Source organism: Desulfolutivibrio sp. (genome assembly GCF_036584575.1).
Lineage (GTDB): Bacteria > Desulfobacterota > Desulfovibrionia > Desulfovibrionales > Desulfovibrionaceae > Desulfolutivibrio.
Genome location: NZ_JAZHDB010000209.1, coordinates 1 through 43,645, shown reverse-complemented (window position 1 = coordinate 43,645; position 43,645 = coordinate 1). Strand labels below are relative to the sequence as shown.

The following is a 43,645-nucleotide window of genomic DNA, read 5'->3' as shown; positions in this document are numbered from 1 at the left end:
CGTGCGGCAAGGTCCGGTCTGCGTCAGAAAAGGGAAAGGTATGCCTTGCCCGACAGGTTCCACAGCATGGCCGCCACGGTCCCCACGGCGATGGCCGCGCCGTAGCGCACCCGGAAGGCGCGGAGTTTGGCGGGTTTTTTTGCATCGTTCGGGCCGCAGGCCGGATCGGACGGGGCGGGCGACAGCCACAGATGCAGCATGATGTGCGCGCCCCCGGCGATGCTGGTGAACAAAAAGACCGTCAGCAGGGCGTGCAGGCCGAGCGCGGCGCCCACCACGGCCATGAGCTTGACGTCGCCCGCGCCCAGATAGCCGAACAGGTGCGGCACGAGCAGGAAGGTCAGGCCCGCGCCGCACCCGGCCAGGGAGAAGAGCAGCCCGGGCAGGCCGGAAAGGACGGCGTGGGCGGCCGCAAAGGCCAGTACGGCCGGAAAGGTCACGGCGTTGGGGATTTTCCCCGTGCGCATGTCGAACGCGGCGGCGAAAATGACGACGGCGGCCAGGGACGCCTGCAGGACATAGGTGGCGAAGGGGGCGGAAAAGGGCATGTCGCGTTTCCCGTGGGGCTGGGAACCGGCGGGGCTATTTGCGCCGCAGGCGTGCGCCGATGACCGCGCCCACCACCAGGGCCAGGATGACCACCACGAGGACGATAAGCGAATTCGGGTCCATGTTGTTTCGGTCCTTGGTTTTGTGTCCGTTTTCCAAAAGAAATAGCCTTTCCTGGCGGGCATGGCAAATCCGCAGCCCTGCGGCCATGCCGACGCCTCGGAGCGATCCTTGCGCCGGGTCTTTCCATTGTCGCGGAAAAAGGCGAAATTCACCGCGTCCGTAGCTGTCCCCGGACAGGGCCGCAGGGTGTGGCGCATGGAGCGCGAGCTGCAAAACGTGCATTGGAAAAAGGCGGACACAGGCATGAGCAGCGGCATTGTGGAAAGGCTGAAGCGGTTTTTCGCCACCCAGTACGGCATTGGACGACAAGCGGCCCAAGAGGACGCCGGTCGGGCATTCCGGGTCAAGTACAATTGTTTCCAGGAGCTTCTGGAGTCCAACTCCGAGCTTTTGAAAATCATCGCGGACATGGAGACCAAGCAGGATGGCCGGGAGCTGTTCGGCATGGCCTATCTGCGCTCCCAAACCAGCCGGGCCGTGTTCCACGCCATGCGCATGATCCGGGCCTTCGAGGGCCTGTCCGGGCGAAAATGCCCGGCGCTGGGCGCCCTGGTGGAGCGCATCCGGGAGGACATCAAGCTGGCCATGGGGGTGCGCCAGGATGCGGCGGACGCCGCGTTCGTCCTGCCCCTGACCCGGGTGACGGCGACCATGGTGGACGAGGTGGGCGGCAAGTGCGCCAACCTGGGCGAGGTGGGAAATCGCGTGGGGTTGCCCGTGCCCCGGGGATTCGCCGTGACCACGGCCGCCTTTCGGGCCTTTTTCGCGGCTTCGGGGCTTGGCGAGGAGATCGCCCGCATCAAGCTCACCCTGTCCCTCGACGATCCGGCCTCCCTGGCCGCCGTCAGCGAGGAGATTCAGCATCTCATTCTTCGCGCCGAACTGCCCTCGGCCGTGTCTGCCGCCATTGAGGAGGCCCACCGGGACATGGCCGCCGACATCGGTGCGTCTCCCGCCGACCTCATGGTGGCCATGCGCTCCAGCGCCATCGGCGAGGACGGGGAACTGTCCTTTGCCGGGCAGTATCTTTCCATCCTCAACGTCCCGGCTACGAGGCTGCTCGTCTCCTACAAATATGTGGCCGCGAGCCTGTTCACCCCCCGGGCCATCTCCTACCGGGTGCTCAAGGGCATCGCCGACGACGATGTGGCCATGAGCGTGGCCTGCCTGGAGATGGTGGAATCCCGGGCCGCCGGGGTCATGTACACCCGCCATCCCCTGCATCCGGACGAGGACCGGGTGATCATCAACGCCGTGTGGGGCCTTGGGCCCTATGCCGTGGACGGGGTGGTGAACCCGGATACCTACGAGGCGGCCCGGGACGGTTCGGGGGTGGCGGCCAAGCGGGTGACGGACAAGCCGGTCATGCTGGTGAGCGTCCCTGGCGGAACCTTGGCGGAAAAACCCGTGCCGCAGGAGCTGCGGACCATGCCTTGCCTTGACGACGCGCGCATCCGTGAGCTGGCCGGTTACGGGTTGTCGCTTGAACGGCATTACGGCTGCCCCCAGGACGTGGAATGGGCCCTTGATCCCAAGGGACGGCTGGTGATCCTGCAATCGCGGCCCCTGGCCATGGCCTCCGGCTCGGACGGCGGGGAGAGCGCCGGGCATTGCGCCCGGCCGGACATCCCGGAGGTCACGGGGCATGAGGTGCTGGCCGCAGGCGGCGAGACGGCCTATCCCGGGGTGGGGGTGGGGCCGGTGGTCCATGTCCGGCGCGACGAGGATCTGGAGGCCTTCCCCCAGGGCGGGGTGTTGGTGGCCGGGCATTCGTCGCCCAAATACATGGTGGTCATGCCCCGGTGCGCGGCCATCGTCACCGAGCACGGCAGCGTCACCGGGCACATGGCGTCGCTTTGCCGGGAGTTCGGGGCGCCCACGCTTTTGGGCGTGCCGGATGCGCTGGCGGCCCTGCCCCCGGGCGAGGTCGTGACCGTGGACGCCTGGACGAGACGCATCTATCGGGGGCGGGTGGAGGCCCTGGCGGGGCTGGATGTTCCCCGGGAGATCGCCATGCGGGACACCCCGGTGCATGGGGTGCTCATGCGGGTGCTTGCGCATGTGGCCCCGCTGCATCTGCTTGACCCCAAGTCGCCGCAGTTCAATGAAAAGTCCTGTTCGACCATCCACGACATCATGCGTCTTTTGCACGAATGGTCCTATGCCGAGATGTTTCGCATCAGCGACATGGCCTCGGGACAGTCGGGCATGGCCATGCGGCTGGATGCGGCCACCGGGCTCGACCTGTACGTCATCGACCTGGGGGGCGGCGTGGCGGATGGGGGCGGCGCCCGGGGCCGGGTGACCCCGCAGGAGATCGTGTCGCGGCCGTTTCTGGCCCTTTTGGACGGACTGGTGCTTGGCGAGGAGCAGTTGCGCACGCCGCGTCCGGTGCATCTCAAGGGGTTCATGTCGGTCCTGGGGGAGCAGATGATGTCCCAGCCCAGGGCAGACGGGCAGCGGTTCGGGGAGAAAAGCTACGCCATCATCTCGGACAAGTACCTCAATTTCAGCTCCCGGGTGGGCTACCATTACGGGGTGCTGGACTGCTACTGCGGCAAGACCGTGAACAAGAACTACATCACGTTCTCGTTCAAGGGCGGCGCGGCCGACGACGTGAAGCGGGCCCGGCGCGCCCGGGGCATCGCGCTGATCCTGGAGCGGCTGGGATTTACGGTGGAGGTGACCGGTGACCGGGTGGCGGGGCGGTTCCAGAAGTTCGGGGCGGAACTGATCGAGGACCGGCTGAGGTCCATGGGGCGGCTTTTGCAGTTCACGCGCCAGACGGACATGCTGATGGTCGGCGAGGACAGCGTGACGGCCATGGCCGAGTGCTTTTTCACCGGGGCCTGCCAGTTCACGGCCGAGGGCATGGGGAAGTAACGGGGAAATACCGGCCACAGCCCTCTCGAAGTCGTCTTTTTATCATTTTGTTTGGTAAAATATGTAAAGAGGGTTTATCCTGCTCGGGAAGGCAGTTAATACAATCCGGGAGCGGGGAGCAGTTCGTCATCTGCGGGAGGAAGTCGTTGCGGCGGTCCAGGCGGGAAACATCTTCCCCTCGTGGCGAGGAGAGCCCTGATGCGCGGCTGGAAAAACGTCAAAATCTCATTTTCATCCCTCATCCTCATGAGCATTGTCTCCACAGCAACGCTGCTGACCGGAGCGATACTTTTTGGCGTCATCCATGAGAGCAATTCAGCGTCGTTGAAATCCGCAGAGACGCTTTTTCGGGAAATTTCCGGAAAAACGATCTCGGAAATAAACGTCATCGTCGAATCGATCTCCTCCATCACCGACGTGGCGTCATTGGCGTTTTCGGGGAATCCTGCCCTCCTGTCGGAGGAATATGGCCTGAGCGCCCTGCGGAAGATGAAATTCATTTTGGACGAGAACCCCACGTTGATGTCTTCCTATGTCGGATATGCAGATGGTCAATTCCATCAGGTCATCGCCTGCCGGGACAACCGCCATGTTTTAAAGACTTATGATGCTCCGGAGGGCGCCGCATATATTGAGAGAATCATCGCCCCTGGTGAAGACGGCGTCCGCCGTCAGACATGGCGCTTTCTCTCCGCCGAGCTTCGCGCCCTTTCCTCCAGGACGGAGGCCGACGTCGCCTATGATCCCAGACAAAGGCCGTGGTATCTGGATGCGGGAAAAAGCAGGCGCAGCGTGTACACCGCGCCCTATGTCTTCAGCAGCTCCAGGTTGCCCGGGATAACCTGCGCCCGTGTCCTTGAGGACGGAGGCGGCGTTTTCGGCGTGGACGTTTCTCTGTCCCAACTGGGCGCGATGCTTGCCCGGCAGCGCGTCACGCCGCACGGGACGCTGTGGATAGTGGACGCGGCCAGCCGTCTGGTGGCCGTCCCCGGCCAGGCCTGGGAGGGGCTGATTGATGACCGCCTGCAACTCCCCCTGGCCAGCGACGTCACGGACCCCGTGGTGCGCACGGCGACCCTGGCGGCCGTCTCCGCCGGGGAGGGCTCCCGCGCCCCCCGGGTGGCGGACATCGACGGCACGCCCTATCTCGCCACCCTGACGCCCATGGCGGATGAGCATGGGTTGCATTTTCGGGTCATCGTGGCCGCTCCCCTGGAGGATGTCACGGGCCATATCACGGACATGGCCCTGCGCATCGTCCTGCTTGCGGCCGTCATCCTCGGTCTGGCCGTCCCCCTGGCCATGCATCTGGCCCGCCGGGTCGCGCGCCCCGTCCGCCTGCTGTGCGAGGAGGCCGGGAAAATCCAGCGGTTTGACTTTTCCGCTTCGCCCGCAATCCGGTCCCATGTCTCCGAGATGCAGGCCCTGGCCACGGCCTGTGAGGTCATGAAATCCACGATCCGGGCCAGGACCGAGAGCCTGCTCGACACCCAGGCCACCCTTGAAAAGCTTGTGGCGGGCGGCATGGCCCTTTCTGCGGAAAAGGACATGGCCCGCCTTGTGACGCTCATTTTCCAGACGGCCAAGGAGCTTGCCGGGGCTGACGGCGGCGTGTTGTATCTCATGGAAGGGGAGGAGCTTGAAGTGGAGTTGGTGTCGCTTCATGCCGAGAGCCTGGTTTTGGGCGGGCTGTCCGAAAACCCGGCCCCCCGGGTGAAGGTGCGCCCCGAGATCATGCCTTTTCTGCAGTCCCACAGCGTCCTGCGCCATGCCTGTGAGGCCTTGCGCACCCGGAAAGCCGCCACCGCCCGGGACGAGGGCCTGTCCCTTTTCCCGACGGGCCTGCCCGAGGAGCCCAAGGACTATCGCATCGCATCCCTGATCACCGTCCCGCTTGCGACCCGCCGGGAAGAGGTTATCGGCGTCATCCAGCTTTTCAACCCGCAGATTCTCCCCTCCGACGAAGCTGGCGACGGCATTTCCGGGCAGGGCATGGGCTTTATCGGCTCCCTGGCGGCTCAGGCGGCTGTGGCCCTGGACAACCACCATCTGGTTCTTTCCCTGCGTGACCTCTTCGACGCCCTGATTCAGGTCATCGCCTCCTCCATTGACGCCAAATCCCCATATACGGCGGGACACTGCACCCGGGTGCCGATTCTGACCGAAATGCTGGCCCAGGCCGTCCATGAAGCCACGGACGGTCCCCTGGCGGGCTTCCGCATCGAGACCGACGATGAATGGCGTCAGTTGTGGATCGCCGCCTGGCTGCACGACTGCGGCAAGGTGACGACCCCGGAATACGTGGTGGACAAGGCCACAAAGCTGGAAACGATATACAACAGAATCCATGAGATTCGGATGCGGTTCGAGGTGCTTCGCAGGGATGTCGAGATTTCGCATCTTCGGAAGTGCGGCCTTGGCCAGGCGGCGCCGCAGGGACTTGGGCAGGAGTTTGAGGAAGAGATACGCAGGCTGCATGCGGATTTTGAGTTTGTAGCCGCCTGCAATGTCGGAGGAGAGTTTCTCTCCGATGAGGACAGAAAGCGTCTGGAGCACATCGCCAGCCGCCAATGGCTGCGATATTACAATGACCGGATAGGCCTTTCCGAGGAGGAACTGGGACGCAAGGCCCACGAGGCGGAACCCGAATTGCCGACGCCGGAACCGCTTTTGACCGACAAACCGGAGCATGTCATTCCCCGGAGGCGGGCCTACCCCGACCTTGTGGACGCCCAGGGGAATCCCCTGCTGTTTCCTGAAAACGAATACAATCGGGGCGAACTCTACAACCTGTGCATCTCGCGCGGCACGCTCACCCCGGAAGAGCGTTTCAAAATCAACGAGCATATGCTCAGCGGCCTGGAGATGCTGAAAAAAATTCCCTTCCCGGAACAGCTTGGCCGCGTGACCGAGATCGCCACGGGGCATCATGAGACGCTCATCGGCACGGGCTATCCCCTGAAAAAGACCAAGGACCAGCTTCCGGTGGAGGCCCGCATCTTGGCCATTGCGGACATCTTCGAGGCGCTGACGGCGGCGGATCGTCCCTACAAAAAGGCCAAGACCCTGTCCGAGGCCCTGGGCATCATGGCGAGGATGCGTAACGGCAGGCATATCGACCCGGATATCTTCGACATTTTCCTGGCCAGCGGCGTCTTCTCGGCCTATGCCGAAACGCATCTGGCCGCGTTTCAACGCGACGTGACGGACGTCAGCCCGTACGTCTCGCAGTCAGATGCCAGGAATACATCTTGAAAGGAGCCCGTTATGCCGCTTCTGGAATGGAACGACGACCTGAGCACCCAAGTTCATGACATCGACGCCCAGCATCGGCGGCTGGTGGACATGACCAACAGGCTTCATGACGGCATGTTGCGCCAGGAGTCGACAGTCTTTTTGCAGGGCATTCTGGGTGAGATGGGGGACTATGCCGTGGAGCACTTCGGCACGGAAGAACGCTACATGGACGCTTACGGCTATCCGGACAGCGCCGCGCACAAGGGCGAGCACCATGAGTTCGTCGTCAAAGTCCAGGCCATTGCTGCGGATTGCTCCAGCGGCAGATGCGCCATCTCCATGGATATTCTCAATTTTCTCTGCGGCTGGCTGGTCACGCACATAAGCGGCGCCGATAAAAAGCTTGGGGCCTTTCTCCTTGCCCATGGGGTGGATGCGGTGGAGGCGGCGGGCGCCTGATCGGCGGGCGCCGGGCGGGCGGCCTGGGAATCCGGCGCATCAGGCCTCCGATGGCTCGGTGAACCGCCGCACCACCATGTCCTGCGCCTTGATCCGGGCCTTGGCCAGGTCGTAGTGCAATTGCAGGGTCAGCCATGTCTCGGGCGTGCCGCCGAAGGCCTTGGCCAGGCGAAGGGCCATCTCCGGCGACACCCCGGAGCGCCCGTTCACCAACTCCGAAAAGGTCTTGCGGGTAACGCCCAGGCCCCGGGCCGCCTCCGACACCGTGAGGCGCAAGGGCTCAAGGCATTGATCCCTCACCAGCCACGATTCAATCCTCCTCTTTCCGGACAAACTGCCTCTCCAACACTTCAAGCGCCTGGATATCCGTTTTATCCGCATCAAGAGCCTCTTGCCCTTTCCGCTTGTGGTCGAAATCGGCATATCGCGCATGAACGATCCGGGCCATTTGTTCATGGCTCATCCGGCCTGGTCCTTGGAGCAAGGGACGCTCATTGAACACGATGAAATTATTCATGTATTGTCGCCAATCGTTCAAGGTGAGCTGCTGTCGTCTGGAAACCCGATCTTCCGCATAGTCCAGATACATGGAGACGATGCGGTTCAATTCGATGATCTCTGCTTCAGAAAGGTAATTTTTGGCTACGACAACATCCGCCTTGCGCACTTTCTGCCCAGTCCAACTTTTCAGATTCATGTTCGGCTGCTCGGGATCAGCCCGTTTTATCACCAATTCGGCGGCAGTATGCCCTGTCACGGCATACAGCATCTTGTTTTGCACTTCGGCAAAAAACGACTGGGACACCTGCGGGTCGTCCCTGTAGTCCTGCGAGAGGGCGAAAAGGTCTCGGATTTTCTGGTAAAATCGCTTCTCCGAGGCCCGGATGTCACGGATGCGTTCAAGAAGTTCATCGAAATAGTCCCACTCTGGGTTCTTGAGCTTCGCGTCATTCATGACGAAGCCCTTGACCAGATACTCCCGCAGGGTGGAGGTGGCCCATTGGCGGAATTGGGTGGCGCGGGGAGAGGTGACCCGATAGCCCACGGCGATGACGGCATCGAGCCCGTAATGTCGAATCGAACGATTTATTGAACGATTTCCCTCGGTTCGAACTTGTAAGAAATCCTTACAAGTTGCCTCCTCAGTCAGCTCCCCTTCCTGAAAGATGGCCTTCAGGTGCATGGAAATGTTTTGCGGACTGGTCTGGTACAGGTCGGCCATCTGGGCCTGCGACAACCAGGCCATGTGATCCTTCAGACGGACGTCCACCTGGGTTTTGCCGTCTGCGGTTTCGAAGAGAATGATTTCGTTTGGTGGCGCAAGGTGCGTGGGGCTCACGGCCTTCCTCCCGCATGTATCCGGGTGGTTCGTGCAAAACTATCAGGTACGGTGAAAAGTTGGAGTCCTGAAAAGGACATAAAGGGAAACATATATGAGTTTGCCACGACAGGCCAGAGAGGGAAATCCACGTGATCCCTCCGACCCCGGCGGGGCGGACGTCCTGCCGCGCCGCCGCTCTAGGGCCGACGGGTCAGGCCTTCATCGGGAGTCCGCCATGTCCAAGTCCGTAACCCCTTCGTGTTGCGAAGCGCGAGGCATCGCTACGGGAAGCCTCACCAGCCTTCGGGCGGCTTGCGGCTGGTGTGGAAGACGCGCAGGATCTCCACGGCGTCCCCGCGCACGCGATAGGGCACGATATATGGATAGCGCTCGATGACCAGTTCCCGGGTTCCGAACACCCGGCCGGGCCGTCCCGCTTGGGGATGTTTTTCCAGGTGCGCGACGCGGTCCATGATGTGGGCATACACCTTTTCCGCCGCATCCTGGTCTTCCCGGGCGAGGTAGTCCAGTTCCGCCTCGAGATTTCCCCGCGCGGCCCGCAGCCACCTAACGCGCACCGGGCCCCCACTTCGCGTCCAAGGCCCGCATGTCCTCATCCGTGGCGAAATCTCCGGCATCGGCCTCGCGCAGGCCCTGCTGGATTTCCGCCACCTGCCACGCCTCCCGGGCGACAAAATCCTCAAGCGCCCGCACGGCCACAAAACTCTTGGTTCTTCCCATCGCCTGGGCAAGCTCACCGAGCTTGGCGGCCAGCTCCTGGGGCAATCGCAGGGACATGGATGTTTGCATGGCATCTCCTTACACTGTATTACAGCATACTACGCCGTATTCAAATAAATACAAGTTCCTGCTCGCGCTTCTCCCCATGGCGTGCGGCCAGGGGCCGCCATCGGCGCGGCCAGAAAATACCCGGGCCAGGCGTGGCGCTGAGGAGGTGCTGCTTGACGTCCGAAAGTTTAGCAGCTAAACAGACTCCATGCGCGACTTCGACGACGTGATGCCCATTTTCATGACCCTTGGCGCGGTGCTGACCGGCTTCGCCCGCATCGAGCGCAGGCCCGTGGACTTCGGCCTGGGCGTGACCCTGTATCCCGCCGAGGTGCACATGCTCTCTGCCCTGGACCTCTCGGACGGGGCGGGCGTGACCGAGCTTGCGGCCTCCTGCGGGGTCACCAAGGGGGCAGTGTCCCAGATGGTCAAGCGCCTGGCCGCCAAGGGCCTGGTCGCCCGGGAGGCGGACGAAGCCCGGGGCCGGGTGGTCCTGACCCCTTTGGGCGCCGCGGTCAGCCAGGCCCATTTCGAATTTCACAAGGCCCACGACAAGGAATTCCTCGACTATCTGCGTGGCCTTTCGGATCGCGATTTCGCCGTGTGCCGGGAGATGTGTCGCCGCATGAAGGCCTGGATGGAGGCCTATCCCGAATAGCCCCTTTTTTGTCCAAAGGGTTTAGCGGCTAAACACTGTGACCCAACAGGAGACACCCATGGCGCTTGTTACTCCCACCACCTCGTTTGAACCCATCGAATCGATATTGTACGCCTCCACCCTCGCCAAGGGGCTCATGGCCGCCCTGGACCTCGATATCTTCGGCCAGTTGGCCCAGGGCGACAAATCCGCCGGGGAGCTGGCGGCGGCCACCGGCACGCAGCCGGATCGCCTGGAGGCCCTGCTCGACCTGCTCACCGCCCGGGGCGTTTTGGTAAAGGCAGCAGCAGGCTACGCCAATTCGCCTGCGGCGGCGGAATACCTCACGCCGGACAGGCCGCTTTACCAGGGCCGGGCCATGGCCTTGAACATGCAGTTCTTCGCTCCCCTGGAAGCGGACCTGACGACGGCCCTGCGCCGAAAGGAAAGGGAGCGGCACGAGGTCGACGCCGCCTGGGCCATGGAGGAGGTCATGGAGGGCACGGCGGGCCATGCCAAAAGCGGGGCGCTCGTGCGGGTGACCCGCCTGGCCTCGGCCTTGCCGGGCTTTGCGGCCATGCGGACCATGGCCGACGTGGGCGGCAACCACGGCGAATTCACCATGGCCCTTTTGGACGAAAACCCGAAGCTGGTCGGGACGATTTTCGATCTGCCCCATGTGGCCCCGTTGTCCGAGGCCCGTTGCCGAGCGCGCGGCTACGGAGATCGGGTGACGGCCGTCTCCTTCGACCTGCGCACGGACGCCATCGGCAAAGACGCCTTCGATCTGGCCCTGGCCTCGCACGTCCTCTACGGGGTGGCCGAGGATTTGGAGCGCAGCGTGGGCACGGTGGCGACGGCGCTTCGGCCCGGAGGCTGGATGGTGTCGCACCATTTTGCGCCCGGGGGCCGTGATGCGGTGAGCGAGGCCGGGCAGGAGCTTTTGACGCGGCTGGCCGGATATCCCACGCATTTTTTGCCCCTGGAGACGATAAAGGGGGCCATGGCCCGGCAGGGCCTGGGGGACTTCGTGGTCGAGGCGGCGGCCCCGCCCCTGGGCGGCGGCCTCATCGTGGCCGGACGCAAGGGGTAGGCTGGCGGCCGCGAGGGGAACGGGCACAAGGCTGGAAAAGAGAGCCGCGATGTCGTATGGCATGCAAAACAGGCGGAAAGGCGACCTGCGCCGCAGTCGTGCCATGCGGCGGCGGGACGTTTCCCAGGAGGATTCGGAATGAAGCCCTGGAAGCGCATCGTGGCGTTGAGTCTGGCGGTGGTCTTTGTGGCGGGAATGCTCGGATGCGCCGGGGCCAGTTCCCCGGGCTCCAAGCAGGCCGAAATCTTCAAGCGGATGCAGACCTCGCATCGAAACAATTAAAAAAACGTCGAAAGACCGCTCCCTGGCGGTCTTTCGACGTGATATTCTGCGCGGAGGGTTTGCTGCGCCCGGACGATCCTCCCACCCGGTTTCCCGGGCCTCCCCGGTCGGGTCGTCCGAGCCGCTATCGTCTTAGCCGCCGATGCCGGTGTTGATTTCCTCGAAGGTGCTGCGAAGCGTGGTGCCCAGGGTGGTCACGGCGAGCACGATGACGGCGGCGATCAGCGAAGCCAGAAGTCCGTATTCCACTGCCGAAGCCCCTTCCTCATCACGCACGAAGTTCATGATCTTGTTCAACATGGCCGTTCTCCTTTTATCGAATTTGAAATTTTTCCCTTGTGGATGACTCTCTTAAAGCAACCGCCGTGCCGGGCGGCGTCAATGGGAGAAAAAAGATGGGTCGCCGTATGGGCGTCCTGGATAACGACATGAAAAACAGCGTGTTGGAGAATACCTTCCCTGGCCGGGCCGCCGACCGGGGGCAGGAATCCGAGCTGAACGTTCCACGGATCATGGAACAGCAAAACGGCGGGAGTCCGGAAAGGGGCCAGGGCCAAGGCTTTTGCCGCAAGTGCCGGGATGACGGCGGGAGGGCGAAATATTCCACGAATCGTGGACTGTGCGATTTTTGCGGGAGCAGTGCCGGAAGATTCTTTTTTGTCTGGGATCACAGCCTGTTAGGTGGCCGGAGAAATCCTTCCGGCCTTTCCTGAACCAAACGCGCGCCTGTGCGTGCCGCACCTGGCGGGCCTTTTGCCGATGTGAGCGGGGCGGCTGCTCCACGGATCGTTGAAAAGGGGATGGGGCCGACCGCCATGGGCCAGCCCCAGGCTGAATCAGCGTAGCGGGGTGAAGCGTTCGGGACGTCCCAGCAGGGGTTTTCCGGCGGCATGGGCCAACCCCGAAAGCATCCCCGAGAAGACGAGTTGGTGCAGGGGATAGGTGGCGTACCAGTAGAGGAGCCCGCCCAGGCCCCGGGGCAGGAACCGGGAATGGGCGGTGAGTTCGGTCTGGTTGTCGCCCACGCGCAGCAGTTGAAATTCCAGCAGGGCCTCGCCGGGAAGTTTCATTTCGGCCAGAAGGACCAGTCGGCGGTTTTTCTCCACGGTCAGGATGCGCCAGAAGTCCAAGGGGTCGCCCACGCGCAGGTTGTCCGGGAAAATGCGCATCCGGCGCAGGCCCACCCCGCCGAAAAGCTTGTCCAGAAATCCCCGCAGCCGCCACAGCATGTCGCCGTAATACCAGCCGGTTTCCCCGCCGATTTTGGCCAGGGCGCGCCATAGGTCTTCCGGTTCCGAGGCGATGCGCACCCGGTAGCCGCATTGCAGCACCGTGCCCCCGGCATAGGGCGCGTCGCCCACGGTCAGCCATTCGGGCGGCGCCACGCACCCGGCGTCGGTGCAGCAAGTCTCCACCGTGTTCTGGCGGATTTTCTCCAACGCCCGGGCGATGGTCTCCCGGCAGGTGCGCAGATTCTGGGGGATGATGTCCCGGATGGCGTGATCCTGGCAGACGACCTCATTGCGTAGGCCCTCCACCAGGGGGATGACCAGGGAGGCCGGGATGGGGGTGACCAGTTGCGCCCAGTAGCCCGAAAGTCGGGGGGTCATGACCGGCACGGGGATGATCAGGCGGCGCGGCAGCCCGGCCTCCTCGGCGTAGATGCGGAAGAGATCCTGGTAGGAGAGCACGTCAGGGCCGCCGATGTCGAAGGTGCGGCCCAAGGTGCGGGGTTCGTCCAGGCAGCCCGTGAGGTAGCCCAGGACGTTGGTGACGGCGATGGGCTGGCAGCGGGTGCGCACCCAGGCCGGGGTGAGCATGACCGGCAGGCGGTCGCCCAGGTAGCGCAAAAGTTCGAAGGAGGCGCTGCCCGAGCCCAGGATCATGGCCGCACGCAGATGGGTCAGGGGGACGCCGCCGTGGGACAGAATCAGCGCCACCTCGTGGCGGGACTTGAGGTGGTGGCTTAAATCCTCCCGCTCTTCGCCCAGTCCCCCCAGGTAGATGATGCGCGTGAGTCCCCCTTCCCGGGCGGCCCGGGCCATGATCAGGGCGGCATGGCGGTCGTCGGCGGCGAAGTCGTGCTTGCCGGGACGCATGGAGTGCACCAGATAGTAGGCGGTGTCGCAGCCGCGAAGCGCCGCCCGGGTGGACTCCAGGTCAAAGAGATCGGCGGCGGCCAATTCCACGCCTGGATGGGCGGCCCACGGCCTGGCCCCCAGCTTGTCCAGGGAGCGGCCCACGGCCCGCACCCGGCGTCCGGCGTCCAGGAGCTTGGGAACCAGGCGTCCGCCCACATAGCCGGTGGCGCCTGTCACCAGGATGGGTTTGTCGGTCATTTGGGGGCCTCCGGGAAAGGGTGAGAGAAACCACGGTATCAATCCGGAGGGGGCGTGGCAACGTGAACGGCGAAAGAGACTGCGCCGCAGGGATTTCGTCAGGAGGGCGTGTCGGGCGGCCGACACAGGGCCGCCACCATGCGGCGGATGGTGTCGGTGCTGGCGGGCTTGACCATGTAGCCGTCAAACCCGGTCTGACGGCAGATTTCCCGATGTGCGGGATCGTCATGGGCGGTCAGGGCGATGATCGGGGTCGGCGGCAGACGGCGTTCGCGTTCCATGGCCCGGATGCAGGCCGTGACCTCATGGCCGTCCATGTCCGGCATTTCCAGATCCATGAGCACCATGTCGAACGGGTTTGAAACAAAGAATTCCAGGGCCTGGCGACCGTTGCGCGCCCCTTGGGGTTCGCATCCGGCATGACGCAGGCACATTTCCATGGCCAGCCGGGAGCTTTCACAGTCCTCGGCCAGAAGCACCCGGTAGCGGCCAGTCGCCGCATCGCATGTGTCCGCCCTGTCCCTGTCGTCGTCCATTTTTCGGGCATCCTTGGGTGTCGGTCTCGTTCATCATCAGGTCGCCTGGCGTCGCATCCGGCCGGGCCGGGTACAGAAAATGCGACATAGCGTCAATGCGACGTCATTTCAGCACCCCGTGGGCCATGTTCGTTCCCCGAGAACGGGTCACAACATGTTGTCCCTGGCCGGATATGGCTGCATCGGGCCGGAGGCGTCGCGTCGGTACGGATGAATTAAGCAAGAATCGATCCGAAGAAAAAGGCCGCCCCGGGAGGCGTGGGGCGGCCTTTGATGCAAAGATGCGGAAACAGGCGACGGAAGGCTATTCCCCCAGCATGGACCCGACGACACCCAGCGTCAGGGCCGCCAGGATGCACAGGACGGAAACCAGGATGCCCACCCAGATGACGAAGCGGTGCACGCCGCCAAGTTCGGCGCAACGCATGGCGACGTCCATCCCGGGAAAGGCCTGCTTAAGCCGGACGATATCCGTGCGGGCCTTGCGGTAGCACAGGAAATATCCGACCGCGCCCGAGGCGATCATGACGGCGAAGTTGAGGTATGGGACGAACGACAGCACAAAGACCAGGGCGGCATAGGCATACAGCTTGCGGTACAAGAGCCACCAGAAGGTGAAAAAAAACGCGGACCAGTTCCAGGTGGCCTTGAAGTTGCCAGCCAGATCGTCGAACATTCTGAACCTGGGGAGATATTTGTGTGCCTCCGGGCCGATAAAGGCCACATATTCGTTGTCCGTGACGATGTCCATGGCATGCCTTCCTTTGAGCTTTTTGTTGCTCTCTGTCATAAAACAGGCCACCAGACAACCGGGGACGGACGGAACGGTCATGCCCTGCCCGTTGCTGCCCGCCACGTCCCCACGTACCGAACATTGATGAAAAAGAGGGGAAATCGCATGTATGAGGTCAAGATTGTCGGCGACGCGAGCGTGGAAGGCCCGGATCTGGCGGACCTCGACGTCAATCTCCTGGAGCGCAGCCTGCGCCAGGACATGATCAACCGCCTGGAAGAAGTGGGGCTGATCATCGAGGGCCTTGAGATCAACGTGAAGTTTTTGCCCTAGGTAGGGCCCCGGACGGGCTGGCGTTGCGGTTGAAATGCGTCCGTGTTTTGCGAAAGGCGGAAGTCTTTGAGGGGATGACTTTCGAAATCCGCATGCCCGGATGTCGCGATGCTCAATATGGGGCCGACCGGGCCCGGAGCGCCCGCCAGCCCACGGCCATAAGCCAGGTGGCGGCGGCCACGATCCAGACCGCAAAAAGCCAGCCCCGGGTCATGTCTTCACCCCGGAACAGGGCGTGGACAAAGGCCGCAGGCGCGGCCAGGTACGCCGCCAGATGCACGGGCCGCCAGATGCGGCGGGGCAGGCGTCCCGAGGTTCCAAGCCACGCCGCGCCCCAGGCCGCAAAAAAAAGCGCCAGGGCCGCCTTGCCCAAAACCATTTCCCAGGTGTTGGGGACGTCCAGGGCGGCCTGGGGAAACGAAAGCCCCATGGCTCTGGCGAAGCGGAAGACGTGGAGTCCGGCGTGGACCGCCAGCAGGGCCGGAAAGGCCAGCCCAAGGGCCTTGTGGACCCGAAAGGTCCGGGGAAGGCCCAGGGCCTGGACCGCCAGCGGGCTTCGCGCGCCCAGAAGAAACAGCAGCGGGATGCACGTCAGGGCCGTAAGCGCCGCCAGGTTGGCCACGGCGCGAAGCCGGTCTTCTCCGGCGAAGACCTGGGGCAGGGCCAGGGCCAGGGCCAGGGCCGCACAGGCCAGACCCATGGGCGCCAGAAAAAAGATCGTCGCGCGCAGGCGCGTCACAGGGCGTCGCCAGAGGCCAGTGTGGAGAGAAAGGCGGCCATGGCCGCCTTTTGTGCGTCATCCACCCGGGCGCCGCGCTTTTGCATGCGCCCGATGTAATCGGCCCAGTCTTTCTCGCTGTTTTTGCCGAGTCTCTCCCGCACCCGGCTCAGACTGTGGCAGGCTGTGCAGCGTTCCCGGACCAGGGCCGGGGCCTCCGGCTGGGCCTGGACCCGGGAGGCGTGGAGGGGAGACAAGATTGTGGCGGCCAGGGTCATACAGGCAGCGGCAAGCGCCATGCGCATGGGGATGATCCTCCGTGTGCGTAAAGGTTCGCGCCTCCTGTCCCGGATCGGTCACGGCACCGGATGGACGCGGGCAAATTCCAGGAGATCCTCGTAGACCCGTTGCACCTCGGCCACGGGCAATTCGCCCGCCACCATGAGCATGGGCGTTTCCTTGTGGAATCGGGCCGCCCAGGGCATTTTGGACAATTGCTCCCACACCCCCCATTTGCCGTAGGAAATGACGCCATGCACGGTCTGCAGGGAGACCTCGAAGGCCTCGTAGTCCATGGGGCCGACCGTGGTCCGGGGGATGCTTTCCTGGTCCGGCCCGGCCTGGATGGACATATAAAACCAGTCCCCGATGCGGATATCCCCGAACCAGCGCTCGTCGTCGCCTTTCGGGCGTTCGAGTTCCGTGAGAAGGGTGCGAAAATCCTGTGCCATGCCATGCTCCTTTCGTGGGGTGTCCGCCCCGGGTTGCAGATCGGGAGCGGCAAAGAAGCAGTGTAGGGCCATTGCGCCGAGGCGGTCAACCCGGGAAGAGTTTTGTGCGGTCGGGCTCAGACGGCGATAATTTTTTCAAGAGCCGGTGGAAGAAGGTCTGCACGTAGCGACCTGAAACCACGTCAGGCAGCCCGAAGCGCGGCGGTTCCTCGTCCAGCTCCGAGGTAAAGGCGAAATAGGCCTGCCGGGAGAGGGTCTCCACGGCCGGTCCCAGGGTTTCCCACAAGGTGGCCTTGGCCTCGGCGGCGATCTCGAAGGTGCGGCATTGCAAGGGACGGTATTCGAAAAGCAGGCATTTTCCGTCCTCGACCAGGGGACACTCGGCCCCGACATCGGACAGGCAGAACCCCCCCGCCGCTGCATGGGGGGTTTCGCTGGCGGTCGCCTCGCGTTCCCGCCTGGCCGCCTCCACGGCCCGGTCGATGACGTCCAGCCGCATCTGGCTGGACATGGTCACGTTTCGGGCGTGGCTGATGTAGACGGCCTCGATGAACGTCAGGTTCACCGGGGTGGCGCAACACCGGACATGCTCCCGGCCGCAGCGGCCCCCCTCCGGGGCGTATTCCTCGGCCAGGGCGCACAGGCCCTCATAGTCGTAGAAAAACGGCCCCAGATCCACCAGGTGTTTGGATTCCAGGGTGGGTTCGCGGATGGTCAGCCGCCCGCTGGCCCGGCCGTATTTTCGGATGGTCCACCACTGATCGAAATTGGTGGGTTTGGAACGCAAGGGTTTCAGGATGCGGGCGGACAGGCTGTGGCCCATGCCCCGGCGCAGCAGGTAGGCGTTTAAGACCGTCCCCGTGCGGCCGATGCCGTGCCGACAGTGGATGAGCACCTTGCGTCCCAGATAGACAGCCTCGTCGATCCAGGCCAGGGCCTTCTCCAACTCCGCCAGGGGAGGGGCCTGTTCGTCGGGGATGGGCAGATAATAGACCTCGAACCCGGCCTGGGATTCGAGTTCGTGCAGATCGCAGAACTCGGCGCACAGGTTGAGGATGGCGCCGATGCCCTGCGCCTTGAGGGAATCCAACTGCTCCCTGGTCATGGGCGCATGCCCCACTGCCAGATGCGGCGTGACGAAGGTCAGTTCGTAGGCATGGCGGGGGCGCGTCATGGGGCGTTACCGGTCGGTCTTGTCCAGGAAATCGCCCACCAGGGCTCGCATGTCCGTGTCCGCAGACAGGGTGATGTCCATAAGTTTGGTTCGGGCCAGGAGGTAGCCGAGCATGGCCAGCCGTTTCTGGATGATGACCTCGTTTTCCCGGGCCATGCGGGCATCGAGCATGTCGCCCTTGATGGTCACCGTGAAGCTGAAATGGGTGAGCACCCGGGAGATGAACTCGATGCGCGACAGGCGTTGATCCAGGGCGCCGCCGCCGCCTTTGAACCGGAAGTTGATGTAGTTGTTTTTGTCTTCGGGTCCGCACACGGTGTCCAGCACCGAAAAGTGGTAGCCGAAACGGATCATGAGGTGGGCGTAGTTGGCGGAAATGACCGCATAACTGGCCAGAAGCCGGGATTTGCCACTGAAGATGCCGCCGCTTATGCGGTCGAGCTCCTCCCAGTCCACGAACTGGGCATCGTCGTCCCAGGAGGCCTGGGGCGAGGTCAATCCGGACCACACGGCCCACATGGGCGCGCTCTTGATTTCCCCCGGGGTGACGGTGGGGGAACCCGCCATGCCTTCGAAAAGGCCGCCGCCCAGATCCAGGATGTACATGGTGAAAGGCAGCGGGGTTTTCAGGCGTTTGGCCGAGGCCAGCCCGCGTCCGCCGCGGCCCACCAGGGAAAACATCTCAGCTACGCTTTTTTCATGCGCGAACCGCACGACATCATGGATCGAGCGCATGTTCGCCGGGGCGAAATCCGGGGATTCCGGGTCGGTCAGCGTCAGTCTGGCCACCAGGGGGATGATTTTTTCCAGGCGGGTTCCCAGGGGGGTGATCTTTTTGGGGCCGGTGTCGGCCGCCGCCCCGATCAGGCTTTCCACCCGGCCGGGGAACACCTTCCCGGCGTCGGCGTCCAGGGTGATCTCCTGGCCGTCAGGGATGTGCGTGAAGATTTCCGGGCCAAAGACCGCCACGGGCAGTCCGAACTCCCTGGCCACCGAGGCGAAATGCCCCGCCCGACTGCCTGCCGCCGCGACCACCCCGGCCACCCTCCCGGCCAGCCTGGCCAGCGCCGGTGAAAGCGTGGGGGTCAGAAGAATCGCCCCGGCCGGAATCGCCGAGACCTCGATGACCGTCTGGGCATGCACGGCCCGTCCCGCGACCACGCCGTTTGACACCCTCCCTCCGCCGGTCAGAAGGGGCGTGGGGAGATCGCCGGAGACGTCTTTGCCCGGCTGGCCATCGTCCACATAGGCCCCGAAGCCATCCTCGGCGTCGGCGGCCTCCGGATCGGCGTGCTGCGGATCGGCGTTTACGTCCCGGCTTTGCAGGATGAAGAGGTCGGCGGCCTTGTCCATGGCCCATTCCACATCCTGGGGGCGGCCGAAGAGCGATTCCAGGCGCAGCCCGATTTCCGCCAGCCGTTCGGCGGCCTCGTCAGGCAGGGCCGTTTCCGGGGCGTCCATGGCCTCGGGGTCCGGATCGCGGACCAGGACGCGGGGGTGTTTTCCCCTGGTCAGGACCACGGATTCGGGGATGATGCATCCGTCCACCACGGCCGTGCCCAGGCCCTTGGCGGCATAGACCCCCATGACCTCGCGTCCCTGCATCGGTCCGCCCGGGTCCAGGGTGTACAGCACGCCGGCGGACTTGGCCTCGATCATGGGCATGATCAAAACGGCCATGGACGTTTCCTCGTCGGACAGGCCGCTTAAGACCCGGTAGGTCAGGGCCCGGGGACCGTATTTGGAGGCCAGCACCGCCTTGTAGGCCGGAATCACCTCCTCGGGTTTCACGGACAGCACGCTTTCGTATTGTCCGGCGAAGGAGGCCTGTCCGTCCTCGGCCAGGGCCGAACTGCGCACGGCCAAAAGCCCGTTTCCGACCCGGGCCATGTCCTCGGCGGCCTGGCGCAGGGGTCCGGCAATGTCCTCGGGGATATGGATGGACAGGACCATCTGGCGCAACTCGGCGGCCAGCCCGGCCATCTCGTCGGGCTTGGAGAGGATCACCTTGCGCAGCTTGGCGTCGAGCTTGGGCCGAAGTTCCGAGGCCTCCAGGATGTACCGGAAGGCCCCGGCCGTGACCACGACCCCCGGCGGACACGGGATGCCGCCGTTGGCGTGGAGCCGTCCCAGGGCGGCGGCCTTGCCGCCCACCAGTTCGGGATGTGCGGCGGCCTCGTCCAGGGTCAGGAGATAGGGGGGGGACATGTCGGGTACGGGTACGTCCAGGGCCATGCGCACGTAGAAATCGATCTTGCGGGCGTATTCGGGCAGGTCTACGTATTTGGCCGGTGACAAAAGCGTCAACTGGGCCGTGAGATGCTCCACGGCGGAGCTTAACCGCTTGCAGAGCCAGACGATGCGCGCCCAGTCGGCGTGCTCGTTGCCGTAGTGGATATCCTCGATCTCGGCGATGATGTCCAGGCACAGGTCGTCGTAGCGCAACAGTTCCTTGAAGGCGTTGTATTTCTCACGCAAAAGGATGCCCGGGGCAAAGATCTGGTAGGACCAGTGACGGAAAAGCTGGGTAAGGGACATGTCGCGTCTTCCCGGTTGCCGGTTCAAGCGTTTTCCAAGGCCTCGGCCACTTTGCGCTCCAGTTCGTCCTTGTCGATGGGCTTGACGCAGTATTCGCAGGCCCCCAGGCGTACCGATTCCCGGGCCGTCTCCAAGGTGGGATAGCCCGTGAGCATGATGACCCGGGTGGCGGGCGACCGTTTTTTTATTTCCTCCAGAACCTCCACGCCGGTCATCTTCTTGAGCTTGATGTCCAGGATGGCCATGTCCGGCTTGGCCTTGCCGATGTGCGTCAAGGCCTCTTCCTCTTCGGTGAAGACCGTGACGCCGTGCCCTTTTCGTTCCAGGATGCGCTTGATGAGCACTCCGGCATCGATGACGTCGTCTAAAACAATGATGTCGGCCATTTATTTCCTTCCTTTGTCAAGAACGTGATCCGATTCCAGGGTTTCCGCATGGTCCAGGGGAAGATCCACGACAAAGACCGTGCCCGGGCCGCGTCCCGGGGCCTCCACCGCATCCTGGTTGAAAAATCCCTTGGGCACGGGGCTCTGGGCGGTGATGGAGCCGTCGTGATCCTCAATGATGCCAAAGGACACGGACAAACCGAGGCCCGTCCCCTGCCCCACGGGTTTGGTGGTGAAAAACGGGTCGAAAATCTTTTGCAGGTTGTCGGAATCGATGCCCGAACCCGTGTCCGCGAACCAGGCCGTCACCTTCTGGGCCGGAGAATCCAGGCGGGAGCGCACCAACAGCAGTCCGCCGCTGTCGCTCATGGCGTCGCGGGCGTTGGTCAGGAGGTTGATCCACACCTGCTTGAGCTTTTCCGGGTCGCCGTAGATGATGGGCATGCGTTCATCGAGATCGGTCATGATGTAGACCTTGTCCAAGCCGAAGGTGTGCCGCACCAGGCTTATGGCCTCCATAAGCGAGTTGTTGAAACACATCTCCAGCTTTGCGCTGTCCGTCTGCCGGGAAAAACCCAGGAGATCGGCCACGATTTTCCGGCAGACCTTGGCCTGCTTTTCCATGATTTTTAAATCTTCATATATCTGGCTGTCTTTGTCCACTTCCTCCTGAAGGAGTTGGGCATATCCCAAAATCACGCCCAGGGGGGTGTTGATCTCATGGGCCACGCCCCCGGCCAGCTTGCCCACGGATTCCATCTTCTGGGACTGGATGAGCTGTTCCTGGAAGAGCTTGAGCTGGGTCACGTCCCGGGCCGTGCGTAAAAGGCCCATGACCCGCCCGTCCTTGTCGAAGACCGGGGCCCGCACGACATGCAGCCACATGTCCCGCTGTCCGAGCCGGGCGCGTTTTTCACGGTCAAAGGGCAGGCCCGTGCGCACCACGCGCAGATCCTCCTCACGCGTGATCTTGGCCTCGGCCTCGGGGAACAGGTCGAATTCGGAAAGTCCCTCGATGTCATGGGCCGTGCGGCCCACATAGTCGGCAAAGGCCTTGTTCACGGACAGGTATTTCAGGTTGTCACCGATCAGGCACACGTAGTCGGGGGTGGCGTCCAAGATGGTGCGCAACAGCTGTTCCTGCCGGGTGAGCACGCCCTCGGCCTGCTTGAGCTCCTCCAGGTGGGTCTTGAGGCTCAAGGCCATGACGTCGAAGGTCTCGGCCAGATCCTGGATCTCGTCGCCCTTGTTGCGGTTGTAGACCGGGCAGTCCTTGCACGACTCCTCCTTGTCCCCGTCCTCGGCATCGGAGCAATCGGGGCACAGCGTCCCGGCCAGGTACCAGCACCGCCTGCGGGTGTCGCCGTAAGCAGGACAGTGGGTCAGATCGCAGTTCATGATTTCCCAGCAGTTTGCGGCCACGACGGGGCCGGTGCGCATGTCCAGGTTACCCTTGACCACCTCTTCGGCATGTTCCCGCAAAAGACCGATGCGCCGGGTGACCTGTCTGGCGAACAGGGAGCTGAACAGGATGGCCGGGACCAGGGCCGCGCCCGAGAGGGTGAAGATGAAAAAGACCAGACGATTGACGGAGTTCTGGGTCTGGGCGCGCGAAAGACCCACCCGGGCGGTGCCGAAGCGGGCCCCCACGATCATGATGGGGGCGGCGAAGTCGTAGATGTAGTCGCGGCCGGTAAAAAGCAGGCGGACGTTGGCCGGGATGCCGTCCGCAGCCTCGTTGGCGGCCAAAAGCTCCACGGGAAAGCCCTGCACGAAGGTGTGAACCATGACGTTGCCGTCGCGGTCGGTGATGAAGGCGTAGACGATGTCCTGCACGCCTTTGTATTCGTCCACCATGTTTTTCAGGCGCAGAAGGTCCATGGCCAGCATGGAGTCAGCGGCCCGGGAGGCCAGGTTCTCGGAGATGACCATGCCGCGTTTCTTGGTCTCGTCGATCAGTGCTTCAGCGGCCATGCGGCTGACCACGAAGGCCAGAGGCAGGGCGATCAGGGTCACGATCAAAAGTGAGCCCAGGTTGATCTTGGTGCTGAATTTGAGCTTGTCCAGGACGCGCACTACCGGATGGCCTCCAGGGTTTCCAGCCCGAGTTTCCCGGCCAGCTCGCGCACCGGGGCATAATCCGCGTCCACGGCCGGTATGATGCCGCGCATGCCCGCCGTGCGCAGGATGATCGCATCGTCGGGGCGTTCCATGGACAGGGCGAACATGGCCCGGGAGATCTTGTTCACCACCTCCGGATCAAGTCCCGGGCGGTGGGCGTAGACCCAACCCGGGTACCTTTTGGACTCGCCCAGGATGCGGATCTGGGACAGGTCGATTTTGTCCTTGAGCAGGGGAAGCGCCCCGTCTCGGACGGACCCGATGTCGTAGGCCCCGGCGTAGACGGCCATGACCACCTTCTCCTGCTTCCCCCCGGGGCCGGGTGCGAAGGCGATTTCGCCGAAATCCTCACGACGGATGCCGTTGTCGAGAAATTCCCCCAAGGCGTAGAGATAGCCTCCCGCCGACGACGGGTCCACGGCCAGCCAGCGTTTGCCGCGGCAGTCCGTGATTTTCTCGATGTATCGGTTGTCCTTGCGCACGATGATCTGGCTGTAAAATTCGGGCGTGCCCGTGGGCTCGATGATCCGGGCAAAGGCCCTGGCCCCGGCGGCGGCCATGCGGATGTACACGAAAGGATTGGAAAAGGAGATGTCTATTTCGCCGCGTTCCACCATTTTAATGTGTTCGTCGAAGGTATCCGGAAAGATCTGGCGGATGGGCAGGCCCGTGGCCTTTTGCAGATATTCCACCAGCAGGCGATGGCGTTCGTAGGAGACGGTGTGGGCGTATTGGGGCAGGTAGGCGTAGGTCACGGCCCGCTTGGGCACGGACACGGAGGTTTCCACACGCCGGGACAGATTCACCGTGAAGGCGGGTTCTTCCTCGCTGCACCCAAAGCCCGCAAGGGCCAGGATCACGACCAAATAGAGACACAGGCGGCGCATGGGCGCTCCAGCGGCATATGGCCGGGGTCATGGGTCAGGCGGAATGCCCGACAGTCCGGCAGGGAGGCCGTCCCCCGTAAATCCCGCGACTTGTCCAGGTTTGAACACTGCGGGCGGCGCTACGCCACGTTTTCATTCCAGGGCCGCCTCAAGTGTGCGGCCGCTTTGGATCGGCTCCTTTCACGTCTTGCCGTGTTTCCCTCGTCAAGTCCTTCCCGGATTCTGGCGCCGTACCTGTTACCCCGCGTCGGGCGAGGCGTCTGCCGTTTTTTTTCTCCCCTTTTTTTTGGGAGGCATGGCCTCATTGATCACGTCGAGCCAGGGGATGGGTTCCTCCTGGTCTTCCGGGGGAGGACCCAGGGCCGGGTCCAGGCGGCGCAGGAATCCAATTTTCGGTTTGATTCGGGAATACGCGATGCGCGTCAGGATGTAGGCGGACAGAAACACGGCGTTATAGCCGACGGTCTTTTCCAGCAGGGGCAGGGGGATGTCCACTCCCTGGAAACGCTCGGCCAGCCAGCCCATGGCGAAGGGCAGGGGCCAGATGGACACGGTGAAAAGGGCCGCCCGCGTGAAAAAGGATTTGCCGAAGGTGTCGTTGGCCAGTTTGTTGGCGGCCTTGTAATTTTCTTTGTCGCCCTGGCGCAGGGCCTTGATGGACAGGTTGTGCAGATGCACCATGTCCCTGGTCTGGGACTGAAAATGGGAAAGATTGAACCTGTGGGCCAGGGCCTGGCTGATGTCGCCCACAAACACGACCATGGCGGCCAGACAGGCGCAGCCGACATAGAAACCGACAGCCGCGCTGTCCGGAATGCGGAAAAAGAAGATGAGGAAGGCATCGATCAGGTGGTACGCGTAAGACAAATAGTCCATGTCGGCTCCAGGAAGGCGGATGGCCTTTCCATGCAGATTAGCACACGGTCAACGTCGAGAAAAGGGCGAATGGCGGTATAAAAAAGGCCGACGACGAAGGGTGTGTCGTCGTCGGCCAGGGCGTGACGCGGCCCCGGGAAGGTTCCGGGGCCGCGAGCACAGGACGTTGCATGTTAACCGAAAATCCGGAAATTAAAGAAGCCGCGCAGGGTGTAGTCGATGCCCACGTACAGGGCCAGGACGATGAACAGGCGCTTGAGCCAGACTTCCGGGATGTACTTGGAGGTCTTGGGGCCGATGACCGAGCCGACCACAACGCCCACCAGTTCCAGGCCGATCAGGGTCCAGTCGATGGGCGTGCCGCCACCCATGAACTTGGCGATGGAGGTGATCATGGACACCAGGACGGCCAGGGCCGAGGTGCCGGCGGCCAGGTACATGGGAAGGCCGGCCACGCTGGTCAGGAAGGGCACCAGGATGAATCCGCCGCCGACGCCCAAAAAGGCCGCGACAGCGGAGATGACGATGCCGCCCAGAAGCGGGATGAGCGGGTTGAAGGAGAATTCCACGCCGTAGAAGGTAAAGGACACCTTGGTGAAGCTAAACGAGGTGGTCTTCACGCCCAGGGACTTGGTATCCACCTTCTCACCGGACTTCTGCTTTTTGACGGTCTCTTCGAAGGCCTTGACCGCAGCCTTGGTCTTCTGCTTGCCGGCCTGACCTGCCGGGGTGGTTTCATAAAACAGATAACAGCCAAGGGCCAGGACGAACAGGCCAAAATAACCCTGGTAGGCCGAGAAAGATACCTTGCCTGCTGTCAAGGCGACGGAACTATAGCTTCCTATGATGGAACCAATGCCCAGGGCGATGGCCAGGGGCAGCACCAGACGGCCCATGCGGTAGTAGTTCCAGGAGGAAATGAGCGCCGAAAGCCCCACCAACCACTGGTTGGAGGTCCGGATGGAGTCGGTGACCAGTTTGTTCAGTTCGGGGGCCGTCGTCTTGAAGCCTTTGGCGTAGTTGCCGAAGCCGAACACGGAAATGTGGCCCACACCGGCCATGACGCCGCCGAAGGCGCCCACGGTGGAGAAGATCCAGCCGACCCACACGGCCCACACGAAGGCCAGGATCATGTTCACCTGGGGCGCCCCGGGGATGCCCAGGAAACCGGTGGGTTTGCTGGGATCGATCTGCCCTGCGTCCGCGCCCTGGGGGGCCTTGGCGATGGCGTCGCTCAGCTTGTCGGCCCAGGCCGGCTCCAGCCACAGGCACATGACCGCAGCCACAATGCCAAGCACCAAAAACATGTTTCTGGAATTGCGCACGTCACTCCTCCTTGCTTGCACGTTCATCCGTTCTCGGTTTTCTCCGCCCACGCCTCCGGGAACCGGTCCCGGCCGACGAAACAGCCCGGGTTGCCCTGCCTGCCCGGCAGACCCGCATTGCAAACCATCAGGCGCCGGTGTCTCGCCCGTGCCGTCAGGCCCTGCCCTGCCCGACGACGCCACGGAATCCTTTCCCAAGTGTGGCCCAAAATGCCCGCAATGCGGATTCCCCGCCGCGTTACGCCTGTTTTCGGTCCACTCCAAGGCGAAAGGTGCATCCCGTGGGACAACTTCCTGAAAGGTGCTCAGCAAACCCTTTTCAGGCGAATCCTTGGCCTGACTCCTCCGCACTTGCTCCTTGTGCTTGGCGCCCGAAGCGGGGATCGGCCTGTTGTCACGATGCAATGCAACATGCGTTGCATACAGTCGCAACCTCTGAAGTATCCCCATAGACCATCGGGTAGGGGAAACTGTCAAGAGTGTTTCCAAGTTCTTTTTTTCTCAAGGAAAACGGAGAAACGCACCTTGTTTCCAAAAGAATCAGGGGACGTTATGTGAATTTTGTCACATATGCCGTTTGGAACAGAAAGGCCTCCGCGATCCTTCTTCAAGAGGTCGGGGTGCGTTCCAAAAAAGCAACATGCCCAGGAACAAGGCTGGGAAAACGATAGAGCGGCCTCACGGTTCCGATGGGCCAATCTGCACCGTGGAAAGGGCGAATTTTTGGAGAAATGTGTTAACCCGAGGGGCCGCAGACACAAGTCCGGGGCCCCTCTCAGGCTGACAGAACGAGCTAGGGATGGCGCAACAGGATGCGCCGGGCGTAATCTTCGCGAGTATGGGCCGAGGCCTCGTTGGGTCGTACAAAGGACAGGGCGTGGGACGTGCATCCCGCGACGCAGGCGGGCTTTTCCCCGACATCGATGCGGTCGCGGCAATAGTCGCATTTCATCACCCGTCCGGTGTAGTCGTTCCACTGCGGCACCTGCCAGGGGCAGGCCTTGATGCAGGCCTTGCAGCCCACGCAGAGGTCTTCCTGGACGTAAACGATGCCGTCGCTCTCCCGTCGGGTCATGGCCCCGGTGGGACAGGCGGTGACGCACCAGGGGCGCTCACACTGGAAGCAGGGCATGAACAGGTTGAGCATGCGCGGCTTGCCTTCATGGGAGACGGGCCCCACCGTGACCAGCTTACCCAGCCGGGCATCCGCCGGGACACGGTTTTTCATCTGACAGTGTACCTCGCAGGCGTGGCAGGAGATACAACGATTTTGGTCGAGCATGATCAGATACTTGCTCATGCGGGCTCCTTTTCTTTTTCAGAGACCGGCGCGGTTTCCGGAGTTTTCGGACGCGACGGGGCAGGCTGCCCGGCTCCCTGGTTTTTCATCCTGGCCAGGAGGTCGATCCTGAAATCCTCGCGGCTGCGGCCGGTGAGGTAGACATTGTTCGAGAACCGCAGGGATTTCGCAGGACAGACGCGTTCGCATTGACCGCACAGGCTGCACAGCGAATAGTCCAGGAAAAACTGCACCGGGGCGCGAGATTTTTCCGGGGCTGCGGCTTTTTCGGTTTTAGGAATGACCCGCCCTTCGACCAGCGCCGCAGCCGGGGCATCGGCCTTGGGCTTGGGTGTTTTGGGCGGGGCGACCACGGTCAGGCAGTGCGACGGGCAGGCGTCCGCACAGGCTCCGCAGGCAACACAACGCGGAGTGAAAGGGTCGTCATCCTTGGGGATCAGCTCCACATGGCCCCTGAAAGTGGACAGATTGTCCACCTGTTGCCAGGGATAGATCACCGTGATGGTCGGCTTGACGAAATTTTTTCCGGTCACGCCAAGCCCGATCAAAAGGCTCTTGGCGTAGTTCCAGGCATCTTTGCAGGAATTCGAAACGCTCATGGACTATCCTCCCAGGCGCACGGCCACGGCCGTGCAGGCCAAGACAACAAGGGCGACGGGGGTGAGCCGCTTCCAGCTTAAATTGAGGAGCTGATCGAAACGGACCCGGGGATAGGTCCAACGCAACCAGATGATCAAAAGCAGGATGGCGTACAGCTTGGCCAGAAACCACCAGATTCCGGAGGCCACCGGCCCTTGGTAGCCGCCCAGAAACAGGGCGGCGGCCACGCCGCTGACCACGATCATGTTGGCGTATTCGGCCAAAAAGAACAGACCGAAACCCATGCCGGAATATTCCGTATGAAACCCGGCCGTCAGTTCCGATTCGGCCTCGGGAAGATCGAAGGGGGCACGGTTGGTCTCGGCCACGGCGCAGATGATGAAAATGAGGAAGGCCAAGGGGTTTTTCATGGCGTACCATTGCCACGGCCAGGCCCCCTGGGACTCGGTCACGACGAACAGATCCAGCGAGCCGGACATGAAGGCTACGGCTAGGACAGACAGGAGCAGCGGCACCTCGTAGGCCACGGACTGGGCCACGGCCCGGGCCGCGCCCAGGATGCCCCACTTGTTGCCCGAACCCCACCCGGCCAGACACAGGGCGATGACGTTGACCCCGGAAAAGGCCAGGATCAGCACCAGTCCGAGATTTAAGTCGATGGCCTTCAGGCTGGCGTCGAAGGGAAGCGGCAAAAAGCACAGGGCCACGGGGAGAAAGGCCAAAAGCGGGGCGGCCCAGAAAAGGATGGGGTCGCCCTTGGGGGGCGTTAAAAGCTGCTTGCCCACGAGTTTGAGGGCGTCCACCAACGGTTGGATGAGCCCCTGGGGACCGACGTGCAGGGGGCCGGGGCGGCGCTGGCAGAAACCGGCCACCTTGCGTTCGACATACACCAGGACAAGTCCGTTCAGGGCCACGAAGGCGAAGATGCCGACCAGGGCCAAAATGAGGCGCACCAATGGATCGGCGAGGCTTATGGTCATGCTCATCGGTCGATCTCCGGGATGACGAGGTCAAGGCTGCCCAGGATGGACACGGCGTCGGACAAAAGCGTTCCCTGGGCCAGCTCGGCAAAAAGGCTCAGGTTGGAGAAGCCTGGCGCGCGCAGCTTGACCCGATACGGATTGGGACCGCCGTCGCTTTGCACCATGACCATGATTTTCCCCCGGGCGCCCTCCACGGCGAAACAGGCCTCGCCCTTGGGCGGCCGGATCTTGCGCGGCCCCTTGCCCTGGATGGGACCGTCGGGGATGCTGTCCATGGCCTGCTCCACGATGGACAGGCTCTCGTCGATCTCGCACAACCGGACGTAGTAGCGGGCCATGGCGTCGCAGGCGGACTCCGTGGGAATGCGGTACTCGAACCGGTCATAGATGGAATACGGCTCGGCCCGGCGTACGTCGTAGGGCTGTCCGGAGCCGCGCAGGCAGGGCCCAGTGGCCCCGTAGCGGCGCGCGGTGTCCAGATCGAGGATGCCTATGCCCTCGCAACGGCCGCGCAAAATGCCGTTGTCCGTGACCAGATCCTTGAACATGGGCAGCCTGCCGCGCAGGGTGGCGATGAATTCACGGGTCTTCGGGATGAACTGGGGCGGCAGGTCCATGGATACCCCGCCGAAGGTGAACGACGAATAGGTCAGCCGTGACCCCGTGACCATCTGGAGGATGTCCAGGATGCGTTCCCGGTCGTCGAAGGCGTACATGATGGGGGTAAACGCCCCAAGATCGAGCAGATAGGCCCCCCACCACAACAGGTGGGAGCTGATCCGGTTCAGTTCGCAGGTGATGACCCGGATGTACTCGGCCCGTTCGGGCACTTCCATGCCCGCCAGCCGTTCCACCGCGCCCACATAGGCCCAGTTCCAGGCCAGGGCGTGCAGATAGTCCACCCGGCCCATATTGGGGATGAACTGGGCGTAGGTCCGGTTTTCGGCCATCCATTCATGCATGCGGTGGATGTAGCCGAGCACGGGTTCGGCGCGAACGATGTATTCGCCGTCAAGCTCCAGCAAGACCCGCAAAACCCCGTGTGTGGAGGGGTGCTGGGGGCCCATGTTGACGATCATCCGTTCACCGGAAGGATCGGGCTCGAACCGGGCGGCGTAGGAGTCGCCCCACAAAGAGGTGTCCACGGGGGGCTTGGATGCGGCGGCAGCCGCAGTGTGATCGCGCATGGCGGCTACCCTTTGGCCTGTGCCCCGGCATCGCCGGAAGCGGGTTTGGCGATGGCCTGTCCCTCGGCGGAGGGGGCGCAATCCACCAGATATTCCAGAGGAAGGACGTCCGTGCGGCTCTTGCGGGCCTTTTCGGACTTGACCAGCGGCGGAGGCGTGTCGTCGTCGGGCAAAAGCAGGGCGTGCAGATTGGGATGGCCGGTAAAGACCACGCCGTGGAAGTCGTGACACTCCCGTTCGTGCCAATCCGCTCCGGGAAAGATCTTGGAGACGGTGGGGATGCAGGCGTCGTCCCGGGGCACGCTGACCCGCAGGGTCAAACGGCCGGGTTCGGTCCAGTGGTCGAAGTGATACCGGACCACAAACCCCTCCAGCACGTCGCAGGCGGCCAGGCTCTCGATGTGATAGCCCTGATCCCACAACACCTGGCAGGCGTTTTCGATCTTTTCCCGATCAACCAGCAGGCTGGCGGTCTGCCCGGTGCGGGCATGGTCCAGGGGCACCACGCAGTCGGCGCCGATTTGGGATATCCATGCGGGGATCATGCGACCTCCGCTTTGCCGCGGGGCATGCCCTTGGGAACGGGCCACCACCGGCGGCCGGTGATTTTGTACTGGATCTGAAAGAGGCCCTCAAGCAAGGCCTCGGGGCGGGGCGGGCATCCGGGAACGTAGATGTCCACGGGGATGAGATTGTCCACGCCCTCGACCACGGCGTACTGTCCCGGACACTTGAACGGGCCGCCCGAGATGGCGCAGTTGCCCAGGGCCATGACCCACTTGGGGGCGGGCATCTGCTCGTAAAGCCGCACCACGGCCGGGGCCATTTTGCGGTTCACGGTGCCGGCCACGATCATCAGATCCGACTGGCGCGGCGAGGGGCGAAACACCTCGGCCCCGAACCGGGCGATGTCGAACCGGGCCATGCCCACGGCCATCATTTCGATGGCGCAGCAGGCCAGACCGAAGGTCATGGGCCAGATGGACATGGCCCGACACACGTCCACGATGCGTTGCACCGGGGACATGTTCACCAACGCCGGTTCGACGTCGGTGACCGCCGGGACGATGCCCCTTACGGACGAGGCGAGATTTGGATCCTGCGGGGCCATTCGAACACTCCCTTGCGCTGGAAATAGACGACGGCCAGGCCCAGGACGCCAAGGAAGACCAGAATCTTCCACACCGGGGCGAAGCCGACCGAATGATTGAACCACGTGGCCACGGGGAACAGGTACAGGATGTCCACCTCGAAGGCCAAAAACACGATGGCGTAGAAATAATAGTTGATGCCGAACCGGGTCAGGGAACTGCCGTGGGTGGGGATGCCGCATTCGAAGGGCTCGCCTATGGCCCCGCCGACCGACTTGGGAGCCAGGAGGATGGAACCCAGAAGGGGGCCTGCGGCGAAGGCCAGCCCAGCAGCAATGAAAATAAGAAGCGCCGCCTGCAGCCAGGTGAAAACCATCTGGTCCTCCCATGTCTCGCCTCGGGCCGCGCGGCCCGTAAGGGTATGACGGTTTGACGTCAAAACGCGTAAGTCTTTGTCCGGACACTTTTTATGGTCGATTACAAAGCCCCTTTCCAGGGGAAAGTCAAGGGAGGGTCACAAGTTTTTTCGTTCACATATGTTTTGGGGGCTGAAAAAGCGCGTCGTTGCTGCATTGTTCATTTTTTCACAACACTTTTTTCTTGCCAGTGGTGTCTGCTGTGGTAGCTTACCGTCCGAAATGTCAGGCGGACATACGAGCATCTATCCCAGGGGGAGCCATGAAAAAATCTGTCTATGGAATATGCGGCATGTGTACGGTACGCTGTCCGATGATGAGCGTGGTGGAGGATGGCAAACTTTTGACCATCCACGGCAACCCCCACGCGGGCGGCATCAAGGGTTCATTGTGCGCCCGGGGTGCGGCGGGCATGGCCCTGGTGAACGATGACGAGCGGCCACAATTTCCCATGATTCGCACCGGGGCGCGCGGCGAGGGCAAGTGGCGGCGGGCGACCTGGGACGAGGCCCTGACCTACGTGGCGGAAAAATTATCAAAGATCAAGGCGGAGCACGGCGCCAAGTCGATCCTGCTTTCGGATCGGGGCGGCCCCTTCCGGGAAATCTACCGGACCTTTCTGCGCGGCCTGGGCACGCCGAACTATTGCAACCACGATGCCGCCTGCGCCCGCAACGTGCAGCACGCCGCCCTGTCGATCTTCGGCTTCGGTCGCAAGACCGTGGGCTATGACCTGAAAAATTGCAAACATGTGGTGCTGCAGACCCGCAATATCTTCGAGGCCATCAACGTCAAGGAGGTCAACGACCTGCTCGACGCCAAGGCGAACGGCTGCAAGATCACCTGTATTGACGCACGGGCCTCGGTAACCGCCGCCAAGGCCGACAATTTTTTCCTCATCCGGCCGGGTACGGACTATGCCTTCAATCTCGCCGTGATCCACGAATTGGTGACCAAGGGGCTGTACAACAAGGAATTTGTGGAAAAATGGGTTCATGATTTCGAAGCCCTGACCACCTTCATCGCGCCCTACACGCCAGCCTGGGCCGAGGCCGAGACCGGCGTCCCGGCGGCGTCCATCGAAAAGCTGGCCGTGCAACTTTCGGAGGCCGCGCCTTCGGTGATCTGGCATCCGGGCTGGATGACCGCCCGCTATTCCGACTCGTTCTACATGAGCCGCACCGCCTACATCATCAACGCCCTGCTGGGAGTCATCGGGGCCAAGGGCGGCCTGCCCCTGGCCAACGGAGCCGGAGACGTGGGTAAACAGAGCGTCAAGGACCTCATGGCCATCTACCCCAAGCCCGAGGAAAAACGTGTGGACGGCGTGGGCTGGATGCAGGAGCGCACCCACTTCGATACCGGGCCCGGCCTGATCAACCTGGCCTACGAGGCCATCGCCACAGGCAAGCCCTATCCCATCAAGGCCTACATCGCCCACCGGCACGACCCGCTCATGGCCTTCCCGGACTCCAAGGATGTCAAGTCCCTGTGGGAGAAGCTGGACCTGCTGGTGTCCGTGACCTTCTCCTGGTCGGACACGGCCTGGCACGCCGACGTGGTGCTGCCGCTGTCGCCGTACCTGGAGCGGGAAAGCACGATAGGCACCAAAAAAGGCTGTAGCCCGTATCTGTTCGTGCGCAGGCGCACCGTGGAGCCGCGTTTCGACACCAAGGCCGAATGGGAAATCTATTGCGAACTGGCCAAAAAGATGGGGCTGGACAAGATGGCCTTCGAATCCATCGAGGACATCTGGAAGTACCAGCTTGAAGGCACCGGCTACACCATCGAGGATTTCGAAAAAACGGGCATGGTGAATCTTGCGTCGGAGGCGTTGTATCGCAACCCCGACGAAAAAACCTTCAAAACCCCCTCGGGCAAGATCGAGATGGTGTGCGCCAAGCTGGAAAAGGACGGCCTGCCGTCGTTGGCTCCCTACGTCTCCCCCGAACGGCCCCCGGAGGGCAAGTTCCGCATCACCTTCGGCCGGTGCGGGGTGCATACTCAGGGGCACACGGTGAATAACCCCTTGCTCAACTCCCAGATGTCCGAGAATCTGGTGTGGATCAATACCGCCGTGGCCGCAAAGATGGGCATCGCGGACGGACAATATGTGGAAGTGGCCTCCGCCAGCCATAGCGGTCGCATCAAGGCCTTCGTCACCCCGTTCATGCATCCCGAGGCGGTGTTCATGGTGCATGGCTTCGGGCACACCCTGCCGGTGGAGAGTCGGGCCCGAGGCAAGGGCGTGGCCGACAACGAGTTCATGACTCAGGGCATCCGCAAGTGGGACAAGGGCGGCGGCGCCATCGCCATGCAGGAGCACTTCGTGGAGATCCGCACGGCCTCCTGACGTGGGCAGGCAGGAACTGAACCAGGGGCGGCGCCACTGCGGCGACGCCCCTTTTTGGTAAATCTTCCGGAGACCGGTGGTGCCAGCCACGCGGCATCCCTCGGTAAAGAAACAGGATACATGTCCGCCTCGAAAAGCGCTTGTTCGAATTTCGAGGAAACGATACCCATGGGATATATCGCCGGATACAACCCTATGGCGACGGCTTGTCCCGGCGACATGTTGATTGAGAGCGCGACCTGTTCCCCGGATAACGGTCTGACCGGAGGCGATCCGTTTTTGCGGCGTTTCCTGTTTCACCGTTCCGGCGCGGGCCAAGCCGGTTTTCCCCTTCGGCCAGCATTGCCCTCTGTTCGCGGTCTGATTTTCTCCTAAACTGGTATGTTTTACGATGGTCGCATTCGCCACTCGACCGTCACGGAGGGACCATGGGCATACGCAGAAAGATGTTTCTTCCAATTGCAGCCGCGTTTTTGCTGCTGGGCGGAGTAAGTCTCGTCGTCATGTATTTCCAGTTGGACGGCCTGGAGCGGAACTTCGTTTCGCAGATCGTCCAGAACAAAACCCGTGAGGTGGACAACGCCATCGACACGGCCTCGCGCATGACCCTGGAGCAGGCGGCCTTGTTCTCGCGGCTGCCCGTGGTGGTTTCGGCCTTTGAAACGGCCCACTCGGGCGACATCCATGCGGAAAAAGATCCCATGGCCCAGAAGGCCAGGGAGGAGTTGCGGACGGCGCTTTCGCCCTTTGTCAAGGGGTATGCCCAGGCCATGGGCGGCCGCAAGTTCCAACTCCACTACCATCTGCCCAGCGGCCGCAGCCTGGTGCGGGTGTGGCGCGACAAGCAGGTCAAACGCGACGGCACGGGCCTGGACATCTCCGACGACATTTCCTCGTTTCGACCCACGGTCATGGAGGTCAACCGCACGGGCAAGCCGGTCATGGGCATCGAACTGGGCGAGGGCGGCTTCGTGTTCCGGGGCATTGCGCCGGTGGTGGCGCCGGACGGCAAGCACCTGGGGTCGGTGGAGGTCTTAAGCGAGTTCGCCCCGATCCTGGCCAAGGTGGCCGGAGAGGGCCAGGACATGGCCCTGTATATGAACTCGGAGTTCCTCAAAATCACCGGAGCCCTGCGCGATCCGGCCAAGAATCCGGTTCTGGACGGCCGTTTCGTGCAGATCACCGCGGCCAAGAACGAGACCCTCACCAAGTGGATCAAGGCGGATTTTTTGGAGAAGGCCAAGACCGGCACGGTCATGGAGCAGCATGGCGACAAGGTTGTGGCGGCCATGCCCGTCAACGACTACAAGGGCAACCAGACCGGCATCCTGGTGTTCTCTTTTTCCACGGCCAAGGAGTCGGCGGCCATCCAAACCGTGCTGTACGTGTTTTTGGGCCTTCTGGCAGTCCTTCTGGCCGCCTCGTCCGGGGCCGTGCATCTGGTCTTCGTGAAAAACGTGGCCACGCCCATCGAGACCATGATCGCCAAGATCCGGGACATCACCGAGGACCGGGCCGATCTTCGGGACCGGCTCGACGAGTCGCGCCAGGACGAGATGGGGCAATTGGCCTGCTGGTTCAACAAGCTCACCTTCAAGCTCTCGGAAATCTTGTGCTTAAGTGATGCGGTCTTAAACGCCGTGCCCGACCCGCTGTTCGTGGCCGACGAGAAAAACCGCATTATTTTCGCCAACCTGGCCATGGCCGACGCGGCCGGAAAGACGGCTGAAGAGCTCAAAGGCACGTTTTGCGGCGATGTTTTTAAAACCAGAGTTTGTGGCACCCCGGACTGCCCGGTGCGGTGCGCCGCTGAGGGACGCCGGGTCGATCCCGACATCTATGTGGAAAGCATGCGCCATGGCGAACGCATGGTCATCAGGCCCCTGGTGCAATCCATGCGCGACTGTAACGGCAACCAACTCGGGTATTTGGAGCTGGCCCAGGACATGACCGCCGTGGTGCGCAAGGAAGAGGAGCTGGCCGGGAATCTCGAGCGCATCCAGGGCATCAATGTCGAACTGACCGGGGTGGCCGCCGGGGTGGCCGGTTCCCTTGGCGAGCTTTCCCGACAGGCGGAGGAGGTCCGCCAGGGGGCCGAGGTCCAGCGCTCCCGCATGTCCGAGGTGGTCACGGCCATGGACCAGATGAATTCCGCCGTGCTTGAGGTGGCCAAAAACGCGGGCCGGGCCGCCGAACTGGCCGGACAGGCCAGGGATCGGGCCGAAAAGGGCGTCAGCGTGGTGCGCCAGGCCGTCACCGCCATCGGCGAGGTGCAGGGCCTGACCTTCTCCCTGCGCGACGGCATGGAGGGCCTTGGCAAGCGGGCCATGGACGTGGGCCAGATCATGAACGTGATCTCGGACATCGCCGACCAGACCAACCTCTTGGCGCTCAATGCCGCCATCGAGGCCGCCCGGGCCGGGGATGCCGGCCGGGGGTTCGCCGTGGTGGCCGACGAGGTCCGCAAGTTGGCGGAAAAGACCATGAACGCCACGGGCGAGGTGGGCAAGGTGGTGGCGGCCATCCAGGCCGAGACCAAAAAGAGCATGGATCTGACCCAGAGCGCGGCCACGGCCGTGGAGCGGGCCACGACCCTGTCCAGCGATTCCGGCAAGGTGCTGGACGAGATTGCAGCTCTGGTGGGCGATTCCTCCGATCAGGTGCAGACCATCGCCGCCGCCGCCGAGGAGCAGTCTGCGGCCAGCGACGAGATCACCAAGGCCATCGGCGACGTGGACCGCATTTCCTCGGATACGGCCGAGGGCATGACCCATTCCGTCCAGGCCATCGCCGGGCTGTCGGAAATGGCCGAGAAGCTCGGGCGTATCGCCTCGGACGTCTAGCCGCCGCCGTCATTTTGTTCCCGTCCCGGGTGAAACGGCCCGGGGCGGGGACATTTTTTTTCTCCGCCCCTTTTCTTTTTTCCGAAGTTGGGCCAAAGGGGGAAACCCGTTATGACATTTTGAACACAGGAGGCGTTCGCATGAACATCGGGAAATATACCTTCGACGAATACGTCATCATGGCGGCGGCCTTTCACGGCAACCCGGCCCCCGGGCTCCTGATCGGGGGGTTCATGGTGGAGCTGGCCAAAAGCGCCCTGCCGGAAGGGACCATTTTCGACGCCGTGGTGGAGACCCCCAAGTGTCTCCCCGACGCCATACAGCTTCTGACCTTGTGCAGCTTCGGCAACGGCTGGATGAAGTCCGTCAACCTGGGCCGTTACGCCCTGGCCCTGTACGACAAGTACACGGGCGAGGGGGTGCGGGTGTGGATCGACCCGGCCAAGCTCACCATGTGGCCGGAGATACGGGCCTGGTTCCTCAAACTCAAGCCGAAGCGGGAGCAGAACCGGGAGCGGCTGGTGGACGAGATTCGCCGGGCGGGCCCCAGCCTGTGCGGCATGGCCCCGGTCAAGGTGTCCGATTCGTTCCTCAAAAAGGGCGGCATGGGGGCCATCGCCGTGTGTCCCCTGTGCGGCGAGGCCTATCCGGCGGCGGACGGCGGCATGTGCCGTGGCTGCTCCGGCGAGCACCCCTATATGACCGATGCCGGAACGGGCATGGACATGACGCCCACGGCGGAACCCGGCCTGCGGGCCATCCCCACGGCCCAGGCCGTGGGCCGCCGCGCCCTGCACGATATGACCCGCGTCGTCCCTGGCGAGAGCAAGGATCCGGAGTTTCTGGCCGGGCAGCTTTTGACGGCGGGCGACGTGTGCCGTCTGCATACCATGGGCCGGGAACGGGTCTTCGTGATGGACGACGTGGATCCTGGGCTTTCCTGGATTCACGAGAACGAGGCCGCCCTGGCCTTTGCCCGGGCCATGGCCGGGGAGGGAGTCGCCTTCGAGGAGCCGCCCAAGGAGGGCAAGATCAATTTCCGGGCCGAGAAGGAGGGGCTTTTGCTCCTTGACCGGCAGAAACTCAAGACCTTCAACTTGGTGGAAGACGTCATGTGCGCCTCGCGCCAGGGTTTTCTGCCCGTGGAGGGCGGCAAGCGTTTTGCGGCCTGCCGGGCCATTCCCCTGTACCTGTCCCGGGCCCGCTTCGACCGGGCCATGGCCGTTCTGGAAGACGGCCCGCTCTTTTCCGTAGCCCCCATCAAGCCCCTGCCCACGGCCATCCTGGTGACCGGCACCGAGGTGTTCAAGGGGCTTATCCAGGACAAGTTCATCCCCATCGTCAAAAGCAAGGTGGAGAAATTCGGCTGCGAGATCACGGGCACGGCCGTGGTTCCCGACGACATGGAGGCCATCGCCCGGGCGGCGGCCGATCTGGTGGCCGACGGGGCCAGGCTTTTGGTGACCACGGCGGGACTTTCCGTGGACCCCGACGACGTGACCCGCAAGGGGCTTTACAAGGCCGGGCTGACCGACGCCCTGTACGGCGTGCCGGTTTTGCCCGGGGCCATGACGCTTCTCGGCCGCATGGGCAAGGCCAGGGTGCTTGGCGTTCCGGCCTGCGCCCTGTATTATCAGGTCACGGCCTTGGATCTGCTTCTGCCCAGGCTTCTGGCCGGGCTGGACATGACCCGGTCGGATCTGGCCGACATGGCCGAGGGAGGCTTTTGCCTGACTTGCAAGACCTGCACCTTCCCCAAGTGCCCCTTTGGGAAATAGGCGGGACAAAAAGACCAATCTGTTCAGAAACCCGTTTGAGCTGTGTCCGGTCGGCGCTTCGGCGTCCGGCCGGACGCGGCCTGCCCCGTGATCCTCACGCAGACGGGAGGCGCCATGACTGCTTCCCTGCCGCCGTCTCCACCCCGCCGCCCGGGCTTTTGGCCCGTCGCGCCCGTCGTGCCCGTCTTGCCCATCGTGTCGGCCGCGCTGGCGGCTCTGGCCGTCCTGTGCCTGCTGCCCGGGGCGGCCCTGGCCTATTCCCTGTACGGCTATGAGGACGAATACGGCATCGTGCAACTGTCCGAGACCAAGGCCACCGACCGCCACGTCTTGCTCTTTGAGGGGCCAGACGACCCCAGGCTGGGCTTTGCGGAGATCAAAAGGCTCATCCGGCAAAAGGGCGGCGCGGCCGCGCAAAAGCGCACGGACTGGATCGCCGGGGCGGTCAAACCCTTCGGGAGGATCCCAGGCGTCGGGCCGGGCCGGTCCATGGCGTATGGCCCGGTGGTGACCACCGGCCCGATCATCGAACTGCTCACGCGCTACGGCAAACAGCACAACGTCCCCGTGGAGCTCCTCTACGCCGTGGCCGAGCAGGAATCAGGGTTCCACAGCGGGGCCGTCTCCCCCAAGGGCGCCCAGGGGCTCATGCAACTGATGCCCGACACCCAGACCACCATGGGCGTGACCGATCCCTTCGATCCGGAAAAAAGCATCGCCGCCGGGGCTAGGTTCCTGCGCATGATGCTCGACCGCTTCAAGGAAACGCATCTGGCCCTGGCCGCCTACAACGCCGGGCCGGAGGTGGTGGCCCGCAGCGGCGGGGTGCCGGCCATCCCCGAGACCGTGGCCTATGTGGAGCGGATTTTGGCCCGTCAGACCATGGTGCGCGAGGCCCTGGACGTGGCCGGGGAGGCGAAAAAACCATCCCCGCCGGTCACGCCGAAGGGGAAAGCCGGGTCGTCGCCTCGGAAATGACCTTGGTGCGGAACGGTTCCACGTTGATATAGGCCATGGCGGCCACGAAACGGGTCACGTCCGCGAATTCCGGAAGATGGGTCACGTATTGGTGCTGGCCGAAGAGATGTTCGTTGTCAGGATATTCCACGATGTAATAGACCACGAAGCGGCCTTTTTTCGTGCGGAAAAGGGCCAGGGTGATCAGGTGGCTCACCCCGGGATAGTCCGGGGCGTCCTCCTGGTCGACATGCCGGTGATAGGCCAGAAGCTCCCCCTGAAACGACAGGACGCCTTCCCCCCGGGTCAGGTGGTAGCGGCGCATTTTTCCCACAAGCTTTGGCGAAAGGGATTTTTCCGTCAGTGTTCGCCACAAGAGCATGTCGGATTCTCCCTGCACGGCGGCGGCCGCGCAGGCCGCGCACCCCGTTTTCCCGCCGTGGTATGTATCCTTCCTGCGCCCCGGCGTCAAAAGGGGATCATGACTTTCACGGCCCGCAACGCTACACTGCCAGGCAACCTGTTTCACAAGGAGGAGTCATGGACCGCGCCAAGCTGCATCCGGACACCCTGTGCGCCAGGGCCGGAGAAAAATTGGACAGGCTCGTGGGCGGGGTGACCACGCCCATTCACACCGCCTCGGCCTACATGCGGGCTGAGGTGGACGGCGCGGACGCCTATCGCTACCCTCGCTACGGCAACATCCCCACCCAAAACGCCCCAGCCGAGAAGATCGCCGCCCTGGAAGGGGCCCAGGCCGGGTTGGTGGCGGCCTCGGGCATGGCCGCCGAGGCCGTGGCCCTTTTGGCCGTTCTGGCCGCAGGGGATCATGTGGTCTTCCAGGCCGACCTCTATGGCGGCACGCACCATTTCCTGTCCGTGGAGCTGCCGCGCCTGGGCATCGGCTACACCCTGGTGGCGAACGCCGACGCGGCCTCCCTGGAGGCCGCCGTGCAGGGCAACACCCGGGCCGTCTATGTGGAGACGCCCTCCAATCCCCTTTTTCATGTGGTGGACCTGGCCGCCGTGGCGGCCGTGGCCCGGCGCCGCGGTCTGGTGAGCATCGCGGACAATACCTTCGCCTCGCCCATCAACCAGAATCCCCTGGCCCTGGGCTTCGATCTGGTGGTGCACAGCGGCACGAAATACCTAAACGGCCACAGCGACCTCAACTGCGGGGCTGTGGTCGGCAGCCAGGCGCTTATGGACAAGGTCCGGGAGCGGGCCGTGGATTACGGCGTCACGCTCAACGTCTACGATTGTTTCCTTTTGGAGCGCGGCATGAAGACCCTGGCCCTGCGCATGGCCCGGCACAACGAAAGTGCCCTGGCCCTGGCCGAATTTTTGTCCGGCCACCGGCTGGTGTCCCGGGTGTTTTATCCCGGCCTGCCGGACCATCCCGGCCATGCCGTGGCGGCCCGGCAGATGCGCGGCTTCGGAGGGATGCTCTCCTTCGAGCTGGATTGTTCGCCACAGAGGGCAAAAAAGGCCGTGGCCAGCCTGGAACTGATCCTTGAGGCCGTGAGCCTGGGCGGCGTGGAATCGCTCATCTGCTTCCCCTGCGAGACCTCCCACGCCAAGATGCCCCCGGACGAGCGCCGCAGGCAGGGCATCTCCGACACCCTGATCCGCTTTTCCACGGGCATCGAGGACGCCGCCGACCTCATGGAGGATCTGGAGCAGGCCTTTGCCCGGGCCATGCGGGACGGATGATGCACAGGAATTCACCATGGAATATGGACCAACCCTCCGGGCATGCTTATCTGTTCACCTCAGCCGATCCCGGCTGGGAATGCAGACAGGGAGGATGCGCATGAAAACGGCGATGTGGGCGCTTGTGCTGGCGGCGCTGGCCCTATGGTCCGCACCGGCCTGGGCGGCTGGGGCCTCGGAGGCGGCCGGATCGGAACCGCTGCCTGTGGGGGCGGCCTTCCCGGATGTGTCCTTGGGGGCGGATCTTTCCCCGGAGCACCGGACCTATCTGGGCGTCGCCAAAAAAAACGGCCCCGTGCGGCTGGCCGAGGTGACCGCCCCGGTGGTCATCCTGGAGGTGTTTAGCATGTACTGCCCGCATTGCCAGCGGGAGGCCCCGGCGCTCAATGCCGTGTACGGCTTGCTGGCCAGCGGCGGCCAGGCCGACAGGGTCAAGATGCTGGGCATCGGCGCGGGTAATTCGGCCATGGAGGTGGAGCTTTTCCGGGCCAAGTTCGACATCCGCTTCCCCCTGGCGGCGGACCTGGATTTTGCGGTGCACGACGCCTGCGGCAAGGTGGGCACGCCGTATTTCTACGTGCTGGCCCGAAAGCCCGGCGCGGCGGCATATACCGTTGTCCTAAGCCGCCTGGGGCGCATGGATTCCCCCGAATCCTTCGTCGCCGACGTTCTGGCGGCCGCACCATGACATTGTGAGGAAAATCACATGAACCGAGCCCAGCCCTGTATGACGCGCCTGGCGTCAAGTCGCCGTGGCCCGCTGTTTCGGATCATCCTGACGGCGTTGCCGCTTTTGGCCGTGGTCGGTTTTTCCCCTGCCGCGTGGGCCGAGGAGACCGCAGCCTTCACGGAAAGCCTTTTTCAGGTCCCCGGGGCGCTTACGCCCGTGGACAGCGTCCTTGCGGTCAAGGTCGGGGATCCCATGCCGGACTTCGATCTGCCGACCATCGACGGCGGCCGGGTGCGCCTGTCCGACTTCGTGGGCAAAAAAAAACTGGTGCTGTCGTTTATCCCGGCGGCCTGGACCCCGGTGTGTTCCGGGCAGTGGCCGGGCTACAACATCGCCCGGGAGCTTTTCGCCGCGGCCAACGCCGAGCTTGTGGGCGTAAGCGTGGACAACACGCCGTCCCAGCACGCCTGGGTGACCCAGATGGGGGGGCTGTGGTTCCCCGTGGCCTCGGATTTCTGGCCCCATGGCGGGCTGTCCGGCAGGCTCGGCATCCTGCGGCCCGAGGGCGTGGCCGAGCGGGCGCTTTTCATCATCGATGAAAAGGGGATCATCCGCTACATCGACGTCCACGACATCAACACCCGCCCGGACCTGGGGGCGTTGATCACCGCCCTGCGCGGCATCAAGGACTGAAATTCCATCAAGATGAACCAGTTGGCAAAATAAAAGGCGAAGGGGTATCGTCTTCGCCATATGCCCGGCCGTGCCGCCAAGTGATCCAAAAACCGCCACAGGAGGCGCCATGAAATCCGTCAAGGGTTCGCAAACCGAAAAAAATCTGCTTACCGCCTTTTCCGGGGAATCCCAGGCCCGCAACCGCTACACCTACTTCGCCAGCGTGGCCAAGAAAGAGGGTTTCGAGCAGATCTCGTTTATCTTCACCGAAACCGCCGACCAGGAAAAGGAACACGCCAAGCGCCTGTTCAAGTTTCTGGAGGGCGGCGAATTGGAGATCACCGCCGCCTTTCCGGCCGGGGTCATCGGCTGCACCGTGGACAACCTGAAGGCCGCCGCCGAGGGGGAACACTACGAGCAGACCATCATGTATCCGGACTTCGCCAAGATCGCCCGGGACGAGGGCTATGGCCTTCTGGCCTCGGTGTTCGAGTCCATCGCCGTGGCCGAACGCTTCCACGAGAGCCGCTACCTGGAACTGGCCGGAAACATCGAGGCCGACCGGGTCTTCAAACGCCCCGAAAAGGCCGTGTGGCGCTGCCGCAACTGCGGCTACATCCACGAAGGAACCCAGGCCTTGGACAAGTGTCCGGCCTGCGACCACCCCCGCGCCTACTTCGAATTGCTGGCCACCAACTGGTGCCCAGGGACGGATCCTGTTCGCCCTGTGGGAGAAAGACGGCATCCCCATAACGGAGCTCTCCCAAAAGACAATGCTGGAGCGTTCCACCCTGACGGGGATGCTCGACCGGCTGGAACGGGACGGCCTGATTGTCCGGGAGCCCTCTTCCCGTGATCGGAGGGTACTCCTGATCCGACGCACCGACAGGGACCGGAGCTTTCAAAAGAAGTACCTGGAGGTTTCCGACAGAATGACCGAGCTCTACTACCGGGGGTTGACCGATAGGGAGATTGACCGGTTCGAGAAGACCCTGTCGGTGATTCTGGA

44 protein-coding genes and 1 pseudogene are annotated in these 43,645 nt (G+C 63.2%); 17 read left to right on the top strand and 28 right to left on the bottom strand.

Going from position 1 to position 43,645, the window contains the following annotated elements; all coding sequences use genetic code 11:
- Window positions 1–23: 23 nt before the first annotated feature.
- Window positions 24–548, bottom strand: coding sequence for an A24 family peptidase (locus V3572_RS15260; protein ID WP_332111881.1), 525 nt, complete (start codon window positions 546–548; stop codon window positions 24–26).
- Window positions 549–867: 319 nt separating this feature from the next.
- Here V3572_RS15260 and V3572_RS15255 point away from each other — a divergent pair, with 319 nt between their 5' ends.
- On the top strand, window positions 868–3,555 hold the full coding sequence (locus V3572_RS15255) for a PEP/pyruvate-binding domain-containing protein (RefSeq protein WP_332111880.1): 2,688 nt from the start codon (window positions 868–870) through the stop codon (window positions 3,553–3,555).
- A 95-nt stretch (window positions 3,556–3,650) separates the two neighbouring features.
- On the opposite strand, the gene V3572_RS15250 is transcribed toward V3572_RS15255, so the two are convergent.
- The gene (locus tag V3572_RS15250) at window positions 3,651–4,055 is read right to left on the bottom strand and encodes a hypothetical protein (protein ID WP_332111879.1); all 405 of its coding nucleotides are present in this window, start codon (window positions 4,053–4,055) and stop codon (window positions 3,651–3,653) included.
- A gap of 382 nt (window positions 4,056–4,437) precedes the next feature.
- On the opposite strand from V3572_RS15250, the gene V3572_RS15245 reads away from it, so the two are divergent.
- Both V3572_RS15245 and V3572_RS15240 read left to right on the top strand, forming a co-directional pair.
- A complete protein-coding gene (locus V3572_RS15245; RefSeq protein WP_332111877.1) occupies window positions 4,438–6,810 on the top strand; it encodes an HD domain-containing phosphohydrolase in 2,373 nt (790 codons plus the stop codon).
- Window positions 6,811–6,822: 12 nt separating this feature from the next.
- Entirely contained in the window at window positions 6,823–7,251 is a 429-nt protein-coding gene (locus V3572_RS15240; protein ID WP_332111876.1) for a bacteriohemerythrin, read from the top strand.
- Window positions 7,252–7,290: 39 nt separating this feature from the next.
- On the opposite strand, the gene V3572_RS15235 is transcribed toward V3572_RS15240, so the two are convergent.
- The 4 genes from V3572_RS15235 to V3572_RS15220 all read right to left on the bottom strand — a co-directional run bounded on the left by V3572_RS15235 (window position 7,291) and on the right by V3572_RS15220 (window position 9,382).
- Window positions 7,291–7,551, bottom strand: a complete 261-nt coding sequence (locus tag V3572_RS15235) for a HigA family addiction module antitoxin (protein ID WP_332111875.1) — start codon at window positions 7,549–7,551, stop codon at window positions 7,291–7,293.
- A gap of 10 nt (window positions 7,552–7,561) precedes the next feature.
- Window positions 7,562–8,590, bottom strand: a complete 1,029-nt coding sequence (locus V3572_RS15230; RefSeq protein ID WP_332111874.1) for a virulence RhuM family protein — start codon at window positions 8,588–8,590, stop codon at window positions 7,562–7,564.
- 275 nt (window positions 8,591–8,865) lie between these two features.
- Window positions 8,866–9,150 carry a type II toxin-antitoxin system RelE/ParE family toxin gene (locus V3572_RS15225; protein ID WP_332111873.1) on the bottom strand — a complete coding sequence of 95 codons (285 nt, stop codon included), beginning with the start codon at window positions 9,148–9,150 and terminating at the stop codon, window positions 8,866–8,868.
- Complete coding sequence (locus V3572_RS15220; protein ID WP_332111872.1) at window positions 9,140–9,382, bottom strand: CopG family ribbon-helix-helix protein; 243 nt, start codon at window positions 9,380–9,382, stop codon at window positions 9,140–9,142. The genes V3572_RS15225 and V3572_RS15220 overlap by 11 nt, the downstream gene beginning before the upstream one ends.
- Before the next feature lie 187 nt (window positions 9,383–9,569).
- Here V3572_RS15220 and V3572_RS15215 point away from each other — a divergent pair, with 187 nt between their 5' ends.
- The 3 genes from V3572_RS15215 (at window position 9,570) to V3572_RS15205 (ending at window position 11,373) form a co-directional block, all read left to right on the top strand.
- Entirely contained in the window at window positions 9,570–10,019 is a 450-nt protein-coding gene (locus tag V3572_RS15215; protein ID WP_332111871.1) for a MarR family winged helix-turn-helix transcriptional regulator, read from the top strand.
- A gap of 58 nt (window positions 10,020–10,077) precedes the next feature.
- Entirely contained in the window at window positions 10,078–11,091 is a 1,014-nt protein-coding gene (locus V3572_RS15210) for a methyltransferase family protein (RefSeq protein WP_332111870.1), read from the top strand.
- Between the two features lie 138 nt (window positions 11,092–11,229).
- Window positions 11,230–11,373, top strand: coding sequence for a hypothetical protein (locus tag V3572_RS15205; protein ID WP_332111869.1), 144 nt, complete (start codon window positions 11,230–11,232; stop codon window positions 11,371–11,373).
- Window positions 11,374–11,505: 132 nt separating this feature from the next.
- Here V3572_RS15205 and V3572_RS15200 read toward each other — a convergent pair whose 3' ends face one another.
- The 4 genes from V3572_RS15200 to V3572_RS15185 form a co-directional block, all read right to left on the bottom strand.
- Window positions 11,506–11,673: a Flp family type IVb pilin gene (locus V3572_RS15200; protein WP_163302088.1), complete on the bottom strand. Its 168-nt coding sequence runs from the start codon at window positions 11,671–11,673 to the stop codon at window positions 11,506–11,508.
- 536 nt (window positions 11,674–12,209) lie between these two features.
- The gene (locus V3572_RS15195; RefSeq protein ID WP_332111868.1) at window positions 12,210–13,712 is read right to left on the bottom strand and encodes an SDR family oxidoreductase; all 1,503 of its coding nucleotides are present in this window, start codon (window positions 13,710–13,712) and stop codon (window positions 12,210–12,212) included.
- Between the two features lie 98 nt (window positions 13,713–13,810).
- Window positions 13,811–14,248: a response regulator gene (locus tag V3572_RS15190; RefSeq protein WP_332111867.1), complete on the bottom strand. Its 438-nt coding sequence runs from the start codon at window positions 14,246–14,248 to the stop codon at window positions 13,811–13,813.
- Between the two features lie 304 nt (window positions 14,249–14,552).
- Window positions 14,553–14,999: a DUF2628 domain-containing protein gene (locus tag V3572_RS15185; RefSeq protein WP_332111866.1), complete on the bottom strand. Its 447-nt coding sequence runs from the start codon at window positions 14,997–14,999 to the stop codon at window positions 14,553–14,555.
- 147 nt (window positions 15,000–15,146) lie between these two features.
- Between V3572_RS15185 and V3572_RS15180 the strand changes: the two genes are divergently transcribed.
- On the top strand, window positions 15,147–15,314 hold the full coding sequence (locus tag V3572_RS15180) for a hypothetical protein (protein ID WP_332111864.1): 168 nt from the start codon (window positions 15,147–15,149) through the stop codon (window positions 15,312–15,314).
- 112 nt (window positions 15,315–15,426) lie between these two features.
- Here V3572_RS15180 and V3572_RS15175 read toward each other — a convergent pair whose 3' ends face one another.
- The 17 genes from V3572_RS15175 to V3572_RS15095 form a co-directional block, all read right to left on the bottom strand.
- On the bottom strand, window positions 15,427–16,053 hold the full coding sequence (locus V3572_RS15175; protein ID WP_332111863.1) for a ferric reductase-like transmembrane domain-containing protein: 627 nt from the start codon (window positions 16,051–16,053) through the stop codon (window positions 15,427–15,429).
- Entirely contained in the window at window positions 16,050–16,337 is a 288-nt protein-coding gene (locus V3572_RS15170) for a hypothetical protein (protein WP_332111862.1), read from the bottom strand. The genes V3572_RS15175 and V3572_RS15170 overlap by 4 nt, the downstream gene beginning before the upstream one ends.
- Before the next feature lie 51 nt (window positions 16,338–16,388).
- Window positions 16,389–16,763 carry a hypothetical protein gene (locus V3572_RS15165; protein ID WP_332111861.1) on the bottom strand — a complete coding sequence of 125 codons (375 nt, stop codon included), beginning with the start codon at window positions 16,761–16,763 and terminating at the stop codon, window positions 16,389–16,391.
- A gap of 85 nt (window positions 16,764–16,848) precedes the next feature.
- Window positions 16,849–17,937: a protein-tyrosine phosphatase family protein gene (locus tag V3572_RS15160; RefSeq protein ID WP_332111860.1), complete on the bottom strand. Its 1,089-nt coding sequence runs from the start codon at window positions 17,935–17,937 to the stop codon at window positions 16,849–16,851.
- A 6-nt stretch (window positions 17,938–17,943) separates the two neighbouring features.
- Window positions 17,944–20,475: a PEP/pyruvate-binding domain-containing protein gene (locus tag V3572_RS15155; protein ID WP_332111859.1), complete on the bottom strand. Its 2,532-nt coding sequence runs from the start codon at window positions 20,473–20,475 to the stop codon at window positions 17,944–17,946.
- A 23-nt stretch (window positions 20,476–20,498) separates the two neighbouring features.
- Window positions 20,499–20,861: a response regulator gene (locus tag V3572_RS15150; protein ID WP_332111858.1), complete on the bottom strand. Its 363-nt coding sequence runs from the start codon at window positions 20,859–20,861 to the stop codon at window positions 20,499–20,501.
- The gene (locus V3572_RS15145) at window positions 20,862–22,937 is read right to left on the bottom strand and encodes an ATP-binding protein (protein WP_332111857.1); all 2,076 of its coding nucleotides are present in this window, start codon (window positions 22,935–22,937) and stop codon (window positions 20,862–20,864) included.
- Window positions 22,937–23,869: a phosphate/phosphite/phosphonate ABC transporter substrate-binding protein gene (locus tag V3572_RS15140; RefSeq protein WP_332111856.1), complete on the bottom strand. Its 933-nt coding sequence runs from the start codon at window positions 23,867–23,869 to the stop codon at window positions 22,937–22,939. Before V3572_RS15140 ends, V3572_RS15145 begins: the two co-directional genes overlap by 1 nt.
- 237 nt (window positions 23,870–24,106) lie before the next feature.
- Window positions 24,107–24,745 carry a hypothetical protein gene (locus V3572_RS15135; protein WP_332111855.1) on the bottom strand — a complete coding sequence of 213 codons (639 nt, stop codon included), beginning with the start codon at window positions 24,743–24,745 and terminating at the stop codon, window positions 24,107–24,109.
- A 173-nt stretch (window positions 24,746–24,918) separates the two neighbouring features.
- Window positions 24,919–26,070: a sulfite exporter TauE/SafE family protein gene (locus V3572_RS15130; RefSeq protein ID WP_442877390.1), complete on the bottom strand. Its 1,152-nt coding sequence runs from the start codon at window positions 26,068–26,070 to the stop codon at window positions 24,919–24,921.
- Between the two features lie 793 nt (window positions 26,071–26,863).
- Window positions 26,864–27,370, bottom strand: coding sequence for a 4Fe-4S dicluster domain-containing protein (locus V3572_RS15125; RefSeq protein ID WP_332111854.1), 507 nt, complete (start codon window positions 27,368–27,370; stop codon window positions 26,864–26,866).
- On the bottom strand, window positions 27,367–27,969 hold the full coding sequence (locus V3572_RS15120) for a 4Fe-4S binding protein (RefSeq protein WP_332111853.1): 603 nt from the start codon (window positions 27,967–27,969) through the stop codon (window positions 27,367–27,369). The genes V3572_RS15125 and V3572_RS15120 overlap by 4 nt, the downstream gene beginning before the upstream one ends.
- 3 nt (window positions 27,970–27,972) lie before the next feature.
- The gene (gene nuoH / locus V3572_RS15115) at window positions 27,973–28,956 is read right to left on the bottom strand and encodes an NADH-quinone oxidoreductase subunit NuoH (RefSeq protein ID WP_332111852.1); all 984 of its coding nucleotides are present in this window, start codon (window positions 28,954–28,956) and stop codon (window positions 27,973–27,975) included.
- Window positions 28,953–30,140 (bottom strand): NADH-quinone oxidoreductase subunit D, encoded by a 1,188-nt coding sequence (locus V3572_RS15110; protein WP_442877389.1) that lies wholly within the window; start codon window positions 30,138–30,140, stop codon window positions 28,953–28,955. Before V3572_RS15110 ends, nuoH begins: the two co-directional genes overlap by 4 nt.
- A 5-nt stretch (window positions 30,141–30,145) precedes the next feature.
- On the bottom strand, window positions 30,146–30,685 hold the full coding sequence (locus V3572_RS15105) for an NADH-quinone oxidoreductase subunit C (protein WP_332111851.1): 540 nt from the start codon (window positions 30,683–30,685) through the stop codon (window positions 30,146–30,148).
- Window positions 30,682–31,251, bottom strand: coding sequence for an NADH-quinone oxidoreductase subunit B (locus V3572_RS15100; RefSeq protein WP_332111850.1), 570 nt, complete (start codon window positions 31,249–31,251; stop codon window positions 30,682–30,684). Before V3572_RS15100 ends, V3572_RS15105 begins: the two co-directional genes overlap by 4 nt.
- Window positions 31,215–31,607, bottom strand: a complete 393-nt coding sequence (locus V3572_RS15095; RefSeq protein WP_332111849.1) for an NADH-quinone oxidoreductase subunit A — start codon at window positions 31,605–31,607, stop codon at window positions 31,215–31,217. The genes V3572_RS15100 and V3572_RS15095 overlap by 37 nt, the downstream gene beginning before the upstream one ends.
- Before the next feature lie 302 nt (window positions 31,608–31,909).
- Here V3572_RS15095 and V3572_RS15090 point away from each other — a divergent pair, with 302 nt between their 5' ends.
- The 5 genes from V3572_RS15090 (at window position 31,910) to V3572_RS15070 (ending at window position 39,599) form a co-directional block, all read left to right on the top strand.
- Window positions 31,910–34,000, top strand: a complete 2,091-nt coding sequence (locus V3572_RS15090; protein ID WP_332111848.1) for a molybdopterin-dependent oxidoreductase — start codon at window positions 31,910–31,912, stop codon at window positions 33,998–34,000.
- Between the two features lie 168 nt (window positions 34,001–34,168).
- A complete protein-coding gene (locus V3572_RS15085; protein ID WP_332111847.1) occupies window positions 34,169–34,375 on the top strand; it encodes a hypothetical protein in 207 nt (68 codons plus the stop codon).
- Between the two features lie 53 nt (window positions 34,376–34,428).
- Entirely contained in the window at window positions 34,429–36,843 is a 2,415-nt protein-coding gene (locus V3572_RS15080; RefSeq protein ID WP_332111846.1) for a methyl-accepting chemotaxis protein, read from the top strand.
- 140 nt (window positions 36,844–36,983) lie between these two features.
- Window positions 36,984–38,621 (top strand): FmdE family protein, encoded by a 1,638-nt coding sequence (locus V3572_RS15075; RefSeq protein ID WP_332111845.1) that lies wholly within the window; start codon window positions 36,984–36,986, stop codon window positions 38,619–38,621.
- A 114-nt stretch (window positions 38,622–38,735) separates the two neighbouring features.
- Window positions 38,736–39,599 carry a lytic transglycosylase domain-containing protein gene (locus V3572_RS15070; protein WP_332111844.1) on the top strand — a complete coding sequence of 288 codons (864 nt, stop codon included), beginning with the start codon at window positions 38,736–38,738 and terminating at the stop codon, window positions 39,597–39,599.
- On the opposite strand, the gene V3572_RS15065 is transcribed toward V3572_RS15070, so the two are convergent.
- A complete protein-coding gene (locus tag V3572_RS15065) occupies window positions 39,559–39,960 on the bottom strand; it encodes a hypothetical protein (RefSeq protein ID WP_332111843.1) in 402 nt (133 codons plus the stop codon). The two genes, V3572_RS15070 and V3572_RS15065, sit on opposite strands and share 41 nt — an antisense overlap.
- A gap of 158 nt (window positions 39,961–40,118) precedes the next feature.
- Between V3572_RS15065 and V3572_RS15060 the strand changes: the two genes are divergently transcribed.
- The 5 genes and pseudogenes from V3572_RS15060 to V3572_RS17820 all read left to right on the top strand — a co-directional run.
- Window positions 40,119–41,291, top strand: coding sequence for a trans-sulfuration enzyme family protein (locus V3572_RS15060; RefSeq protein WP_332111842.1), 1,173 nt, complete (start codon window positions 40,119–40,121; stop codon window positions 41,289–41,291).
- A gap of 100 nt (window positions 41,292–41,391) precedes the next feature.
- A complete protein-coding gene (locus V3572_RS15055) occupies window positions 41,392–41,979 on the top strand; it encodes a peroxiredoxin family protein (protein WP_332111841.1) in 588 nt (195 codons plus the stop codon).
- Window positions 41,980–41,997: 18 nt separating this feature from the next.
- A complete protein-coding gene (locus V3572_RS15050) occupies window positions 41,998–42,654 on the top strand; it encodes a peroxiredoxin (protein ID WP_332111840.1) in 657 nt (218 codons plus the stop codon).
- 109 nt (window positions 42,655–42,763) lie between these two features.
- A pseudogene (rbr, locus tag V3572_RS15045) lies at window positions 42,764–43,336 on the top strand (rubrerythrin); the annotation flags it as partial.
- Between the two features lie 13 nt (window positions 43,337–43,349).
- Window positions 43,350–43,645, top strand: a 296-nt coding sequence (locus V3572_RS17820; protein WP_442877391.1) for a MarR family winged helix-turn-helix transcriptional regulator, incomplete at its 3' end; no start/stop codon positions are given.

Coding starts and splice junctions, on each gene's coding strand:
- nuoH (WP_332111852.1), bottom strand. CDS start 28,956: ATGAGCATGACCATAAGCCTCGCCGATCCATTGGTGCGCCTCATTTTG.
- V3572_RS15260 (WP_332111881.1), bottom strand. CDS start 548: ATGCCCTTTTCCGCCCCCTTCGCCACCTATGTCCTGCAGGCGTCCCTG.
- V3572_RS15135 (WP_332111855.1), bottom strand. CDS start 24,745: ATGGACTATTTGTCTTACGCGTACCACCTGATCGATGCCTTCCTCATC.
- V3572_RS15105 (WP_332111851.1), bottom strand. CDS start 30,685: ATGATCCCCGCATGGATATCCCAAATCGGCGCCGACTGCGTGGTGCCC.
- V3572_RS15125 (WP_332111854.1), bottom strand. CDS start 27,370: ATGAGCAAGTATCTGATCATGCTCGACCAAAATCGTTGTATCTCCTGC.
- V3572_RS15065 (WP_332111843.1), bottom strand. CDS start 39,960: ATGCTCTTGTGGCGAACACTGACGGAAAAATCCCTTTCGCCAAAGCTT.
- V3572_RS15215 (WP_332111871.1), top strand. CDS start 9,570: ATGCGCGACTTCGACGACGTGATGCCCATTTTCATGACCCTTGGCGCG.
- V3572_RS15060 (WP_332111842.1), top strand. CDS start 40,119: ATGGACCGCGCCAAGCTGCATCCGGACACCCTGTGCGCCAGGGCCGGA.
- V3572_RS15050 (WP_332111840.1), top strand. CDS start 41,998: ATGAACCGAGCCCAGCCCTGTATGACGCGCCTGGCGTCAAGTCGCCGT.
- V3572_RS15055 (WP_332111841.1), top strand. CDS start 41,392: ATGAAAACGGCGATGTGGGCGCTTGTGCTGGCGGCGCTGGCCCTATGG.
- V3572_RS15155 (WP_332111859.1), bottom strand. CDS start 20,475: ATGTCCCTTACCCAGCTTTTCCGTCACTGGTCCTACCAGATCTTTGCC.
- V3572_RS15080 (WP_332111846.1), top strand. CDS start 34,429: ATGGGCATACGCAGAAAGATGTTTCTTCCAATTGCAGCCGCGTTTTTG.
- V3572_RS15140 (WP_332111856.1), bottom strand. CDS start 23,869: ATGCGCCGCCTGTGTCTCTATTTGGTCGTGATCCTGGCCCTTGCGGGC.
- V3572_RS15185 (WP_332111866.1), bottom strand. CDS start 14,999: ATGGACATCGTCACGGACAACGAATATGTGGCCTTTATCGGCCCGGAG.
- V3572_RS15195 (WP_332111868.1), bottom strand. CDS start 13,712: ATGACCGACAAACCCATCCTGGTGACAGGCGCCACCGGCTATGTGGGC.
- V3572_RS15070 (WP_332111844.1), top strand. CDS start 38,736: ATGACTGCTTCCCTGCCGCCGTCTCCACCCCGCCGCCCGGGCTTTTGG.
- V3572_RS15190 (WP_332111867.1), bottom strand. CDS start 14,248: ATGGACGACGACAGGGACAGGGCGGACACATGCGATGCGGCGACTGGC.
- V3572_RS15240 (WP_332111876.1), top strand. CDS start 6,823: ATGCCGCTTCTGGAATGGAACGACGACCTGAGCACCCAAGTTCATGAC.
- V3572_RS15160 (WP_332111860.1), bottom strand. CDS start 17,937: ATGACGCGCCCCCGCCATGCCTACGAACTGACCTTCGTCACGCCGCAT.
- V3572_RS15210 (WP_332111870.1), top strand. CDS start 10,078: ATGGCGCTTGTTACTCCCACCACCTCGTTTGAACCCATCGAATCGATA.
- V3572_RS15180 (WP_332111864.1), top strand. CDS start 15,147: ATGTATGAGGTCAAGATTGTCGGCGACGCGAGCGTGGAAGGCCCGGAT.
- V3572_RS15220 (WP_332111872.1), bottom strand. CDS start 9,382: ATGCAAACATCCATGTCCCTGCGATTGCCCCAGGAGCTGGCCGCCAAG.
- V3572_RS15085 (WP_332111847.1), top strand. CDS start 34,169: ATGGGATATATCGCCGGATACAACCCTATGGCGACGGCTTGTCCCGGC.
- V3572_RS15170 (WP_332111862.1), bottom strand. CDS start 16,337: ATGCGCATGGCGCTTGCCGCTGCCTGTATGACCCTGGCCGCCACAATC.
- V3572_RS15150 (WP_332111858.1), bottom strand. CDS start 20,861: ATGGCCGACATCATTGTTTTAGACGACGTCATCGATGCCGGAGTGCTC.
- V3572_RS15095 (WP_332111849.1), bottom strand. CDS start 31,607: ATGGTTTTCACCTGGCTGCAGGCGGCGCTTCTTATTTTCATTGCTGCT.
- V3572_RS15205 (WP_332111869.1), top strand. CDS start 11,230: ATGAAGCCCTGGAAGCGCATCGTGGCGTTGAGTCTGGCGGTGGTCTTT.
- V3572_RS15075 (WP_332111845.1), top strand. CDS start 36,984: ATGAACATCGGGAAATATACCTTCGACGAATACGTCATCATGGCGGCG.
- V3572_RS15255 (WP_332111880.1), top strand. CDS start 868: ATGGAGCGCGAGCTGCAAAACGTGCATTGGAAAAAGGCGGACACAGGC.
- V3572_RS15110 (WP_442877389.1), bottom strand. CDS start 30,140: ATGCGCGATCACACTGCGGCTGCCGCCGCATCCAAGCCCCCCGTGGAC.
- V3572_RS15120 (WP_332111853.1), bottom strand. CDS start 27,969: ATGAGCGTTTCGAATTCCTGCAAAGATGCCTGGAACTACGCCAAGAGC.
- V3572_RS15200 (WP_163302088.1), bottom strand. CDS start 11,673: ATGTTGAACAAGATCATGAACTTCGTGCGTGATGAGGAAGGGGCTTCG.
- V3572_RS15250 (WP_332111879.1), bottom strand. CDS start 4,055: ATGAATTTCATCTTCCGCAGGGCGCTCAGGCCATATTCCTCCGACAGG.
- V3572_RS15100 (WP_332111850.1), bottom strand. CDS start 31,251: ATGGCCCCGCAGGATCCAAATCTCGCCTCGTCCGTAAGGGGCATCGTC.
- V3572_RS15165 (WP_332111861.1), bottom strand. CDS start 16,763: ATGGCACAGGATTTTCGCACCCTTCTCACGGAACTCGAACGCCCGAAA.
- V3572_RS15090 (WP_332111848.1), top strand. CDS start 31,910: ATGAAAAAATCTGTCTATGGAATATGCGGCATGTGTACGGTACGCTGT.